Below are 57,671 nucleotides of genomic sequence, written 5' to 3' on the forward strand. Positions count from 1 at the left end.
TGTTCGCGGTGTCGCTCAGCCAGCCGGCCTTGGTGGCGTAGGTGGGGTTCTTGGACTCGAACACCCACCAGCGGCCCGGCTTGCCCGGGGCCACCGACAGGACGTCCGCGGTGCCGTCGGCGTTGAAGTCGCCGACGGCAACGGCGGTGCCGAGCTTGTCACCGGTCACGCGGTAGGCGGGCGAGGTCATGTAGCTGACGCCGGAGGTGAGACCGGGGCCGTTGAGCACGGTCACCGAGCCGGTGTCGGTGTGCCCCGACTCGTCGTCCTCGCCGGGGGCGCCCACGACCAGGTCGGCGTAGCCGTCACCGTTGTAGTCGCCCCAGGAGGACGTGGTGCCGAACTGGTCGCCGCTCTCGTTGGCGCCGGGCACGTCTCCGCTGTTCTGGTCGATGGACGTGCGCACCGTGGTGCTCGGCCCGTCGGTGGTGCCGGGCAGAACGGTGACGCGGCCCGCGCTGCTCGCGTACTTGGGCAGACCCGCGACGAGGTCGGTGATGCCGTCCCGGTTGTGGTCGGCCGTCGGGATCGCGGAGTTGCGGCCGGGGCCGGCGGCGAAGTCCCGGATGGCGGGGAGCTTGGCGTACAGGTTCTTGCCGGGGCAGGCGGTCGCGAAGGCGTCGCGGTGCCCGGAGATCACCTTCATGGTGGCCTGCTGGCCGGTCGTGTACTTGCCCGTGTTGCCCTGCGCGGTCAGCGTGACGCTGCCCTGCGGGTCACCGCCGTACTGCCCCAGCTTCCAGGCCGCGACCCGGGCCGCCGACCGCAGCGCGGCCTTCGTCGGCTGTCCGGCGGGCTTGCCGGTCGCCGGGTCGCCCTCGAAGTCGCCGAGGACGGCGATGCCGGTGGAGTAGCTGTTGAAGCCGTAGGTGTGCGCGCCCTTGACCGGAAGGTCGGTACCGCCGCCGCGGCCCTCGAAGATCTGGCCGCACTTGTCGACCAGGAAGTTGTAGCCGAGGTCGTTCCAGTCCTCGGCGTTGATGTGGTACTCCATGATGCCGCGCACCAGGGCCGCGGACTCGGCGCAACTGTAGTTGTTGGCGCCGACGGTGTGGTGGATGAAGACCGCCTGGATCTTCTCGATGTACTCGGCGGGGTCCTCGACCAGCGACTCGTCGGCCCCCCACTGGGCGCGGCTGATGATCGACGGCTGCCTGACCGTCGACGGCAGCGCAGCCGGCTTGGTGGGCGTCGGCGTCGCGGTCTCGGTCGGCGTGCCGCTCTCGGTCGGCGCCGCCGTGTCGCTCGGCGTGGCGCTGTCCGCCGGGGACGCCGTACCGCCGGGGGCGGCGGTGTCCGTCGGCGTCGCGGTGTCCGTCGCGGTCGCGACGGGAGTCTCCTCCACGGCGAACGCCGCGTTGCCCATGTCCGTGTCCGCCGCGGGCGTGCTCAGCCCCGCGGCCGGAGCAGCGGGGTTCTTCGCCTCCGCCTTGCTCACGCCGGGGTCCACCATGTGCAGCTTCAGGCCCTTGGGGAGCGCCGCCCGGCCGTCCACGCGCACCTGCACGGCGTTGGAAGGGCCGACCCACAGCGGCTCGGACGCTCCGCGTCCGCCGTCGCTCTCGACCTCGTCCGGAGTGTCCGACTCCGCGAGGTCGACGGACTGCCAGCCGGACCACCGCCCGGTCTCGGCGCTGCGTGTCCGCACCTGCGCGACGATGCCCGCGACCTTCGCGGAGTCGTCGTCCCAGCCGATGCCGACCAGGGAGAACGGCTCCGTCGTCGTCGCCGGAAGGTTCCGGTCGGTGGCGTCGCCCTTGGCCAGCGCGAGTGAACGCAGCTCGGCGGCCCGCTCGTGCAGCCGCGGCGGCTGCGGCCTGTCCGACGGACTCGCCGTGGCCACGGTCACCACACCGGCACCACCCAGCACCACGGCGCCGAGCGTCAGCCACGCCCGGCGCTTCATGCTCAATGGTCGGTACGCATGTGACGTACGCGGACTCAAATGCCCCACCCCTCGGAGATCTACTCGCGGCTCATCCGTCTCATGGATGGCCTGGTTTACACAGCGATGGCGGATGCCGAACCGTCGCGACAATCGTCGGAAAGTGGCACAGGTCACAGCCCGGTTGTCGTGTCGTGCCCTCGCCGGTTGCGTGGTGCCGTCGCTGGTCGTGCGGTGTGCGGTGTGCGGTGTGCGGTGTGCGGTGTGCGGTGTGCGGTGCGCGGTGCGCGGTGTGCGGGCCCGCGTCGCGCGGCTCCGCGTCAGCCTTCGCCGGCTCCCGCGGCGGGGAGCTCGCCCGAACACGTCGCCCGCCCGAACTCGCCCACGGCCGTGGCGCGCTGTACGTGCTGCCCGCGGATGGCGAGCGTGCACGAGGCCCGGCCGCCCTTCTGGTCGAGGACGATGGCCACGCTCGGGGCCTTGCCCAGGGGGACCTCGACCGACTTCTTCCAGGGCAGGGTGACGTCCTTCTCGACCGTCGCCGTGCCGGACTCGCTGCGTGCGAGATACGCGATCTCGGCCGTGCCCGTCCCTGTGACCTCGTACGTCACTCCCGCCGTCGGGACGGCGCGGGGCTTCGGCTGCTCCTTCGCGTTGAGCACGCCGTAGCCGACGAGCCCGCCGCAGGCGAGCAGTACGGCCGCGGCGATCAGCAGGCCGCGCCGGTCGGGAGAGCCCTCCGTTGTCTCGGCCTCCGGCGCGGTGTTCTCGGCCGGCGCGTGTCCGGAGAGTTCGGCGAGTTCCTCCGCCGGTGTTTCCTCCGCCGGGGATTCCTTCTCCGGCGCCGTACGTTCCGGGAGTTCATTGGACGACATGAGTGACCGGCTTTCGGTGATTGGCTGACGTGGAACCGGGGGGTTATACACCATGCTGCCGATCCGGCGCGAGCGAGCGGATGAAGCGGGCGAACCGCCCCTCCTGTGTCCTGGTGATTGTCCAGGTATGTCAGCACAGTTGACAGGGCATCAGCTGCTTGATTAGAAATCCGCTGCGATCTCCGTAAAAAGAATGCAGCACCCCTTTTTCGCGGTTGCTTCGCCATGTTCGAAGCCGGGCGGAATTCTCCGCTCCGGCTCGTTCGGCGTGCCCATTTCGCATGCGGCGACCTGGGTTCGCCGATGCGGAAAGGTATTGAGGTGAAAGTTCCGTACAGGAGATATCTCTCCTGTCTAGTCGTCTCGGCGGTAGTGACCACGCTATTGCCGCAGATCGCCTACGCGGCCCCCGCATCACCGTCGAGCGACGACGACAAGGGCGTCATCGACACGATTGCGGGCTGGTTCTCCGACGACGAAGCAGGGGCGGACAAGCCCCCCGTCGGCGGGAAGCTGGAGATACCCAGTCGGCAGAAACTGCCGAAGGGCAAGGTGCTCCCGCAGGCGAAGCGGGTCAAGGAGCTGACGCAGCGGCGTACGCCGCAGGCGCGGTTCTGGCAGATGTCGGACGGGCGCATCGAGGCGGAGCTGTCGGCCTCGCCGGAGTCGTACCGGTCGGAGTCGGACGGCTCGTGGAAGCCGATCGACACGACGGTGACGGCGTCGAAGGCCAAGGGCTTCGCCTACGCCAACACGACGAACACGGGCCGCAGCTGGTTCGGTTCGGACGCGTCGAAGCTGGTGCGGTTCGAGACGGCCGCCGGCCAGGCAGTGACCCTGGGTCTGGAGGGTGCGGCCGAGGGCGTCGCGCCGACCGCCAAGGGCCACACGGTCATCTACAAGGATCTGGCCGCGGGCGCGGACGTCTCGTACGAGGTGGGCGCGGGCCGGGTGAAGGAGAACATCACCCTCGCCGAACGGCCCGCGAAGCCGGTGCGGTTCGTGTTCACGCTGGACGCGGGCGCGCTGGAGCCGAAGGAGCGGGGCGACGGGTCGATCGCCCTGTTCGGCGAGGATCCTGCCAACCCGGTGCTGGTGATCCCGCCGGCGTTCATGACGGACGCGAAGAAGGACAAGGCGTCCCCGTACGGCACGTCCTACAGCCCGAAGGTCTCGCAGGAGCTGTCCCGTCACGGCAAGCAGTGGCGGCTGACGGTGACGCCGGACGCGAAGTGGCTGGCGGCTCCGGAGCGGCGGTACCCGGTGGTGATCGACCCGACGATCACGATCGCGCCGTCACCGACGGAGTCGCAGGACGTGATGGTCCGCTCGGACGCGCCGACGACGAACTTCAACAGCACCTGGGACATGTCGGCGGGCAAGACCAGCAGCACGGGCATCGCCCGATCGCTGGTCAAGTTCCCGCTGGACGAGATCCCGGCCGGTTCGAAGATCGACACGGCGCAGCTGTCGCTGTACTTCGACCAGGTCCACACCTCGGGTTCGACGAACGTGGACGTGGAGGTCCGACGGGCCACGGGTGCGTGGGACGAGACCACGGCGAACTGGAACAACACCAGTGCGCTGGCGGGTGAGCAGTCCGCGACCACGGTCCTGATGGACGACGGTGACACGGGTACGGCCGCGGTCGGCGAGTGGCCGCGGGTCAGCGGCACGGGTCACGCGAGCGACTACGCGTACAACAAGAACACCGCGACCGGTGAGTCCTACACCTGGCAGCCGAACATCGTCGACGCCGCGGACTACAAGGTCGAGGTCCACACGCCGGTGCAGGCCGACGGCGCCACGGCCGCCCCGTACACGGTGACCTCGGCCGACCCGACCGCGAACTTCACGGTCAACCAGGCCACCGGCACGACCGGCTGGCGCCAGCTCGGCACCACGCAGTTCGACTTCGCCAAGGGCAACGCCGGCAAGATCGTCCTCGGCGACACGGGCGACTCGACCAAGCGGACCATCGCCGACGGCGTCCGACTGGTCAACCCCGCGCAGATCCGCAAGGACATCGGCGAGTACAACCAGTGGCACAACTTCCGGGTCGGCGACACCGTCCAGAAGTGGGTCTCGGGGACGGCGACGAACCACGGTTTCGTCGTCAAGGCCGTCGACGAGTCCGGCACCGCACCGCTCGGCGGTCCCCAGTACCAGGCCGGGGACTACGACTACGGCGGCGAGACGTCCACGATCCCGCGCCTGACGGTCACCTTCGGCAAGACCGGCACCTCGCTGAACTCGCCGACCGTCGTGCACGGCACCGGCCCCGAGCTGTCCTGGGCCGCGTACAACAACACCACCGGTGACGCGAACCTCGACATCGCCGAGTACCAGCTGCACCGCTCCACGCAGCAGGTCTTCACGCCCTCGGCCGCGACCCTGGTCGCGCCGATCGCCAAGACGCTCACCGCGTACACGGACACCACGGCCGTCCCGACGCCGGACTCCAGCAGTGAAGAGATCGGGAAGTCGTACTACTACCAGATAGCGGTCAAGACGGCCGACGGCCAGGTCCTCGGCTCGCCGACCCGCGTGGTCGGCATCCCGAAGGCCGGCCGCACCATGCGGCTCATCCAGGCGGGCGCGGGCGTCACGGACACCACCCTGTCCTCGCTCAAGCCGACGACGAACCTCAACACCATCGAGCAGGGCACCCTCGGCCAGGACTGGCTGACCGTCGGCAACAACTCCGCCACCTACGGCAAGACCCGCTCGGTGATCAAGTGGCCCACGACCACGATCCCCGCCACCGCCACGGTGCTGGAGAGCCGGGTCTTCCTGTGGTCCACGCTCACCGACCGCACCACCACCAGCAAGGCCCAGTACAACCTGCACGGGCTGACCAGGGACTTCACGGAGACCCAGGCCACCTGGAACAACGCGAACTCCACCACCGCGTGGACCAGCGCCGGCGGTGACCACTCCTCGGTCGTCTCCGACTACGTACCCGCCTTCAACACCGACCTCGGCCGCCACTGGTGGGACGCCACGTCCCTCACCCAGGGCTGGGTCAAGACGCCCAGCAGCAACAAGGGCACCCTGCTCAAGCTGAAGGACGAGACGACGGCCGGCCCGCAGGAGCGCTCCATCTTCCTGTCCGCCGCCGCGCCCGACCCGCAGCTGCGCCCGTTGCTGCGCGTGATCTACGTCGACTCCACGACGGAGGACACGTACCACGCGCCGACCACCCCGGCCCGGATGACCCCGAACTCGCAGTACACGGTCGAGTTCACGGTCACCAACACCACGTCCACGGCGTGGGCCGCGGGTGAGCGGGTGCTGTCGTACACCTGGAAGCTGCCCGACGGCACGGACGTCACCACCGGCGGCAACCAGCTCTCCACGGGGATCCCCGCCCTGCTGCCGGGCAAGTCGGCCACGATCCAGGCGCAGGTCAAGACCCCCATCAACTCCGATGAGGGCAACAAGCGAACCGAGTACGTGCTCGGCTGGGACGTCAAGAAGGTCGCCGACGGCACCTGGCTCTCCGCGGGCGCCGGCGGTATCCCGTCACTGAAGCAGAACGTGGCGGTGGAGGACCCGACCTCCAACACGCTGGGTCTGGAGAAGTACTACTCGTACACGGCCAAGAACACCGGTGCCGGCTCGACGGTCATGAACAACCTGGCCTCGGGCAACAGCGTCTGGTCGTACAACGCCGTCAACAACCCGGGCCGCGGGATCAACACCTTCGCCCGCGTCGCGTACAACTCGCTCGACACCTCGGACACGGTCCTCGGTCACGGCTGGTCGGCGCAGATCTCCGGCCCGACGCGCCTCGGCGCGCCGCTGGACTTCCACCCGAACCCCAACCCGACCGAGGTCAGGCTCCCGGACGGTGACGGCACCACGCATTCCTTCCGCTGGGACGCAACCAGCAGCGTGTGGAAGGCACCAGCCGGTGTCCACTACAAGCTGACGATGAAGGCGGGCCTGGACTGCAAGCCGACCAAGGACCCGGTCCCGGACGCCTGGATGCTCACGCGCCCGGACGGCACGCGTTTCCTGTTCGGCTGCGACGGATACATGACGTCTGCCGTCGACAACGACGGCAACACGCAGACGTACACGTACGAGGAGCGCAGGTCCAACAACAAGCCGACCAAGTTCCTCACGTACACCACCGATCCGGCCGGCCGTCAGAGCCTCACGGTCGAGTACTACAAGAAGGGTGACGTCACCTACGAGTACATCAACGACTCGGGCGTCAAGGTCAGCGGCACCAACCTGACCAACTCCAAGATCTACGACCACGTGAAGTCCATGACGGACATCTCGGGCCGGAAGATCTCCTTCTACTACACCGACAAGGGCCTGCTCGGTCAGATCGGGGACGGCGAGACGGCCTCCCAGCCCAAGGTGTTCAAGTTCACCTACGACGCCACGCAGGGGAACAAGAACGTCAAGCTGGTCAAGGCCACCGACCCGCGCGGCAACAACACGCAGCTCGCGTATTACGCGCCGCAGGCAGGCGACGACCCGAAGTACCACTGGTGGACCAAGACGATCACCGACCGTCTGAACCACGACACCGGCTTCGCGTACAAGGCGAACACGGCGAACACCAATTTCACCGACACCAAGGTGACGGACGCCGAGAGCCACGCCACGGACTATGTGACGGACGACTTCTTCCGTCCGGTCCAGACCACCGATGCCAAGTCCCAGACCAGCAGGATGAGCTGGGACGCGGACAACAACGTCGTCTACATGGAGCAGGCGAACGGCGCCAAGGCGGCGTTCTGCTACGACTCCAAGACGGGCTACCCGCTGCGTCAGTGGGACGCCGAGGTCACCAGGTCGTGGTCGTCGTTCAACCCGACCGACTACTGCAACCCGGCCACGTACCCGGCCAACGCGACGAAGTTCGAATACCAGACGCGCCTCGACGGGTACTCCGCCGACCTGTGGCGCAAGACCAGCCCGCTGGGCAATGTCTGGGAGTTCGGCTACGACCAGTTCGGTAACCAGACGTCGGTCACCGACCCGGAGGGTGTCGCCTCGGCGACGGTGGGCGACTACCAGTCGACCACCACGTACGACGCCTACGGCCAACCCCTGACGGATACCGACGCCAACGGTCACACCACCACCTACGCGGACTACGGCCCGCACGGCTACCCGGCGACGATCAAGGACGCCCTGAACAACCCCACGACCTTCGTCTACGACGTGCGCGGCAACACCAGGGAGGTCATCAACGCCAAGGGCGCCAAGGTCTCCCAGAACTACGACTACTTCGGCCGCCCGCTGGAGCAGGTGTCGCCCAAGGCCCCCGGTGTCTCCATCACCACCCCGGCCCCGGTCTACGACGCCAACAACAACACGCTGAAGGCGTTCGGGCCGAACGGCGCCGAGACCTCCTCGGTGTACGACGCCGCGGACCAGGTCACCGACTCCCTCGCCCCGAAGGACGAGGCGACCGACCCCGAGCGGCGCACGACCACCACGTACGACAAGGTCGGCAACGTCAAGACCGTCACCGAGCCGAAGGGCAACCTGACGCCGACGGTCGGCGACTACACCACGTCGTACACGTACGACGTGGTCTACCAGCCGGTGGCGGTGCAGAACGCCAAGGGCGACACGGTCTCCAGCACGTACGACAGCGTCGGCAATGTGATCACGGTCGTCGACCCGAAGAAGAACGCCACTGCGGACGCCACGGACTTCACCTCGAAGTTCGAGTACGACCTGAACCACCGGGTCGTGAAGACGACGGACGCGGCCGGCAAGTTCACCACTGTCCACTACGACCTCGACGGCCGCACCGACAAGGCGACGGACGCCGAGGGCAACACCAGCGAGACGAGCTTCGACCGGCGTGGCCTGACCAAGGAGGTCAAGGTCCCGTACTCGAAGGACGGCTCGGGTGTCATCACGTATCGCACGACCCGGTTCGAGTACGACGAGGTCGGCAACAAGACGAAGGAGATCAGTCCGCGCGGCGTCGAGACGACGACCGACACCACCGACTACACGTCCGAGACGATCTACGACGAGCTGAACCGGGTCAAGGAGACGCTGTCCCCGTTCAAGCAGGGCGACGCCAACTACGGCAGCCCGGACCGGACGGTCTACTCGTACGACTCGGTCGGACAGCTGTCCGAGGTCTCTGCCCCGCCGTCGCAGGGCCAGACGGTCCGTAACACGACCAAGTACGAGTACTACGACAACGGCTGGACCAAGTCGGCCACGGACCCCTTCGACATCACCACGGCGTACGACTACAACGCGCTGGGTCAGCAGACCAAGAACACGCTGACCTCGGCCGGTGGCTCGTCGCAGCGGACGATGACGTGGGACTTCTACCCGTCCGGCAACCAGAAGGCCCGCTCCGACGACGGGGTTCCGGTCGGGAAGCAGGTCGTGGTCGTCGACTCGACGGACATCCACAACACCGCCACACAGGGCAACTGGGACGCCTCCCAGGCGCTCGGCCAGTGGGGATACGACGTCCGCACAAACCCGAAGGGCACGGGTGCGGACACCTTCGCCTGGCAGCTGAACATTCCGCAGGACGGTACGTACGAGGTCTTCGTCCGGCACGGTGACGTGACAGGCGCGGCAACGGACGCCCCGTTCAAGATCACCCACTCGGCCGGGGAGACCACCCGGACCGTCAACCAGTCGACGGGATCGGGCACCTGGGTCTCGCTGGGTTCGTACGCCTTCACGGAGTCGGGCACCCAGAAGGTGACACTGACCGATGCCGCCAACGGCACAGTCGTCGCCGATGGCATCAAGCTCGTCCGTGCCAACACGGGCGAGACCGACGACGAGAAGAAGGACTTCACCTACAAGTACGACGCCAACGGGCTGCTGTCGGAGGTCAAGGACCTCTCGCCGGGCGCGAAGGCCGACGCGTACGCAATGACCTACGACGAGCTCAACCAGCTCTCGAAGGTGGAAGAGAGTCTGGGCAGCACGGTCAAGAACACGACCTCGCTGACCTACGACGTCAACGGCAACCCGCTGGAGACCACGCACGACGTGACGTGGTCGAAGGCGGAGTACGACGTCCGTGACGTGATCAACAAGATCACGAACGCGGACACGCCGACAGCGGGCAACCAGCAGATCACCACCTTCACCTACACCGACCGCGGTCAGCCGCTGAAGCAGACGAAGCCGAACGGGAACACCGTCGACTACACGTACTGGCTCAACGGCGCGGTCAAGTCGCAGGTGGAGAAGAAGAGCGGCGGCACGGTCGTCGCCTCGCACGACCTGGAGTACGACCCGAACGGGAACCGCTCCAAGGACACGTCCAAGGTCATGAACGCCGACAATGCGGCGGACTACCTGGACACCGTCTCAACGTTCGCCTACGACCCGCAGGACCGCATCTCCACGGTCACCAAGACCGGCGACGCGGCGGGCACGGAGACGTACAAGTACGACGGCAACTCCAACATCGTCGAGCAGACGGTGGGCACCGTTACGTCGACGTCGACGTACGACCGCAACCGCCTGCTGAAGACGTCTGCGGGCGGTGTCGCGTCCACGTACAACTACGACCCGCTGGGCCGCCTGGACACGGTGTCCTCGAACGGGTCGGTGCAGGAGAAGTACACGTACGACGGCTTCGACCGGATCGCCAGGCACACGGCGGGTACGGGCGCGTCTGCGAAGACGACGACGTACGTGTACGACGCGTTCGACCGCACGGCGCAGGAGACCACATCCGGGACGAAGGGGAAGACGACACTCTTCACGTACCTGGGCATGGAGTCGAAGGTGCTGCGGGAGGAGGTCGCCGGCAAGGCGACCAAGTCCTACCAGTACTCGCCGTGGGGCCAGAAGCTCACCCAGATCAAGCACAACACCGACCTGACGAAGGAGTACTCGCAGTTCCTCTACCACCCGAAGGGTGACGTGGAGGCGATCACGAAGGACGACGGCAACACCCGGGCGACGTACGGCTACTCGGCGTACGGCTCCGACGACGAGAAGCAGTTCACCGGCGCGGACAAGCCTGACGCTGCGAACCCGGACAAGGAGCAGTACAACGACTACCGCTACAACGCGGCACGTCACGACGACGGCTCCGGCACCTACGACATGGGCTTCCGCAACTACGACCCGGGTCTGAACCGGTTCCTGACGCGTGACATGTACGGCGGCGCCCTGGACGACATGTCCCTGGCGATGGACCCGTACACGGGCAACCGCTACGCCTTCGCCGGCGGCAACCCCATCTCCTTCGTGGAGCTGGACGGCCATCTCTTCGGCATTGACATCTCCCTCTCGGACGTGGGCCACGCGGCCCTGGACGTCGCGGGCATGGTGCCGGTGATCGGCGAGGCCGCGGATGTGGCCAACGGCATCTGGTACGCGGCCGAGGGCAATTACGAGGACGCAGCGCTGTCGATGGCGGCGGCGATCCCGGGAATCGGCGCGGCGGCGACCGCGGCCAAGTACGCGAAGAAGGGCGCGAAGGCTGCGGACGCCGTCAAGGGCGGCAACAAGGCGTCCAATGCCAAGCCAAAGCACAAGAAGCCCCAGGACGAGACGAAGGCGAAGCCCAAGTCCAAGCCCAAGCACAAGAAGGAGTCCCAGCCGAAGGACGGCGGGAGGAGTGCTTGTAAGAAGCCTGCGACGCAGAACAGCTTCGTACCTGGCACCAAGGTGCTGATGGCCGACGGGTCCACGAAGAACATCGAGGACCTCAAGGAGGGCGAGTACGTCCTGGCCGCCGACCCGGAGACCGGGGACCTGCAGGCCCGCAAGGTGACCGACACCATCAACGGTGATGGTCTCAAGCGCCTGGTGACTCTCACCATCGACCCCGATGGCAGGGAGGGCGGCGCCAAACCCACCACCGTCACCGCGACGGACGAGCACCCCTTCTGGCTGCCTGACTTCGGCACGTGGGCCGATGCGGGTGAACTCGAGGCCGGCATGTGGCTCCAGACGGCTGGCGGCACCTGGGCCCAGGTGACAGCAGTGGACGAGGAGCACCGCACGCAGCGCGTCCACAACATCACCGTCGAAGGCCAGCACACGTACTATGTGATGGCTGGCAATGCGCCGGTTCTGGTGCACAATGCCAAGAAGAAGGACCGGAGCGATCCCGAAGACGTCTGTCCGATCGGTCCCTACGCGGCTGAATCCATTCCGGCGAAGAGCAAGTCGCAGAAGTTCGACGAATCTCCGGGCGGGGAAAGGGACCAGATCAACGAGATCGGAAGCCGATTCGGGTGCCACACCTGCGGAATCATCTTCCCCTTCGGTTCGAAGAAGGGGTACGTTCCCGACCATCAGCCCATCAGTTCCTGGGTGCCGGACGGATTTCCGCAGCGGCTCTATCCGCAGTGCCTCAAGTGCAGCAGAGAACAAGCGGGATGGGCGAGGCAGTTGGCGCCCATCATGAGGCCGATCTACGAGCGTATCGCCAAGGAACTCGGATACTAGGAGGAAGGTGCGCCATGAACCTCGCATGGATTGAGTCGGAAGGCGGGCCTGTGATCGTCGTGGAGGAATCGCTGAGGCGCCTCTGGGGTGGATACACGAATTCCGACTACGGCAACGCCTGTGAGGTCGAAGGCTACACCGGGCTGGTGCCGTTCGGAGAGCCGTCGGCGCCATGCCTGGCGTTGGCGATCAACGATATTCCCGCTCCGACAACCTACATGGAGGAGTTCCGGGCCATTGTTCAGTGGATCGCGGCTCCCAGTGACTCTCGACTTGTCGAGGTCGTGCGTGAGGGTATCGACTTCGTGAACGAGTGGGAGGACGGATCGATCGTGCAAGTGAACGGCCGACTGGCCGTTCTCGACGCCGCACTGCCCGGGACGGAAGCCCGCGCGGATGAACTTCTATTGGTGGACGTCGAGCCCGCGGTCTATCGACTGAGGACCGCGGACATCGAGTCGGACACTGGTACCTGCGTGCGAGTCCACAAACTCGATCGGTTGATCGAGTGAGTCGAATGTCGTGGCGGTTCATCGGTGCCGATCGGGACCGTTAGCGTCACGGCGACGGAACGGGAAGCCCCGCCGGTCTCCGGCGGGGCTTCCCGCTGTCCGTGGCTGTTTCCGGTGGATTGACGCAGCGGGGCAACGGCAGGTTCGTACCCGACAAGGACAGGACGTCTTCTTCTCGGCCGGCCGTGCTCTCGCCGTCGGGATCGAGGCTCACGGCGACCGCGGCCCGCGGCCGATCGTGGACCTCGCCAACGAACTCCTCGCCCTCTGGGCCGTCCCCGGACCGGTCGGACGATCCTCGAAGGCGACCTCGGTCCCGTGGCGTGAGGCCGGGCGCGGCGACGGCCGGTGCGCCGGGCGGCGGCGTTGCCGGTCCCCGCCCGGAATGTCCGGCGCCTGGTTCCCGGCGGAGCCGGTGCTGTATAACCGGTCCGCTTCGCGGCGCTTTCCGCCGCGACGTCTCGACGAGCCGAAGGTGTTCGCGTGCTGGATGACCTCGTTGATCTGCTGGGGCCGGAGGCTCCCGGGCCTGTGCCCGTCGACTGGGGCGGGGTCGAGTCATGGCTCGGCGTCACCCTGCCCGCCGACTACAAGGCCCTCGCGTCATCGTACGGCCCGCTCGACATCGGTGACTTCGTGTGGATGCACACCCCATGCGTGCAGGAGGGCCGCTTCGACTACGGCTCCTGGCTGAAGTCGACCCACCGGAGCTGCCGTATCGCTTCCAGGGGCGCTCCGTCGCACGCGCCGCCCGTCTTCTGGCCGGAGCCGGGCGGGCTGCTCGCCTTCGGGGACACCCGGGCGACGAGTTGTCTCTTCTGGGACACCTCAGCGTCCGACGACCCCGAGGCGTGGCCGGTCGTCATCTTCCACAAGGACGCGGTGTACCGGGGCGTGAACCCATGGCACGGCTACGGGATGCCGCTGGCGGAGACCCTCACGAGGTTGATACGGACGGGCCTGCCGCTCCCCGGCGGAGGGACGCTCGGACCGCTGCCCGCCACGATGCGGCGTACGGCCTTCCTCTTGGAGGCACGGCCCTGGACGCCGCCGAGCGGACGTGAGGACGCCGAGACGCGGGCGCGTCGCCGCGCTGCGCTCACCGAGGGCGAGGGCCTGGAGGCGCTGCGGATCCTGTTGCCGCCACCCCGTGAGCCGTTCCTCGGCGATGCCGACTGGGCCTGGGTGCAGGAGCGGCTGGGGACGCGGCTGCCCGCCGAGTACGTGACGCTGATGGAGACGTACGGCGGCAGCGAGTGGCTGGGCTGGCTGCGACTGGCCGCGCCGCGGGACACCGGGCAATCCGGGCTGGTGGCCGAGCAGTGGTACCGCGATGCCTACCGTGAACTGAGGGAGGGCCACCCCGAGTACCACCCCCTGCCCGTCTGGCCGGAGAAGGGCGGCTTCCTGCCCTTCGCCTCGACCCTCGACGGCGACGGCATCTGCTGGCTGACGGACGGAGACGACCCCGACGACTGGCCGCTGATCGTGATCCCCCGCCATGCGGACCAGGGCGGGCCGCTTCCGACGGGACTGACGGAGACGCTGCTGGAGTGGCTGCGGGGGCGGTTCCGGTGGGAGGGCTTTCCCGGGTACGACGTGGACGACGACCCGTTGGAGTTCATCAGGCTGGAGAGCCACGGCGGAGTTGTGCGCTGAGGAGACCGAGAACCGGGCCCAGCAGACCGATGGCCGAGCCCGCGCGAAGCTCTCCACGTGGGTGGCGGCCGAGTGTCCGACCCGGTGGGTATGGTGGGCAGTCTGTTCGAGGTGGGGCGGAGGGGTCCGTTCAGTGGCTGTGGTCGCTGCTGGGCGGCAGTGCCGGCGGGGGTGTCGTGCAGGGTTTCCATGGCGCCTTTGTGCGGTCGACCCGGCAGCCGGACCACAGATGAAGAGGGAAGTGTGGAGGCGTACGAGGGGGAGCTCGGCGTCGTCGTCGCGCGTGCTCAGGAGGGGGACGAGGACGCGTTCGCCCGGGTGTACCGGTTGGTGCAACCAGGGCTGCTCGGCTACCTCCGGGGGCTCGTCGGCGAGGACGCCGAGGACGTGGCCTCCGACGCCTGGCTGGAGATAGCCCGCGATCTGGGTCGCTTCCGCGGGGACGGCGCGGGTTTCCGGGGCTGGACCGCGACGATCGCCCGCCACAGGGCGCTGGACCATCTGCGCAAGCAGCGCCGGCGGCCGCAGACATCGCTGCTGGAGCAGGACGTACTCGAACTTCCGGACCGGCGGGACACGGCCGACGCCGCCCTGGAGACCGTCTCCACCGAGCAGGCGCTGGAACTGATCGGGAGCCTGCCGCAGGACCAGGCCGAGGCCGTGCTGCTGCGGGTCGTCGTCGGACTGGACGGCCCCGCGGCGGCCCGGGTGCTGGGCAAGCGCCCCGGCGCTGTACGGTCCGCGGCGCACCGCGGGCTGAGGAGACTGGCCGAGCGACTGGCCCACACACGAACGCGACCGCGTGCCTGAAAGACGAGACGAAATGACACCGGAACGGGACGAATGGGAAGAGCCCCGCACCCCTGAGCTGAACGCGCTGCTCGAAGCGGCACGTCGTCCCGGTGTGTCCGATCCGTCCGCGCAGGAGCAGGCGCTCGCCGCGTTTCGTACGGCGCGCGACGCGGGGCTGCACGCCGCGCCCGTGCCGTGGTGGCGCAGGCGGGCCCGCGACGACTGGCGGCCGGCGGCCGAACGGCGCCGTCGCCGACTGCTGGTCAGAGGTCTGATCGCGGGGCTCGTCATGGGGGCGCTGGGCGGGGCGGCCGTCGCCGCGGGCAACGGTGCGCTCCCGATTCCCTCGCCGTTCGGCGGGAGTGAGAAGCCCGCCCGGGACGAGCCGCAGCCCGTGCAGCCCCGTCCCACGGAAAGGACGCGAACGGAGTCGGGAACACCGGAAGCCTCGATCACGCCCTCCCCGACGCCCGGAAGCGGGGCGACCGGGCTCGCGAAGAGCAAGCCCAGCGGCATGCCACCCGCGGCCGAGGACGCGCTGTGCCGCGTCTATCTGGATGCGCTGGACCGCCAGGGCGAACCACCGCGAGGTGAAGCGACGGCACGTCTGGAGGCGCAGGCCGGCGGGCCGGAGGCCCTACGGGCCAGGTGCGAGGAGAAGTTGGCCGCCGCCGGGCAGCCCCGGCCCGCCGGCCCGAACGACACTTCCGGGGCCGGTCCTGTGGTCAGTCCGGAGGCTGGGAAGCCGCCCAAGGAGCGTGAGGCGGGGAAGCCGGCCGACCGCCCGAGGTGACTCAGGCGGTACGGGGAGGGTCCTGGCGCGCGGTTACGCCTTGACGGTGGTGACGCACGCGGCCCAGGCGCTCGCGGGGACCACGAGTACGGGGCCGTCCGGCAGCTGTGGGGGGTTTCCAGGCCCCGGAGTCGCCGTTCTACGACTCGACGCACACCGTGGAGGGTGCGGACCTCCCGCTCACCGGGTCCGGCGAGCGCGGCAGCGAACACCTCGTCGACCACCCGACCCGGTACGCCAAGGCCCTCGTCATCGACTTCAACCGGCGGTCTGCCGTCCCGGGCCGCGGCGCCGGGACCTTCCTGCACGTCAACGGCAAGGGTGCGACGGCCGGGTGCGTCTCGGTGCCGAGGGGGACCACGGACCGGATCACGGGATGGATCAGGCCGTCGGCGCATCCGCGCATCGCGATCGGCCGACCCGTCGGCCGCCCGGCCGCCGTCGCTGCCGCGAGATCGCCACCAGACGCCTGAGTGCCGTACATGGTTGTACGGGCGACGGAAGTTCCCGGTGTGACGACCGATACGCCCATCTTCCGTGATGGTCATGACAACGGCATCGCTTGATCAATCATGGACGACCATTTCGGCACCCCGCCCGGCGCACAGGACATGCGCGCCTACGTCACCCGCTTCGTCGCGCACCTGACCGAGCGGAACAGGCTTCCGCTCGACTACTCCGTGGCCAGTCTGCGGATCGTCGACTTCGTCGTGGACGGACTACGGCAGAACCGTCCCGAACGGGCCCAGGTCGAGGAAGCCCTGCGGGGTCTCGGCGCGTACACCGGCGAGGTCATCGTGCGCCGGGCAGGTGGGCAGTGGATCGACTTCGACGCAGGGCAGCGGGAGTTCTTCGGGCAGTCGATCGGCATCCGGATGCCCGACGGCCGGGCGTGGAACCCGCTGGGCAAGGTGGTCAACCGCTTCGAGGTGGGTGGCCCGGAGGAGTCCGTGCAGCGGCTCTACCTGCTGCTGCACGGCCGCAGCAGCCGAAAGGTGGCGTGCTGAGCCGGCCCGGGGCCGACCGGATTCGTCATCCGGGGGAGGGGCGAAAGGACGACCGGGGCCGCCACCCCCCACAGGAGAGGCCCCGGTCGCCGTCCGCCGGGGCCGCGCGGCGGCCCCGTACTTCTCTCAGCGCCGCAGGTGCGTTTTCTGTCACACCGCACCGCGGTCGCAGAATGTTGCAGGTTGTACAAGACATGGACGCGGCCCCCGGGGAGGACGTAGCGTGGCGCTGCGCGCTGGGCAGTGCGGCGGTGGTGACCAGCCGCGATGACGAACGGGTAGTGGGAGTGCTGGGGGACGACGCGGAGCTGACCGCCGCGGTGAGCGCGGCGCAGGACGGAGACGAGGACGCCTTCCGGACTGTGTACCGCGCCGTTCACCCGCGGCTGCTCGGATACATAAGGACGCTGGTCGGCGAGCCGGAGGCCGAGGACGTGGCGTCCGAGGCCTGGCTGCAGATCGCCCGGGACCTCGACCGGTTCAGCGGTGACGCCGACCGCTTCCGCGGCTGGGCGGCACGCATCGCCCGCAACCGCGCGCTCGACCACATACGGATGCGCGGCAGGCGCCCGGCGGTCGGCGGGGACGAGACCGAACTGACCGGGAAACCCGCGGAGTCCGACACCGCCGGCGAGGCCATGGAAGCCCTGTCGACCGGCCGGACCATGGAACTGATCGCCCAGCTCCCCCAGGACCAGGCCGAAGCGGTCGTGCTGCGCGTGGTCGTCGGCCTCGACGCGAAGAGCGCGGCGAAGGCCCTGGGCAAGCGGCCCGGAGCGGTGCGCACCGCCGCCCACCGGGGACTGAAGCGGCTCGCGGAGCTGCTGGGGACCGAGCACGGAGGGGCGTCCGAGGCTCCCGGGCACGGGTCGGGACTCGGCGCGGTACCGTCACCGCGCAGTGTTCGCCCCGGCGCGACGCGCTCCTCCGGTGTGACGCATTCGCGTCTGCGGACGCAGAAGGACATGTGATGGCCGACGAGCGTTACGAATGGCTCGATCAGGAGGCGGCGGAGCGGTTGCTCCGTGGTGAACCGGTCGAGCCCGTCGGCGTTGACGCGCGTCACCAGGCGCTCCGGCTGGCCGAGCTGCTCGACGGCGCGCGTGCCCAGGGCCCGGTGACCGAGCCGCTGAGGGGCGAGGACGCCGCGCTCGCCGCGTTCCGCAAGGCGCGTGACGGCGGCGCTGCGGAGCTGCTTCCGACGGTGCGCCTGACGCCGGAGACCCGGCAGGTCTCCTGGGGCCGGTCCGTGCGCTGGGGACTGGCGGCCTCGCTGGCCGGATTCGCGGTGGGCGGGGTGGCCGTCGCCGCCGGGGTCGGGGTGCTGCCGACGCCGTTCGGCGGCCCTCAGCCGGCGCCCGCCTCCTCCGTCTCGGGTGCCGTCACCCCCGGACCGGTCACCTCCGAGCCCCCGGCCGACGGACTCCGCAGTCCCGACCGGCCGTCGCCCGCGGACACTCCCCCCTCGCCGAGCGCCCCCGCGGTCTCGGGCGGCACCGACATTCCGGGCGGGCCCGGGGACGGGCCGAGCGCGGGTCCGGGACACGACGAGTCCACCGCGCCGCACGACGGCCGCACGGACGGCGACGCCAACAGCCGGGACTGGTACCGCAGGACCGTCGAGGCCTGCCGCGACTACCGCAACGGCACGCTGGACGAGGAGCGCAAGCGCAAGCTGGAGGCCGCCGCGCAGGGCGCGGACCGTGTGAAGCGGTTCTGCGACCGGCTGCTGTCCGCCGACGGCAGGGGCGACGGCGGCGGCGAGGGCAGCGGCGACGGTGACGGCAACGGCGACGGCGGCCCGGGCGGTGACGACGGCGACGACGGCGGTGACGGCTCCGGTTCGGGCGGCTTCCCCCGCTCCCCGTTCCTGCCCCCCACCTCCGTGCGGCCCGGTCCCGCGGAGCAGCCCTTCGTACCGCCGACGGACGTGCGGCCCGCCAACCGGCCCACCGTCCCGGGGGCGTCGCTCGCCGGTCCGGCGACCGCCGGGACGCCCGGCGGTCTGCCCCTGGGGGGCCGGATGTCGTCGGACGAGCTGCACACCCTCTCGATCACATCGCTCTGACCTGCGGTTTTCCACGAGCGGAAAAATTTTCCGGCCAGGTGTGACGTTTTTTGGCTGACCGGCGCAGTAGTAAGTGAGCCGACTGGTCATCGGCGATGCCTGAGCCGGGGTTCCCCCCGTACCCACGGCTCAGAGCACACAGGCGCGGGCGGGACACGTTCCCCCGGTCCCGCCCGCGCCTCCTCACTTCTCCCGCCCGGTCCGCTCCGTTCGGACCTCCGCGCCGCCCGCCCGTGCGGAGCGCGCCGAGCTCACCAGTGGACGACGACCTTGTCGCCGACCTTCACCTGGCCGAAGACCGAGGCGATCTTCTTCCTGTCCCGGACGTTGACGCAGCCGTGCGAGGCTCCGTTGTAGCCGCGGGCGGCGAAGTCCGAGGAGTAGTGCACCGCCTGACCGCCGCTGAAGAACATCGCGTACGGCATGGGCGTGTGGTAGAGCGTCGACTCCCACTCCTTCGCCTTCCAGCCCACGCTGAACGTGCCTTCACGGGTGGGCGTGTTCTCCGATCCGAAGCGCACGTCCATGGCCGCCAGCACCGTGCCGTCGATCATCCAGGCGAGCGTCCTGCTCTCCTTGCTGATGCAGAGCACGCGTCCCTTCATGCACCGCGGATCGGGCGTGTCGAGGGTGTTGGTCGTCGCGGGCCGCAGTTCGTCGGCGGTGGGCGTGCGGGTCATCCCGAGTAGCCGCTGCCAGGTGGTCTCGTCGACCGAACCGGTCGCGGCCAGTCCCCCCTTCCGCTGGAAGCCGCTGACCGCCTTCGCCGTCATCGAGCCGTAGAACGCCGTGGGGCTGCGATGGAAGTGACCGATCTGGCGCAGCCGCGCCTGCAGTTCGCGCACCTGCTCGGTCTCGGTGCCCTCCGTCATCAGCACCCTGGGCTCCGCCGTCCGCGCGCCCGGCGTTCCCGGGGACGGGGCGGGGGGCTTGGCGTCGTCGGCCGCGGGAGTGGCGGTGGCGGAGACGGAGGGAGCCTTCGAGGGGCCGCCCGGGGCGGCCGGCGGCTTGGCACTGGCCCCGCCCGTTCCCTGGCTCGTGCACCCCGCGGCCAGCGCCACGGCCACAAGGGACATGAGCGATCTGCGCAGAACGGACGTACGGTGCATAGGTGCCCCCCTGAGGTCGTATGTGTGTAGGGATGCTCGGCGGTCGTGCTTGGTTGCGGTCGAAGGAGCATGCTGTGAGCAAGGTCCCAGTCACGGGCACGCCGCTGCCCGCAGACCCGCCGACACAGTCCGTCGCGAGAGTTGCGTACTGGCAAGTAGCTTTACCGGGAGGCACACCACATGGCGCGCGAGTCCGAGTCGGGTCTGCCCATCGAGCCGGTCTACGGGCCGGACGACCTCGAAGGGTGGGATCCCGGGGAGAAGCTGGGCGAGCCCGGCTCGTACCCCTTCACGCGCGGTGTCTACCGGTCGATGTACACGGGCCGCCCGTGGACCATGCGCCAGTACGCGGGCTTCGGCACGGCCGTCGAGTCCAACGCCCGGTACAAGCAGCTCATCGCCAACGGCACGACCGGCCTGTCCGTGGCCTTCGACCTGCCGACGCAGATGGGACACGACTCCGACGCGCCCATCGCGCACGGCGAGGTCGGCAAGGTCGGCGTGGCGATCGACTCGATCGACGACATGCGGGTGCTGCTGGACGGCATCCCGCTGGACCAGGTCTCCACGTCGATGACGATCAACGCGCCCGCCGCGCTGCTGCTGCTCCTCTACCAACTCGTCGGCGAGGAGCAGGGCGTGCCGGCCGACCGGCTGACCGGGACCATCCAGAACGACGTGCTCAAGGAGTACATCGCCCGGGGCACCTACATCTTCCCGCCCAAGCCCTCGCTGCGGCTGATCGCGGACATCTTCAGGTACTGCAGGGCCGAGATCCCGAGGTGGAACACGATCTCGATCTCCGGCTACCACATGGCCGAGGCCGGGGCGTCCCCCGCCCAGGAGATCGCCTTCACCCTCGCTGACGGCATCGAGTACGTCCGGACGGCCGTCGCGGCGGGGATGGACGTGGACGACTTCGCGCCCCGGCTGTCGTTCTTCTTCGTCGCACGGACGACGATCCTGGAGGAGGTCGCGAAGTTCCGCGCGGCACGCCGCATCTGGGCCCGGGTCATGCGCGACGAGTTCGGCGCGAAGAACCCGAAGTCGCTCATGCTGCGCTTCCACACCCAGACCGCCGGGGTGCAGCTCACCGCCCAGCAGCCCGAGGTGAACCTGGTGCGCGTCGCCGTCCAGGGCCTCGCGGCCGTCCTCGGCGGCACCCAGTCGCTGCACACCAACTCCTTCGACGAGGCGATCGCGCTGCCGACCGACAAGTCGGCCCGGCTGGCGCTGCGCACCCAGCAGGTCCTCGCGTACGAGACCGACGTCACCGCCACCGTCGACCCGTTCGCCGGGTCGTACGTCGTCGAGAGCATGACGGACGACGTGGAGGCCGCGGCGCTGGGGCTGATGCGGAAGGTGGAGGACCTCGGCGGCGCGGTGAGCGCCATCGAACGCGGCTTCCAGAAGGGCGAGATCGAGCGCAGCGCCTACCGCATCGCACAGGAGACGGACGCCGGCGAACGCGTCGTCGTCGGCGTCAACCGCTTCACCCTCGACGAGGAGGAGCCGTACGAGCCGCTGCGCGTCGACCCCGCGATCGAGGCCCAGCAGGCCGAGCGGCTGGCGCGACTGCGGGCCGGGCGGGACGGGGCCGCCGTGGACGCGGCCCTCGACGAACTGCGGAAGGCCGCGGCCGGCACGGACAACGTCCTGTATCCGATGAAGGAGGCGCTGCGGGCGCGGGCCACGGTCGGCGAGGTGTGCGACGCCCTCCGCGAGGTGTGGGGCACCTACGTCCCCAGTGACGTGTTCTGATCGCCCTTCCGCCATCCGGAACGCACAGGCGGCGTGTCGTACCCGTGTGCGACACTCCGCCTCATGCTGGGTGTCACCGATCTGCCGACGTATCTCGCGGGACTTGTCCTGATCATCCTCCTGCCGGGGCCGAATTCGCTGTACGTGCTCTCGGTCGCCGCACGGCGAGGGGTGCGCACGGGCTACAAGGCCGCCGCGGGTGTGTGGTGCGGCGACACGGTGCTGATGGTGCTCTCCGCGGCGGGCGTGGCCTCGCTGCTCCAGGCCAACGCCGTGCTGTTCACGGCGGTGAAGTTCGCCGGCGCGGGCTATCTGACGTGGCTGGCGGTCGGCATGCTGCGCGCCGCCTGGTCGATGTGGCGGTCGCGCCGCGAGCTGGCGGAGCCCCGGGCAGCACAGGCGGCGGACGGATCCGGACCGGGCGAGCGGCCGTTCCGCAGGGCCTTGGTGATCAGCCTGTTCAATCCGAAGGCGATCCTGTTCTTCATCGCCTTCTTCGTGCAGTTCGTCGACCCCGCGTACGCCTATCCGGCGGTGTCCTTCACCGTCCTCGGCGGACTCGCGCAGCTGGCGAGCTTCCTCTACCTCACCCTGCTGATCTTCACCGGCACCCATCTCGCCGCCGCCTTCCGGCGCCGCAAGCGGCTGTCGGCCGGGGCGACGTCGGCGGCGGGCGCGCTGTTCCTCGGCTTCGCGGTGAAGCTGTCGCTCAGCAGCGCATGACCTGGCCCAGCCAGTCGGCGAGCCCGGCCGGGTCCGCACCGGCCCGGCCGACACAGCCGTCGGGGTGCACGAGGAACAGGCCCTCGCCGTAGGACGCGTGCACCTCGGCCGCGCCGTCCGCGACACCGCCGTGGCCGGGGCGGTCGGCACCGGTCCGGTCGCCGCGTACCGCCGCCGGTAGCCCCGGCATCCCGGGTCCGGACAGTCCCGGCCCACCGCGAGCGGCGTGAAGTGCGGCCCGCACAGCAGATCGAAGACCCGTCGTCCCCCGGGCAGCCGCGCGTCCGGGGCCCGGTCGCCGGTCACCAGCGCCCCGGCCGCGCCCTCGGAGAGGACATCCCCGCTGCAGCGACGCGATCGGCTACGTCATCGAGGAGCAGTCCATGGGCCCGGAGCCCTCGGCGGAGCCGTCCGCCGGGGACGCGGCCCCGGCGCAGGCCCCGAGCGCGTACGACCTCGAAGCCCGCGCGAGCCGCCTCGAACGGACACCCCCTCGCCGCCGCAGCGGGGGAGGAGCCGGTCACCCACCACGAGTCGGGTCTCCACGCGGGCCTCGCCGCGGTGGTCGCGGGCATCGCGACCACCCTGCACCGGGCGGGTCACGGCGGGACGCGGACCGGTCCTCACAGCAGGGGCCGTCCCGGGCCCCGCGGGGTTCCCCCTCAGCCGAGCGCGGCGCGCCTGAGACGGCGGACCCGGCGGGCCACGCGGCGGATCGCGGCGTGGCGGGGGACGGGCAGGCCGCCGGGGAGGCCGAGGACCGTCAGCCGGCGGCGCTTGAAGTAGCGGGCGTTGCCCGCCGCGAGATGGGCGGTCAGATAGGTCTCCGCCGCCCCGCGCAGATCCGCGCGGATCTGTGGCTGCATCGCGAACCCGACGGCCCGGACCAGCCCCGACACCTCCTCGTCCACGCGGCGCGGCACTCCGGGTCCGGCGGTCTCCACGTCGGGGAGCAGCGCGTCGACCAGCGTCACCGGCACCCGGTTGCTGTTCTGGTACGGCTTCAGCCGGTCGAGCAGCGACTCGGTCCCGGCCCGAGCGACCGGGATGCCGTAGAAGGTGCTCGCGGTCAGCAGCGCCGTCGAGAAGCAGCCCACCACGAGCGCCGGCTCCAGCCGCCGGTACAGCACCTCCGCCAGCACCGGCCGGTCCAGGACGGTCAGTTCGGCGCCCAGGCGCTCCGCCTCGCGCTCCAGGGTCCGCGACCACGCCGCCGGTGCCACCGGATGCGGCTTGAAGACCAGCCGGCGGTGGCCGTGGGCGACCGCGCCCCGCACCATCGTGACGTGCAGGGCCTCCTCCTCCTCGGCGGTGAGGATGCCCAGAGCCGCCAGATACTGGCCGAGCAGCAGTGCCGGCCCCTCTCCGCCGGGCCCGGCGCCGGTGGCCCCCCTCTCCCAGGTGTCCGCCGCGCCCCCCGTCTCTCCGGCGTCCCCCGCGCCCGCGGCGAGTTCGTCGACCACCTTGGTGAACGCCTCGGTCGGCACCGTTTCCGGACGGGCGCCGAACTCCTCCAGCAGCAGCGGCGTCAGCCCCGGCACCAGATCGAGGTGCAGCAGCCTGCGCACCCGCTCCCCGACCAGCGGATCGATCCTGTTGCGGGTCGGCCCGTAGCTCATCAGCCCGTCCGCGTACACGTCGAGCCGGGCGTCCGGGAACAGTTGGGCCACCGCGAGGGCGGGATTGACCTGGACGGACTCCAGGACCAGCTCGATCCGGTCGTCCCCGAGCCCCCACAGCATCCGCAGGTACCGCTCCCACAGGGGGACGTCGTCGGAGCGCGGCGACCAGCCGCCCGGATGGAAGGGCGCGATCGCCTCGTTCCACGACAGCACGCCGTCGAAGCGGCCGCGCAGCCGCTCGAAGCCCGGCATCCGGTCGACCGGAGGCGCCGTCTCCGGGGTCGTCGCGTTGTTGCTCACCAGCAGCAGCCGGCGGTCCGCCGGCGCGAAGCAGCCGCTGTCGAGCGCCGCCGCCAGCGTCGCCGCGCCGTACAGGGTGGAGGCGAAGAAGATCTGCGTGGTCCGTGCCGTGCCCGGTCCGGTGCCCGTCGTCGTACGCATCAGGCTGCTCCCGCCGCGCCGGAGAGAGAGGCGCCCGTCGCACGGCGGCGCAGCCTGCGCAACCGCGAGGAGCGTTCGCCGTCCATGCCGTCGAGCGCGTCCTTGAGAATGTCCTGCGGCATACGGCGCAGGGCGTCCGCGCTCAGGGAACGCAATTTCCGGGCCACAGCCGGTTCGAACCTCTCGATCGATCCCAGGTGATGGGAAATAACGGCACAGTAGGTCCGGACGGCTTTCGGGAGAAGCCGTTCGGATTCCGCATCAAGGGCGGTCTCTTCGAGTACCTGGTCGAAAGCCCTGATGAAATCGAGCTGCCGTACGTCGCCGATCTGCGTCAGTGACGAGGCGACCCCGCGACGATAGAAGATCCCCAGCAGACCCACCGCGGCGAAGGACTCCGCCCCGCGGTGCAGCCGCCAGATCCAGGGCCGGTCCTCGGCGGTGCGCAGCCCGTCCGTGAAGTGCAGCAGCCCCCGGTCCAGCAGCTCGCGCCGGTAGATCCCGGCCCACGCCATGGGGTAGTCGACGGACGTGGACCGGTCGGCGGGCAGGATCGCGTCACGCGGCCGGAGCACCTCGTTCCGGCGACCGACGGGCACCCGGAAGACCTTGCGCTCCCGGGCCGTGCACTGCACGTGGTCGGTACGGACGAAATCGACGCCGAGGTCCTCGGCGGCCGCGAGCAGCCGCTCGTAGTAGCCCGGCGCCAGCCAGTCGTCGCCGTCCAGGAAGGTGAGGTACTCGCCGCGGGCGGCGTCGAGCCCGGTGTTGCGGGCCGTGGCGAGCCCGCCGTTCCGTTCGTGTCTGATCAGGACCGCTCCCGGCACCTCGCGTTCGGCACGTTCCAGGATCTCCGGCGTCCCGTCCGTCGAGCAGTCGTCGACGAGCAGGAACTCGAAGTCGTCACGGGCGTTCGCCCGAAGGCTTCCGAGGGTGTCGGGCGCGTAGGCCCGAACGTTGTAGAAGGGCACGATGACCGAGAGCTTGACCACGCGCCGGACATTAGGCGTGGGCCCCGGCATTCGCCCTGACCGCGGGAGGGACGGGGGGTGAACAAGGTGCGGCGGAATTGTTAACCAGGAAGCCTGCCGGGCTCTTTCGCTGTTCGTCGACGCGCTGTTAACCATTTGTTGCTGCCCAGTTGGGCCGCCGAGCCGAATGCCTTTCTAACGTCCTCGGCGTGCCATCACGTACCAGCCAGGCGCCGCGCGTCGCCGTGCTCGCCGACTCCGACACCCGGTGGAAGTGGGGTGCGCTCACCGCGCGCCGGATCGCCGCCGGGGACGACCCGGCGGACGCCGCCGAACCGGTCGGCTTCCTGCTGCGAGGGCGGGCGACGCCCACCGCGCGGCAACTCGCCGAGGTCGGGGTCGCCGCGGACACCGTGCGCGAGGTCACGGCCGCCGAGTTCCTCCGTGCGCTGCGCGACGAGGGGTACGACGTCGTCGTCCTCGCCCTCGTCGGCGGCGCCGTGCAGGCCCTGCTCCACGGGATCGCGGCCCTCCGGCTGCCCCGCCGGCCCGTCCTGGTCACCGGCTACGTCGGCGTCGTCTACGAGAAGCTCGCCGACGGGCTGCTGCTCCGGCACGGGGCGGACGTCGTCCTCGCCAACTCCCGCCACGACGCAGACCGGTTCCGCGCCGTGTACGAGGGCGCCGGCGCCGACGCCTCGTCGGTCACGGAGGCGGCGCTGCCGTTCCTCGGCGGCGCCCCGTACGAACGGCGGGAGGGACGGGACACGGTCGTCTTCGCCGTCCAGCCGTCCGTCCCGGAGAGCCGGTCCGACCGCCTCTACCTGCTCGGCCGCCTCGCCGGGCACGCCAGGCTCCACCCCTCCCGGGAGGTGCTGCTCAAACTGCGCTCCCGGCCCGGCGAGCACACCACGCACCTGGAGGAACTCCCGTACCAGCGGCTGGCCGAGCGGCTTCCCGGCGGGCTGCCGCCGAACCTCAGCCTCGTGTACGGGCACATGGGCGAGGTACTGGACCGGACGGACCTGCTGGTCACCGTCTCCTCGACCGCGGCGCTCGAAGCACTCCACCGGCGCATCCCCACCGCGGTCCTCACCGACCTCGGCGTGCGCGAGGCGCTCGGCAACCACCACTTCCTCGGCTCCGGGCTCCTCACCTCCTGGGACCGGCTCGACCGCGGCCACCGGCCCGTACCCGACGAGGAGTGGCTGGCCCGGCAGGGCGTCGCCGCCGACGGGCGGTACGCGACGGCCTTCGACGAGGCGCGCGAGCGCGTGGCCGCACTGCTGCGCCGGCCGGAGCTCCCGCCCCTCACCCCCTACTACACCCCCGCCACGGCGCCCGGCTATCTGCCGGGCATCCTCGCCCGCCACCGGCTCGCCGCGGACGGCAGCCCGCTGCCGGGGGCGGCGCCGGCCGCCGGGCCCACGGGGCTGCGCCGCGTCGTCCGCGACGCGGTCCGCGGGGCGGCACGCGGCGCCTACCGCCACGGCGTGCAGCGCGTCGCGCCCGTCATCCGCCGCATGGGCGAGCTGTGAACGTCCCGAAGGCCAGAAGGAGCCGCACCTCATGACCACCGTCCTCGCCGTGATCCCCGCCAGGGGCGGCTCCAAGGGCGTGCCCGGCAAGAACCTCGCCGCGGTCGGCGGCGTCCCGCTCGTCGCGCGCGCCGTGCGGGCCTGCACGGGATCCCCCCTCGTCACCGATGTCGTGGTGTCCACCGACGACGCGGCGATCGCGGAAGCCGCGCGGGCGGCCGGAGCGGCCCTCGGCGCGTCCGGCCGGGTCCACTGCGTCGAGCGTCCCGCGGACATCGCGGGCGACACCGCGACCAGCGAGTCCGCGGTGCTCCACGCCATGGACGCCTACGAGGCGGAGCACGGCCGCACCGTCGACGTCGTCCTCCTCGTCCAGTGCACCAGCCCCTTCCTGACCGCCGACGACATCGACCGGGTCGCCTCCGCCGTGGCGAAGGACGGCGCCGACACCGCGGTCGCGGTCGCCCCGTTCCACGCCTTCGTCTGGCGCCGTGAGCCGGCGGGGGCGGGCACCTCCGCCCCCGCCGACGACGGCGCCCGCGGCGTCAACCACGACAAGAGCCACCGTCCCCGGCGGCAGGACCGGCCCGAGGACTTCCTCGAGACCGGGGCCGCGTACGCCATGGACGCCCACGGTCTCCGCGTCCACGGGCACCGCTTCTTCGGGCGCACCGCGCTGGTCGAGACCGACCCCGCGCGGGTCCTGGAGATCGACGACCCGCACGACCTCGCCCGGGCCCGCGCCCTGGCGCCGCTGCTCGACGCGGCGGCAGTCCCCACCCGCGCGGACGTCGACGCCGTCGTCCTCGACTTCGACGGCACCCAGACCGACGACCGCGTCCTCGTCGACTCCGACGGACGCGAACTCGTCGCCGTGCACCGCGGCGACGGCCTCGGCATCGCCGCGCTGCGCCGGGCCGGGCTGAAGCTGCTGATCCTCTCCACCGAACAGAACCCCGTCGTCGCGGCCCGCGCCCGCAAGCTCAACCTGCCCGTCCTGCACGGCATCGACCGCAAGGACGCCGCCCTGGAGCGGTGGTGCGAGGAGAACGCGGTCGCGCCCGAGCGGGTCCTCTACGCCGGCAACGACGTCAACGACCTGCCCTGCTTCGGGCTGGTCGGCTGGCCCGTCGCCGTCGCGAGCGCGCACGACTCCGTGCGCGCCGCCGCCCGCGCCGTCACCACCACCCCGGGTGGCGCCGGCGCGATCCGGGAGATCGCCACCTGGCTTCTCGGTCCCACCCTCAGCACCCCCACCCAGTAAGCCGAACCGTAAGGAACCCCCATGAACTCCCGTCTGCGCACCCTCGGCGGCAAGTCCGCCGGTCCCGGCCGGCCCGTCTACGTCACCGGCGAGATCGGCATCAACCACAACGGCGACCTGGACAACGCCTTCGCGCTGATCGACGCCGCCGCCGACGCGGGCTGCGACGCGGTCAAGTTCCAGAAGCGCACCCCGGAGATCTGCACCCCGCGCGACCAGTGGGACATCGAGCGCGACACCCCCTGGGGCCGGATGACGTACATCGACTACCGCCACCGCGTGGAGTTCGGCGAGGACGAGTACCGCGCCATAGACGAGCACTGCCGTGAGCGCGGCATCGACTGGTTCGCCTCCCCGTGGGACACCGAGGCCGTCGCCTTCCTGGAGAAGTTCGACGTCCCCGCCCACAAGGTGGCCTCCGCCTCCCTCACGGACGACGAACTGCTGCGCGAACTGCGGGCCACCGGCAGGACGGTCATCCTCTCCACCGGCATGTCGACGCCGAAGCAGATCCGGCACGCCGTCGAGGTCCTCGGGAGCGAGAACATCCTGCTCTGCCACGCGACCTCGACGTACCCGGCCAGGGCCGAGGAGCTCAACCTCCGCGTCATCAACACCCTGATGCAGGAGTACCCGAACGTCCCGATCGGCTACTCCGGCCACGAGACCGGTCTGCAGACCACCCTCGCGGCCGTCGCGCTCGGCGCCGCGTTCGTCGAGCGCCACATCACGCTCGACCGCGCCATGTGGGGCTCGGACCAGGCCGCCTCCGTCGAGCCCGGCGGGCTGCAGCGCATGGTCCGCGACATCCGCACCATCGAGGCCGCCCTCGGTGACGGAGTGAAGAAGGTCTACGAGTCCGAGCTCGCCCCGATGAAGAAGCTCCGCCGCGTCCCCGGTGTCGTCGCCGAGGCCGAGCGCAGCGAGCCGGTCGCGGTCTGACGACCATGGACCTCGCCTTCGTCGAGAGCCCGGTCCAGCTGCTGAACGTCCTGGAGTGGGCACACGCACCCGCGCTCCCCGCGATACCCGCGCAGCCGGGGCCGGGCGCCGCCCGGACCCCGGCGGGCCGGCACGGCGACCTGACGGTCGTCGTGCTCTCGCCCACCGACCCCATGTCCCGCGGACAGCTGCGCCGGATGGTGGAGCTGGCGCGCGACGAGGGGATCACGGTGCGCTGGCAGGAGGCCCGCGGCGGCGCGGACGCGGTCGTCCGGACCGTGCGTGCGCTGGGCCCCGTGCTGCGGCGGGCCGAGCGGATCGTCATCGGCGACCCGTTCTCCCGCTATGTGCAGCTCCTGCTCACCCTCGTGGGGACCCGGCGGCTGACCGTGGTCGACGACGGCACGGCGACCATGGAGTTCGTGGCGCAGCTGACGCGGGGCGAACGGCTGGTGCGCTGGCACCGGCGCGGCCGCCGGGGCCCGCGCGAGCTGCTGCTCGCGCCGGTCTCGGCCGCCGCCCGCCGGCGGCTCATGCCGTCGCGCTGCCGCGAGGTCGAGCTCTTCACCGCGATGCCCGTGGAGGAGGTGCCGGACGGCATCACCGTCACCCCCAACCGGCTCCGCTGGACCCGCTCGCGCTTCGGCCCGCCGCGTCTGACCCGGGGCGCGGACCTGGTGGGCACCTCGCTCGTCGAGACCGGGGTGGTCGGCCCCGAGCAGTATCTGGAGGCCGTCGCCTCGCTTGCCGGGGCGCACGGCGCCACCCGCTACTTCGCCCACCGCCGGGAGGGCACGGACAAGCTGCACCGGCTCGCCGCCGCCACCGGTCTGGAGATCGTCCGGCCGGATCTGCCGCTGGAGCTGATCGCCCGGCGCGGCCCGGTCGGCCGTACGGTGCTGAGCTTCCCGTCCACGGTCGTGCACACCCTGCCGCTCGCGCTGGCGGGCACCGGTGTGACGGTGGCGGTGTGCGACATCGCCCCTGAGTGGCTCCAGGACACGGCCTCGCCCCGGGCCCAGGGCTTCCTCGCGGGGGTCACGGGGACGGCGCGGCACGTGCACCGGCTCTCGGCGCCGGCCTGAGCGGCCCGGGACGGTACCGGGCTGCCGGGTGCGCGCGTACGGCCGGTTTCCCGCCCTGGCCGCGGAGCCCGGCCGGTACCGTGCGGGACACGCGACCGGGGGGGTCCGGCCGGTGCGGACGGCCCGTGGCGGTGGGCGGTGGCGTGCGCGCACGTTCCCCCCGCCCGGCCCGGGGTACCCGTACGGCCGACCTGGACGCGACAGGGGGCCGGAGTGTCCATATCGTGGTCAGGAGCGGGTGAGCTTACCCACACGGAACGACGGCCATGCGTCGTCAGACGCATTTTCTTCCCCCTATAGGGCTGAACTTTTGTTGATCTCGAGTTAGTTGGGCCTTGAAGGGGCCTACTCTTCAACGGGTGAACCAGTTGATGTCCCGCGAGCCCGACGCCGGCCTGCCCGGCGAAGCCGAGTTGCCCGGCGACTACGTTCTGCCCGGCACGCTGTCCGACGCCCTGCGCACCGAACTCATCGCCTTCCGCCGGGACCTGCACATGCACCCGGAGCTCGGGAACCAGGAGTTCCGCACGACCGCCGCGATCAAGGCGCGTCTGGAGGCCGCCGGCCTGCGCCCGCAGGTGCTGTCGACGGGCACGGGACTCGTGTGCGACGTGGGCACGGACCGGGTCCGGCCCATGCTCGCACTGCGCGCCGACATCGACGCCCTTCCGATCCCGGACACCAAGACGGGCGTGCCGTACCGCTCGACCGTGCCGGACCGGGCCCACGCCTGCGGCCACGACGTCCACACCACGGCGGTCCTCGGCGCCGGTCTGGTTCTCGCCGACCTCGACCGGCAGGGGCTGCTGCCCCACCCGGTGCGGCTGATCTTCCAGCCGGCGGAGGAGGTGCTGCCGGGCGGCGCGGCCGACGCGATCGAGTCCGGGGCGCTGGACGGCGTGGGCCGGATCATCGCCGTGCACTGCGACCCGCGCGTCGACGTCGGCCGGATCGGACTGCGCACCGGCCCCATCACCTCGGCCTGCGACCGGCTGGAAATCACCCTTGACGGCCCCGGCGGCCACACCGCGCGTCCGCATCTGACCACGGACCTCGTCACGGCCGCGGCCAAGATCGTCACCGAGGTCCCGGCGCTGCTGTCCCGCCGGGTGGACACCCGCTCCGGACTGGCCCTGACCTGGGGCCGCATCGAGTCCGGGCACGCCTGCAACGTCATCCCGCAGCAGGCGGAACTCGCGGGCACCGTCCGCTGCCTGGACCTGCCCGCCTGGCGCGAGGCCCCGGACCTGGTGCACGCCGCCGTCGACGAGATCGCGACGCTGCACCGGGCCAAGTCGCAGATCAACTACATCCGCGGGGTGCCGCCCGTGGTCAACGACCCGGTGATCACGGAACTGCTGAGCGACGCCCATGCGGCGCGACGCGGATCGCAGGCGATCGAGGACACCGAGCAGAGTCTCGGCGGCGAGGACTTCTCCTGGTACCTGGAGCACGTCCCGGGCGCGATGGCCCGCCTCGGCGTCCGCACCCCCGGTTCGGGCTCCCGCCTCGACCTGCACCGCGGCGACTTCGACGTGGACGAGGAGGCCATCCGTGTCGGCGTGGAACTGTTCACGGCGGCGGCCCTGCTGGACGACCACCGATCGTAACCAGACAGTTCATCTTACGTTCGTCCAACGCGACGATCCGATAACGGCTGTCGAACACGTCTTTACCTGACATCTACGCGCGTTACGATCGCCGCAAAACCAGCGCCGGAAGTGGCGCTTTCGGTCAGGTTTATAAGGAGCCTCTCAGTGCGCCGGATCACCAGGATCGCCACCGTGGGCATCGCGTCCGCGGCTCTCGCGCTGTCCGCCACCGCGTGTGGCGGCAAGACCTCGTCCGAGGCCGGATCGGACGGCGGCACCAAGGCCGCCATCGCCTACGACATCGGCGGCCGCGGCGACCAGTCGTTCAACGACGCCGCCTACGCGGGCCTCGCCAAGGCCGAGAAGGACCTCGGTGTCAAGGGCACCGAGGCCGAGCCCAGCGAGGGCGAGGCGGACCCGGACAAGGTCCAGCGCCTCACGTCGCTCGCCCGCGCCGGCAACAACCCGGTGATCGGCGTCGGCTTCGCCTACGCCCCGGCCATCGCCGAGGTCGCACCGAAGTTCCCGGACACCACCTTCGGTCTCATCGACGACACCTCCAAGACCGGCAAGAACATCGCCAACATGGTCTTCAACGAGGAGCAGGGCTCCTACCTGGCCGGCGTCGCCGCCGCCAAGGTGACGAAGTCCAACACCGTCGGCTTCATCGGCGGCGTCGAGACCCCGCTGATCAAGAAGTTCGAGGCGGGCTACGTCCAGGGCGTCAAGGACACCAACAAGAACGTCAACGTCAAGGTCCAGTACCTGACCCAGCCGCCGGACTTCGGTGGCTTCTCGAAGCCGGACCTCGGCAAGGCCGCTGCGCAGGGCCAGCTCGACGCCGGCGCCGACGTGATCTACGCCGCCGCCGGTCTCGCGGGCTCCGGCTCGATCGAGGCGGCCGCCAAGGCCAAGAAGTGGGCCATCGGCGTCGACTCGGACCAGTACAACCAGCAGGGCCTCGCGGCGTACAAGAACTTCATCCTCACCTCGGTGACGAAGGACGTCTCGGACGCCGTCTTCAACCTGATCAAGTCGGTCAAGGACGGCAAGCCGCAGTCCGGTGAGATCCGCTACGGCCTGGACAAGGACGGCGTGGGCCTGGCCACCTCCAACCCGGCCTTCACCAAGATGACGGACGTCACCGCCGCGGTCGACAAGGCCAAGGCCGACATCATCGCCGGCACGATCAAGGTCAAGACCGCTCCGTAACCGAGCGGCCCGACCCGATGGTCACCGGGTCCGGAAGGGCAGCGCGAGCCGCCCTTCCGGACCCCGGACCAGGTTCTGGCCATCGGTTTTTGCTATTCGGTATCGCTACGCGCGTAGAGCCCCTGGGGGCGCGATAACTTCGCCCCACCCCTGCCCGCGCGACACCCGTATGGCGTCCGCCCTGCCCACTGCTTCTCGCTCCTTTCCCGCCAAGGAGAGTGCGTCATCAACGCGTCCAGTCCGTCAACGCCGCCGGCTGTAGAACTGCGCGGCATCACCAAGCGCTTCCCCGGCGTCGTCGCCAACCACGACATCGACATCACCATCCGCAAGGGCACGGTCCACGCCCTCGTCGGTGAGAACGGTGCCGGCAAGTCGACCCTGATGAAGATCCTCTACGGCATGCAGAAGCCGGACGAGGGAACGATCACGATCGACGGCAGGCAGGTCGGTTTCCACAGCCCGGCCGATGCCATCGCGACCGGCATCGGCATGGTCCACCAGCACTTCATGCTGGCGGACAACCTCACCGTGCTCGAGAACGTCGTACTCGGCGGCGAGAAGCTCCACGGCATCGGCGCGAAGGCCCGTGACAAGATCAAGGAGATCTCCGACGCGTACGGGCTGAACATCCGCCCGGACGTCCTCGTCGAGCAGCTCGGCGTCGCCGACCGCCAGCGAGTCGAGATCCTCAAGGTCCTCTACCGGGGTGCCCGCACCCTCATCCTCGACGAGCCGACCGCCGTGCTCGTGCCGCAGGAGGTCGACGCGCTCTTCGACAACCTCCGGGAGCTCAAGGCCGAGGGCCTGACCGTCATCTTCATCTCCCACAAGCTGGGCGAAGTGCTCTCCGTGGCCGACGACATCACCGTCATCCGCCGCGGCACCACCGTCGGCACCGCCGACCCGCGCACCACCACTCCGAAGCAGCTCGCCGAGCTGATGGTGGGCAGCGAGCTGCCCTCGCCGGAGACCCGCGAGTCGACCGTGACCGATGTGCCGATGCTGAACGTCGACGCGCTGCGGCTGACCGCGACGGACCCGGACGGCGTCGTCCGCGAGGTTCTCGACGGCATCACCTTCACCATCCACAAGGGCGAGGTCATGGGCATCGCCGGCGTCGAGGGCAACGGCCAGACCGAGCTCATCGAGGCGCTCATGGGCATGCGCGACCCCGACGGCGGTGTGATCACCCTCGACGGGACGGACATCTCGCACGCGCCGACCCGCAAGCGCCGCGAGGACGGTATCGGGTACATCCCCGAGGACCGCCACCGCCACGGCCTGCTGCTGGAGTCGCCGCTCTGGGAGAACCGCATCCTCGGCCACGTCACCGAGCGGCCCAACAGCAAGAAGGGCCTGCTCGACCTCAAGGCGGCCCGCAAGGACACCGAGCGGATCGTGCGCGAGTACGACGTCCGCACCCCCGGCATCGAGGTCACGGCCGCCTCCCTCTCCGGCGGGAACCAGCAGAAGCTGATCGTCGGCCGTGAGATGAGCCACAGCCCCAAGCTGCTCATCGCCGCCCACCCCACCCGTGGTGTGGACGTCGGCGCGCAGGCGCAGATCTGGGACCAGATCCGCGAGGCACGGCGCGAGGGCCTGGCGGTGCTGCTGATCTCCGCCGACCTGGACGAGCTCATCGGGCTCTCCGACACCCTGCGGGTGATGTACCGGGGCCGGCTGGTCGCGGACGCCGACCCCGCCACGATCACCCCCGAGGAGCTGGGTTCGGCCATGACCGGCGCTGCCACCGGCCACCTCGAGCACAACGAGAACGGTGAGGGCCGATGAAGAAGTTCGACAAGGACCGGCTGCTCCTCGGCATCGCCGGCCCGGGCCTCGCCCTGGTCGTCGCGTTCCTGCTCACCTCCGTGGTGCTGCTCGTCTCGGACCGCGACCCGTTCGAGCCGTACCAGCTGATGTTCCAGACGGCCGAGTTCACGGACGTCCAGGTCAACATCCTCAACCAGGCCGGCACGTACTACCTCGCCGCGCTCGCCGTCGCCATCGGCTTCAGGATGAACCTGTTCAACATCGGTGTGGACGGCCAGTACCGCCTCGCCGTGATGCTCGCCGCCGTCGTCGGCGCGTCCGTCGAGCTGCCCGCACCGCTGCACGTCCTGCTGATCGTGATCGTCGCGATGCTGGTCGGCGCGCTCTGGGCCGGTATCGCCGGTGTCCTGAAGACCAGCCGCGGTGTCAGCGAGGTCGTCTCCACGATCATGCTCAACGCGATCGCCACCAGCCTGATCGCCTGGCTGATCCTGCCCGCCAACCTCGGTGAGCAGCTGGCCGGTTCGAACGACCTGACCACCGGCCAGATCGCCGAGTCCGGCTGGTTCCCCGGCCTGGCGATGGAGGGTGGCACGATCTACGGCTTCACCTTCGTGGCCTTCGCCCTCGGCATCGTCTACTGGTTCACGCTCAACCGCACACGCTTCGGCTTCGACCTGCGCGCCACCGGCGCCAGCGAGTCCGCGGCGCAGGCGAGCGGCGTCGACTCCAAGAAGATGGTCCTCACCGCCATGCTGATCTCGGGCGCGATGGCCGGTCTCGTCGGTATGCCGCTGCTGCTGGGCCAGACCCACACGTACAGCCTGAGCTTCCCGGCCGGCGTCGGCTTCACGGGCATCACCATCGCGCTGCTGGGCCGCAACAACCCGATCGGCATCTTCTTCGCCGCACTCCTCATCTCCTTCATCGAGAAGACCTCGGCCGACCTGGACCAGTTCGGCTACGAGAAGGAGATCGCGACGATCATGCAGGGACTCATCGTGATCTCGGTCGTCGTGTCCTACGAACTCGTCCGCCAGTACGGGCTCCGCCGCCAGCAGCAGAAGGTCGGCGAGGAGCTCGCCGCCCAGGCCCGCAGGAACAAGGAAGAGGTTGCGCTGTGAGTGACGCGCGCGCGGCCGACGGGCCGCAGACGACGACGAAGGCCGCGGCCCCGCGCCGCGAGAGCGGAGAAGCGAACGAAATGAGGACGGCATGAGCGAGTCCACGAGCACGGTCTCGATGACGAGCACCGCGCCCAAGAAGGGCGGTGGACGCCCCACGCTGTCCCTGCCGGTCATCTTGCTGATCATCGCGGCCGGTCTCGCGCTGTTCTCGCTGGTCCGGGTGATCAGCGGCGCCAACGACCTGACCTCGGTCGGCCAGGTCTCCGGAGCCCTCCAGCTGGCCGTCCCGATCGGCCTCGCCGGACTCGGCGGTCTGTGGGCCGAGCGGGCGGGCGTCGTCAACATCGGCCTCGAAGGCATGATGATCATGGGCACCTGGTTCGGTGCCTGGGCCGGCTTCCAGTGGGGCCCGTGGACCGGTGTCGTGATGGGCGTCGTCGGCGGCGCACTCGGCGGCCTGCTGCACGCGATCATGACGGTGACGTTCAACGTGAACCACATCGTCTCGGGTGTGGCGATCAACATCCTCGCCATCGGCGTCACCCGCTACCTGTCGAACTTCACCTTCGCCGAGGCCCCCGGCGGCTCCTCGAAGCAGTCCCCGCGCATCGACCAGATCACCGAGATCACGATTCCCGGGCTCTCGGACGCCCTGGCGGACCTGCAGGCCAAGCACTGGTTCTTCGTCTCCGACCTGGCGGGCGTCCTCGGCGGCCTCGTCACCAACCTGTCGCTGCTGACGGTCGTCGCGCTGCTGCTCGTGCCCGCCACCTGGTGGATCCTGTGGCGGACCGGCTTCGGCCTGCGGCTGCGGTCCTGCGGTGAGAACCCCGTCGCCGCCGAGACCCTCGGCGTCAACGTCTACAAGTACAAGTACATCGCCGTGATCGTCTCCGGTGCGCTGGCCGGACTCGGCGGGGCGTTCCTCGTGATCGTCTCCACCGGCATCTACCAGGAGGGCCAGACCGGCGGCCGCGGCTACATCGGTCTCGCCGCGATGATCTTCGGCAACTGGATGCCGGGAGGACTGGCCCTCGGCGCCGGACTGTTCGGCTTCACCGACAGCCTCAAGCTGCGCGGCGGCGCCGAGAACGTCCACGCCATGCTCCTGCTCCTGGCGATCCTGCTGGTGCTCGCCTTCGCGTGGCAGCTGTACAAGAAGAAGTACTGGCAGGGGGCGATCTGCCTCGCGGTCTCCGGTCTGCTCTTCGCCTGGTACGGACTCACCGACGCGCTGCCCAGCCAGTTCGTGGACGCCGCGCCGTACGTCACCACGCTGCTGGTGCTCGCACTGTCGGCGCAGCGACTGCGGCCGCCCAAGGCCGACGGCCTGCCGTACAAGAAGGGGCAGGGCAAGTGACCCCCGGCCCCGCGCCGGCCGCCGACGCCGTCGACTGGGAGGCCCTGCGCGAGGCGGCGAGGGACGCGATGTCCCACGCGTACGTCCCGTACTCGGGCTACCCGGTCGGCGCGGCAGCGCTCGTCGACGACGGCCGCACCATCAGCGGCTGCAACGTCGAGAACGCCTCGTACGGCCTGTCGCTGTGCGCCGAGTGCGGACTCGTCTCGCAGCTGCACGCCTCCGGCGGAGGCCGCCTCACGCACTTCACCTGCGTGGACGGCAGCGGCGAGGTACTCATGCCGTGCGGCCGCTGCCGCCAGCTCCTGTACGAGTTCGGCGGCCCCGGTCTGCTGCTGGAGACGGAGGCGGGCATCCTGCCCCTCTCCGAGCTGCTGCCCCTGGCCTTCGGCCCGGAGAAGCTCGGCCCGGAGAAGCTCGGCTAGGGCGTGTGGCGGAAGTAGCTCCCTCCGCCCGCAGGGCGGGCGGAGGGACTTCCGCCACACGCCCCAGGCCCGCGGGCCATGACCCGGCGGCCTCTCCGCTGCTCCGGCGGAGGGGCCGCGACATTTTTCGCACCACCTGGTTCGCACCCGGAAGGACCCCAAGCACATGGACGCCATCTCCGTCATCCGCACCAAGCGCGACCGAGGCGAACTCACCCCCGAGCAGATCGACTGGGTCATCGACGCGTACACGCGCGGCGAGGTCGCCGACGAGCAGATGTCGGCCCTGGCGATGGCGATCCTGCTGAACGGCATGAACCGGACGGAGATCGCCCGCTGGACCGCCGCGATGATCGCGTCCGGTGAGCGCATGGACTTCTCGTCGCTGTCGCGCCCGACCGCCGACAAGCACTCCACGGGCGGCGTCGGCGACAAGATCACGCTCCCGCTGGCCCCGCTGGTCGCCGCCTGCGGTGCCGCCGTGCCGCAGCTGTCCGGCCGCGGCCTCGGCCACACCGGCGGCACCCTCGACAAGCTGGAGTCCGTTCCCGGCTGGCGGGCGCTGCTGTCCAACGAGGAGATGCTGCGCGTCCTCGACACCACCGGTGCGGTCATCTGCGCCGCGGGCGACGGGCTCGCCCCCGCCGACAAGAAGCTGTACGCCCTGCGCGACGTCACCGGCACGGTCGAGGCCATCCCGCTGATCGCCTCCTCGATCATGTCCAAGAAGATCGCCGAGGGCACGGGCTCCCTCGTGCTGGACGTGAAGGTCGGCTCCGGCGCCTTCATGAAGAACGTCGACGACGCCCGGGAGCTCGCCTCCACCATGGTCGGCCTCGGCACGGACCACGGGGTGAAGACCGTCGCACTGCTCACCGACATGTCGACGCCGCTCGGCCTCACCGCCGGCAACGCCCTCGAGGTCCGCGAGTCCGTCGAGGTGCTGGCGGGCGGCGGCCCCGCCGACGTCGTGGAGCTGACCCTGGCGCTGGCCCGCGAGATGCTCGACGCCGCCGGCATCAAGGACGCCGACCCGGCGAAGGCCCTGGCCGACGGTTCGGCGATGGACGTCTGGCGCCGCATGATCGCCGCACAGGGCGGCGACCCGGACGCCGCACTCCCGGTCGCGCGCGAGCAGCACGTGATCACGGCCCCGGCCTCGGGCGTGCTGACCCGCCTCGACGCCTACGGGGTCGGCGTGGCGGCCTGGCGCCTGGGCGCCGGCCGGGCCCGCAAGGAGGACCCGGTGCAGGCGGGCGCGGGCGTCGAGCTCCATGCCAAGCCCGGCGACGAGGTCACCGCGGGCGCCCCGCTGATGACCCTGCACACGGACACCCCCGAGAAGTTCGACTACGCCCTGCAGTCCCTGGAGGGCTCCTTCGACATCGCCGCACCGGGCACCTCGTACGAGGCGACCCCGGTGGTTCTGGAGCGCATCGCCTGACGATGCGGGCGCGGGCAGGAGCCCGGTGACTTCTCTCGGGCGAACGGGATCGGTGGTGGGCCGCCGGTCCCGTTCGTCATGCTGGACCCACGCCTGCGAACAGCCACAACAGCGTCGCCCAGAGGGTCCAGCGGCAGCTCTGCGCACTGATTCCCGCCCGGTACCGCGTGCCCGACACCGTGCAGTACGGGGACGGGCTCCACATCCCCGCCCCCTTCGACCTCACGATCGACACGGGCGCCTCTCCTGTCGCTGACTGCCGGCCCGGTCTCCCGTGCGCGCGTGCCCCACGCCGGAAGTGACCGTGCCGATCCGATGAGTTGTCGTAGCGGGCGCGGTCTCTTCTCGTGTGGACAGCACTCGGCAGCCGATCGTTCTTGAACTCGTCGGCCGGATCACTCCGGCCGATGTGCCGCTGTTGTGTGCCCGGCTGCGGCGACACGCCGCCGTTGACGGCACCGGCGGGGAGGTCGTGTGCGACGCGGGCCGGCTGGCCGTCGCCGATCTGACGGCCGTCAACGCCGTCGCCCGGCTGCGGCTGACCGCCCTCGGGCTGGGCCGGGAGCTGCGGCTCGTCAACGCCGGTCCCGAGTTGCTTGCCCTGCTCTCCCTCGTCGGGCTGGGCGACGACGACCCGGACCGGCCGTCGCGGGTCAGCCCTCGGGGCTGAGCCGCTCCGGCAGCCCGAACAGCGGGAACCAGCGCTTGGTGTCCAGGAAGAAGTCCATCGCGCCGATCCGGCCGTCGGCGACCTCCAGCACGATCAGCGCCCACGGCTCGTACCCCTCGCCGTCCTGGCTCGGGTGGTACTGCGCGAACGCCGGCGAGCCGTTGGCCACCGTGGCGACCAGCTTCGAGCCGCGGCACACCTCGCCGACACCGAGCATCCAGCCCACGATGTCGTCGTGGCCCCGCAGCCACAGGTCGTACGGCGGCATGGACATCGTCGCGTCCTCGCGCAGCAGGGCCGTCAGCGCCTGCATGTCGTACCCCTCGAAGGCGGCGACATAGCGCTCCAGCAGCTTCTGCTGCTCCTCGTCGAGCGGGTCCGCCGGATCGGATTCCGAGGGGTCGTACTCCGCGAGGGTGGCACGGGCCCGCTGGAGCGCGCTGTTGACCGAGGCGACGGACGTGCCCAGCAGCTCGGCCACCTCGGCGGCCTTCCACGCCAGCACCTCCCGCAGGATCAGCACCGCGCGCTGCTTCGGCGGCAGGTGCTGCAGCGCGGCGACGAACGCCAGCCTGATCGACTCGCGCTCCACCGTCGTGTCGGCCGGGTCGGCCACCGACGGCAGCACCCGCCCGTCCGGCACCGGCTCCAGCCAGGTGATCTCCGGACGGGCGGTGAGCCGGGCCTGGGCCACCGGGGTGGCGGCGGTCAGGTCCATCGGACGGGCCCGGCGGTTGCCCGCGTTCAGCATGTCCAGGCACACGTTCGTGGCGATGCGGTACAGCCACGAACGCAGCGAGGATCTTCCCTCGAACTTCTCGAAGCTCTTCCAGGCCCGGACCATGGTGTCCTGGACCGCGTCCTCCGCCTCGAAGGCCGAGCCGAGCATGCGGTAGCAGTAACCGGTGAGCTCCGTCCGGTAGCCCTCCAGCCGGGATTCGAGGTCCTGTGTCGTTGCCAGATCACCCATGGGTCCGCCCCTGTCGCCATCCGCACCAGCCCTTCGGACGCTACAGGAGGGGACTGACAACGGGGGTCAGGTTCCGGGCTTGCGCCCGTAGACGTACACGTCGTCCCCGTTCTTGAGCAGGTTCCAGTACGCCTTGGCGTCCGTCGGCCGCATGTTGACGCAGCCGCCGGAACCGGGCGGGTTGTACATGCTCTTGGTGACCGAGTGGAATGCCTGCCCGCCGTCGAAGAACTGCGAGTACGGCATCCACACCTTGTAGATCGTCGACCAGTGGTTGGCACTGCGGTAGTAGACCCGCTTCGCGCCGGTCCGGGTCTCCGCGCCGTTCCGCCCGGTCCGCACCGGCACCGGGCCGTACTTGAGCTTCGCGCCGTCCTGGATCCAGCTCAGCTGACGGGTCAGGTCGACACAGGCGATGCGCCCCTTGTTGGTCGGGCACGTGCCGGCCCTGTTCGGGTTCGTGCCCGCCGCCCGCTGCGCCAGGATCGTGTTCATCGTGCGCCAGGTGACCGTGCCCGCGTAACCGATGGTCGGGGTGATCCCGTGCCAGCGCTGGAACGTCTGGATCGCCTTGCAGTCGGACGGCGACTGCCGCCCGTCGACCTTCAGGCCCATGAACTTCTCGACCTGCTTCTGGTACGGCCCGGTCGACGTCGTGCACGACGCCGCCTGGGCCGGCGCGGCGCCGAGCGCGAGGCTCAGCGGCACGACCAGCCCGGTGATGCCGAGGGCGACACCACCCCGTCTCCGTATGGTCCCCCAGTGTCCTGCGTGGCCCATGGTCACCAACTCCCCTGTACGCCCGGTGCGGTTGCCTTGACCTATGGACGCGTACGGGGGAGCCGCGGTTGTAGGGACGAGGGGACGGATTCGGCGGATTCGCGGGACCGCCGCCACAGCAGCCTCAGTGGCGAACTGCCGCCCCGGAGAGCACCGGCCGGCGTTCCCGCGCACGGGCCGCGTACGACCCGTACAGCGTGATCGACACGACGCCGAGCACCGCGAGCAGCCCCAGCAGCACCGTGCCGGCCCAGCCGCCCGAGTGGAAGGCGACCGCGCCGAGCGTGCCGCCCGCGCTGCTGCCGAGGTAGTACGCCGACTGGTACAGCGCCGAGGCCTGGGCGCGGCCCGTCGTCGCGGTCCTGCTGACCGAGGAGGAGGCCACCGCGTGCCCCGCGAAGAAGCCCGCCGTGATCAGCACCAGGCCCGCCAGCACCGCGGCCAGCGAGTCGGCGAGCGACAGCAGCAGACCGGCCGTCGTCGTACCGACCGCGAGGTACAGCGCGCCCCGCCGGCCCAGCCTGCCCACGAGGCGGCCGGCTGCCGCCGACGAGACCGTACCGACCAGATACACCAGGAACACGGAGCCGACGACGCCCTGGGGGAGGCTGAACGGGGCGTCGACGAGGCGGTAGCCGATGACGGTGTAGACCGCGCCGAAGACCGTCATGAAGAGCGCGCCGATCCCGTACAGCCGCATCAGCAGCGGGTCCGACAGATGGCCGCGGACGGTGCGCGCCAGCGCGCTCGGGTTCAGCGAACCGGGCGTGAAGTGCCGTGCCTTCGGCAGCAGCAGCCGGAACGCCACGGTGCAGACCACCGCCATCAGGCCGACCGCGGCGAGCGCGGCCCGCCAGCCCCACAGCTGCGCGACCCAGCCGGTCACGATCCGGCCGCTCATCCCGCCGATGCTGTTGCCCGCGACGAACAGCCCGATCGCGGCGACCAGCGCCTTCGGACGGACCTCCTCCGCCAGGTACGCCATCGCCGAGGCGGGGATGCCCGCCAGCGCCGCGCCCTGCACCGCACGCAGCGCCACCAGCCACTCCGGGCCCGGCGCGAACGGCACCAGCAGCCCCACGACCGTCGCCACCACCAGGGACACCGTCATCAGCCGCACCCGGCCGAACCGCTCGGACAGCGCGCTCAGCGGCAGGACGCACAGGGCGAGCGCCCCGGTGGCCGCCGAGACCGTCCAGCTGGCCGCGCTCGCGGTCACGCCGAAGTCGTCGGACAGGGCGGGCAGCAGGGCCTGGGTGGAGTAGAGGAGGGCGAAGGTGGCGACGCCCGCGGTGAAGAGCGCGAAGCTCATCCTGCGGTAGCCGGCGACGCCGGGGGCGAGCCGCGACGGGGTGGGTTCGGGGGACGGCGAGGAGAGGGCACCCACGGTGGCGGGTGCCCCGGTACTTGCGGAAGGCATATCTCGAAGGTAGGCACACCTTTTTGATGCGTCCAATGCATGGAACGGCTTTAATCGTTCCCATGGCGCATGACTACAGCTCAGAGGGTCGCCTGTCACCGGGCAGTTACGAAGAAGACATGCGGCTGCTGCTCGCGCCGCGCCTCGCCTACTTCGCCGGGGTCGCCCGCCACGAGCACGTGACCAGGGCCGCACAGGAGCTCGGCGTGCCCCAGTCGACGCTCTCGCGCGCCATGGTCCGCCTCGAACGGGACCTGGGCGTCACGCTGTTCACCCGCAAGGGCCGCACCGTGTCGCTGACGCCCGCCGGGCGCGACTTCCTCTTCTCGGTGGAGCGGGCCCTCGCCGAGGTCGAGCGGGCGGCGGAGGCGGTGCGCGCCGACGCCGACCCGTCAGCGGGCAAGGTCGCCTTCGGCTTCCTGCACACCATGGGCTCCGAGACCGTGCCCGAACTGATCCGGGCGTTCCGCGTCGACCATCCCCGCATCCGCTTCACGCTCGTGCAGAACTACGGCGAGGCGATGATCGAGCGGCTCCGCGCAGGCGAACTCGACCTCTGTCTCACCTCGCCGGTCCCGGACGCACCCGACCTGGTCGCCCGGCGCCTCGACGAACAGCGGCTGCGTCTCGTCGTCCCCGACGACCACCGGCTCGCCACCCGCAGGCGGATCCGGCTGGCCGAGGCGGCGGACGAGACCTTCGTGACCCTCGAACCCGGTTACGGGCTCCGCCGCATCACCGACGCGCTGTGCGCCGAGGCGGGTTTCTCGCCGCGCGTCGCCTTCGAGGGCGAGGAGGCGGAGACGCTCCGCGGGCTGGTCGCCGCCGGCCTCGGCGTGGCGCTGCTGCCCCCGCCCGCGGTGCCCCGCCCCGGAGTGGTCGAACTGACGGTGACGGCGCCGCGCGCGATCCGGGAGGTGGGCGTGGCGTGGCTGGACGGGCACGTGGACACGCCGCCGGTGGCGGCGTTCAAGAAGTTCCTGCTGTCGCGCCGGGGGAACCTGCTCCCCGACTGAGCCGCGCCCCGGCCCGGCCGAGCGGACGGCCGCGCGCCCCGTCGACCGGGGCGCCCGCCGCGGGGGAGGCACCCGCGCCTTCAGTGACGCAGCGCCCGTCCGAAGCCCGCGGCAAGGGGCATCCGGAGCCCGAGCGGCGGGGGTGCGGCGAGCGCGTCCGCGACGGGTCGGGCGTAGGCGCGCGAGAAGAGGGAGCCGAGGACGAAGTCCGCGGCCAGGGCCTGGACTTCGGCCTGGTACTGGCGCAGCGCGTGCCCGTCCGAGTGGACCTCGAACCGGCAGGTGTCCCGGTTGGTCTTCTTCGCCCGCTCCGCCAGCCGGTACGACAGCTCCGGATCGCTCCTCGCGTCGTTCGTCCCGTGCACGATCAGCACCCGTCGGCCCACGAGCTGCCTCACCGGTTCGGGTGGTGCGGCGACGTCGTCCTCGGGCAGCCAAGGGGCCAGTGCCAGCACGGAGTTGACCGCGTCGTGCCCCGCCGCGTGCAGGGCGGCGCGGCCGCCCATCCCCCGGCCGGCCAGGCACACGGGGACGTCGCCGTAGCGCCGTACCGCCTCGTCCGCGGCCCAGGAGGCGTCCGCGGCGAGCCGGGCGTCCGCGCCGTTCCAGCCGCGCCCGCGGTAGCGTACGACGTGGGCGACGAGGCCGTCCGGACGGCCCGCGCGGGCGAGGGAGCGGGCGAGCGGCAGCACGGAGGCGTGGGAGAGCGTGGACGGGCCGCGTGCCGACTCGGGCTCACCGTCCGGAAGTACCAGCACCACCCCGGTGACGACCCCGTCCGCCGCCTCCCCGGAGGGCCGGACCGCGCGGCCCAGGCCGGCCTGCACAGCCGCGCCGTTCCGCCGTTCCGCCCGTGCCGCGTTCCCCTCGAGCCGGGCACGGGCCGACCCCGCCGCGCCCGCCGTGCGCCCCCACCACCGGGGCAGTGCGTGGTGTGCCATGGCAGAACAGTCTCAGAAGGACAGGTGTACTCCACCCGTCCGCACGGTCACTGTTACGTATCGACAGGTGATTCGTGCAGCTGCCTTCTACGCGCGTAGGGATTAGAGTGCGGAGATGACGAGCCAGACACCCCACGCGTCCTCCCGGGGAAGCGCCCCCGGGCACCAGGGGCCCACCACGGACCAGATCCGCCGCGCCCCGAAGGTTCTTCTGCACGACCACCTCGACGGCGGGCTGCGCCCCGGCACGGTCATCGACCTCGCCCGCGCCGTCGGCTACGACGCCCTGCCCGAGACCGAGCCGGACAAGCTCGGCATCTGGTTCCACGAGGCCGCCGACTCCGGCTCGTTGGAACGCTACCTGGAGACGTTCGCGCACACCTGTGCCGTCATGCAGACCCGGGAGGCCCTCGAGCGCGTCGCCGTCGAGTGCGCCGAGGACCTGGCCGAGGACGGCGTCGTCTACGCCGAGGTGCGGTACGCGCCGGAGCAGCACCTCGAAGCGGGACTGACCCTCGAAGAGGTCGTCGAGGCCGTCAACGCCGGCTTCCGGGAGGGCGAACGCCGGGCCCGGGCCAACGGCCACCGCATCCGGGTCGGTGCCCTGCTGACCGCCATGCGGCACGCGGCAAGGGCCCTGGAGATCGCCGAACTCGCCAACCGCTACCGCGACGCGGGCGTCGTCGGCTTCGACATCGCGGGGGCCGAGGCCGGCTACCCGCCCACCCGCCACCTCGACGCGTTCGAGTACCTCAAACGGGAGAACAACCACTTCACGATCCACGCCGGCGAGGGCTTCGGGCTGCCGTCCATCTGGCAGGCGCTCCAGTGGTGCGGCGCCGACCGGCTCGGCCACGGCGTCCGCATCATCGACGACATCGACGTCGCCGCCGACGGCAGCGTGAAGCTGGGTCGGCTCGCCGCGTACGTCCGGGACAAGCGGATCCCGCTCGAACTGTGCCCCACGTCCAACCTGCAGACGGGCGCCGCGTCCTCGTACGAGGAGCACCCCATCGGGCTGCTGCGCCGGCTGCACTTCCGGGCCACCGTCAACACGGACAACCGGTTGATGAGCAACACGAGCATGAGCCGTGAATTCGAGCTGCTGACCGAGACATTCGGCTACACGCTCGACGACATGCAGTGGTTCACGGTCAATGCGATGAAGTCGGCGTTCATTCCTTTTGATGAGCGGCTCGCGATGATCAATGACGTCATCAAGCCCGGATACGCCGAACTCAAGTCCGAGTGGCTTTTCCAGCAGACCGCCACGACCAGCGGTTCCACCGGGGAAAAGGGCTGAGTTCAGGGAATGCGGAAGCGGCCGGGAGTGTCAACTCCCGGTCTTTTTCCGCCCTCCGGGTGTTTGCGGGGCCGAGGAGACGCTGGCTAGCTTGCAAAGCCGCGCAATTCCCCTCCCCAAGGAAACACACCTGATGAAGCAAGCTGCTGCCAAGACCCTCGGTGTCGCCGCTCTCGGCGCCGCCTTCGCCGCTGCCGCCGCCGGTTCCGCGTCGGCCGCGACGTCCCTCCCCGACGTCGGCACGCCGGTGGACGCCCTCTCCGCCGTGCAGCCGACCGTGCTGCCCGCCGTCGAGGAACTCGCCCAGCAGTCCGGTCCCAGGATCCTGCCCGCGCCCGCCCCGGCCGCCGGTCTCCTGGGCGGCCTCCCGGTCGGTGGCCTGCCGACCGGCGGTCTCCCGCTGAACGGCCTCCCGCTGAACGGGCTTCCGCTGCCCCTGTGACCCGGGCGGACGGCGTCCGAACCGCAGACGGGTGACGCCTGACGGCGCGATCGCCGACGACGAGGGGCGCGCACCCGGTGTCCGGGTGCGCGCCCCCTGCGCGTGGTCGCGGCCGCCGTCACCAGGCGGTGGAGGCGGACTTCTCCGTCGGCAGCAGCAGCCACAGCGCCACGTAGAGCAGGAACTGCGGACCGGGCAGCAGGCAGGACACCAGGAAGATCACGCGCATCGTGGTCGCGGAGGTGCCGAAGCGCCGTGCCAGCGCTGCGCACACACCGCCGATCATGCGTCCGTCACGAGGGCGGGCAAGTGCGGCCATGGTGGGCTCCTTCACGAGTCCTTCGTGGGAGCCGTTCCGTCGGGCTCCCGATGACTCCATGTTCACCGGGAACAAGCGGAACAAGCGTCGCTCTACGGGGCGATCCCGACCCTGGGAATCGTCGGGGTGTGCCCCTGAGGGGCGTCCTCCCGGAGCAGGGGACCCCGCTCCTTCCCAGGGCCCGCGGGCCGGCGGCCCGCCGAACCCCCGCGCCGCAGCCGGGCCCGCCCGGCGGGTACGACGAGGAGATGGGCCAGCGCCACCCCTGCCGTGTTGAGCAGCAGCGAGTCCACGTCGACGACCCGGCCCGGCACCGCGGTCTGGAGCAGTTCGATGCCCAGCGACAGCAGCGCCCCCGCCGCGACCGTACGCGCCAGTGAGGCCCAGGGGGAGACGGCGAGCCTGCCGCCCGCCATTGGAAGCAGTATCCCGAGCGGGGCCAGGAGGAGCAGCCCCTCGCCGATCCGGCGCGCGGCCCGTACCGGGCCCGCCGCGAGGTCGGCTCTGATGCCCGCCAGGGGTTCCAGGTTCGCCGCCGTCACCCACGGCACATCCAGCGGGCGGAGCGTCAGCCACGCCACGAGAGCGAGATGTGCGAGCAGGAGGACGCCTCCCGCCACACGGAAGCCGATGGCGGCACTGCCGCCCGAACCTTGACGCTGCACGCCCCCCAAGACGCGACGACCGGCGGGATCGGTTCCGCCCCGGGCGCGCCCGCGTCGCGGATCCGCCAAAGGGACCGTCAGGAGGCGGCGGGCGAGGGCAGCGGGCTCGCGGTCGGCAGGGCCGTGTCGGGGCGCTGCTTGACCGAGTCCGTGCAGCGGTAGCCGCGCGGCGCGTACTCGCCCGGTCCCGCCAGCACGACCGTGCCGCCCGCGGTCGCCGCCTCGCTCTCCGCGAGCGTGCACACGACCTGCGCCAGCGCCGCCGGCGGCAGGTCCTCGGGCTGGCGGCTCAGCCGCAGCGTGCCCGCCGGATCGCCGTCGCGCGGCGGGGAGACCGTCAGCGGGCCCCGTACGAGACTCGCGAACCCGGCCTCCCGCTCGGTCTCCGACGGCTCCTCCAGCAGTTCGCCGAGGAGCGCCTGGGCGATCCGCACCCGGTTGCCGGTCCGGCCCTCGGAGATCGGGACCGTACGGTCCACCGCCTCCAGCGCCGAGGCGCACACGAGGTACACCCGTACCGGCATCTGCGGCTGCGCCTGGGCGGCCGTCTCCTTGCCGGAGAGGGTGCACGGAACCCGGGAGGGTGCCGGGCCTGCGTCGACCGGCACCGTGGTCGTCCTGATGCCGCACCCGCTGACGGCGGCCGCGAGGGCCACGGCGCCGGCCACGGCCGCGACCGCCCGGCGCACTCCGTGCCGTGCGGTGCCGCGGCCCGGCCCGGCCTCCGTGCCCGGCCCGGCGGCCCGGCGTGATCCGTGTACCCGGCTCACCGCGCCTCGCCCGCCTCTCCCTGCTCGCCCTCCCGGCCGGCCCGCCCGGGGCTCTCCGAGGTGATGTCGGAGGCGTCACGGGGCAGCCGCAGCACGAACACGGCACCGCCGTCGCCGTCCGTCGAGTTGGCCGCGGTGATGCCACCGCCGTGGATCAGGGCGTTCTCCATCGCGATGGACAGCCCCAGGCCACTGCCCTCCGACCGGGGCCGGGAGGCGCTCGCCTTGTAGAACCGGTCGAAGACGTGGGGCAGGACCTCGTCGGGGATGCCCGGGCCGTGGTCCCGTACCTCGATGACCAGCTCCTCGCCCTCCGTGCGCACCGCCACACGCACCGGCGAGCCGCCGTGCTTCAGCGCGTTGCCGATCAGATTCGCCAGTATGACGTCGAGGCGGCGCGGGTCGAGGCGGGCCATGATGCCGCGCTCCGCGTCCAGTTCGACGGCGTCGAGCCAGGCCCGCGCGTCGATGCAGGCGGTGACCTGGTCGGCGACGTCGACGTCGTCGAGGACCAGCCGGGCCGTGCCCGCGTCGAAGCGGGTCACCTCCATCAGATTCTCCACCAGGTCGTTCAGCCGCCGTGTCTCGCTCACCACCAGCTCCACGGCCGGGGCGATCATCGGGTCGAGGGCGTCCTGCTCGCCCTCCAGGATCTCCGTCACGGCGGTCAGCGCGGTGAGCGGCGTACGCAGCTCGTGCGACATGTCGGCCACGAAGCGGCGGCTGGACTCCTCCCGCGCGCTCATGTCCGCCATCTTCTTCTCCAGCGACTCCGCGGCGTTGTTGAAGGTCCGCGACAGCTCCGCCAGTTCGTCCGTGCCGGACACCTGAAGCCGGGTGTCCAGCTTGCCCTCGCCGAGCTGCCGGGCCGCCTGCCCGAGCCGCTGGACCGGCTTGAGCACGGTCGTCGCGGCGGCCTGCGCCAGCAGCGCCGAGCCGGCCAGGGCGAGTGCCGTGGCGATGCCCAGCGACCAGGCCAGCGAGTTCAGGTCCTGGCGCTCCTGGTCGAGGGACTTGAACAGGTAGCCCGTGGGCCCGCCGCCGACGATGCGCGTACCGGCCACCAGATAGGGCGTGTTGCCGCGCTGGGTGCGCACCCAGAAAAGATGCGGCTGGTCGTTCACCGCCTCCCGCAGTTCCGCGGGCACGTCGTCGAGCGTGAAGACGTCGGGGTCCGAGGCGCCGACGATCGGCTTGCCGACGGCCCGCTCCCCGAGCAGCAGGACGCTGTAGCCGGCGGTGGCGCCCGCCATCTGCTCGGCCGTCGTCTGCAGTTCGCTCTCCGTGGGCCGCGCCGGCAGCGACGCGGCACGGTTCTGCATCTGCTGCCGGAAGTCGCCCAGCGCCGCGTCCTGGGTACGGGTGAGCACGGCCTCGCGGTTCAGCCAGTACGCGATGCCGGACGCGGACACGGCGGCGGTCAGCGCGACCATCCCGAACACGACGACGAGGCGCAGCCGGAGACTGGTCCAGCCGAGTCCCGCGAGTATGGCCCTCTTTGCGGCACTGCTCACTGAGGCGAGTCCAGCCGGTAGCCCACACCTCTGACCGTACGGATGAGCGTCGGCGAGGACGGGACGTCCTCCACCTTCGCCCGCAGCCGCTGGACGCAGGCGTCCACCAGCCGGGAGTCGCCCAGGTAGTCGTGCTCCCACACGAGCCGCAGCAGCTGCTGGCGCGACAGCGCCTGGCCGGGCCGGCGGCTCAGCTCCAGCAGGAGACGCAGCTCGGTCGGCGTGAGCTGCAGGTCCTCGCCGTTCTTGGTGACCGTCATCGCGGAGCGGTCGATCACCAGCGAGCCGAAGGTCGCCGAGTCCGTGGACTCGCGCTCACCGCGGCGCAGCACGGCGCGGATCCGGGCGTCGAGCACCCGCCCCTGCACCGGTTTGACCACGTAGTCGTCGGCGCCCGACTCCAGGCCGACGACGACGTCGATGTCGTCGCTCCGCGCGGTCAGCAGGATGATCGGCAACTGGTCCGTGCGCCTGATCCGCCGGCACACCTCGAAACCGTCGATGCCGGGCAGCATCACATCCAGCACGATCAGGTCCGGCCGCTGCTCACGCAGCAGTTTCAGGCCGTCCTCGCCCGTCGCCGCGGTGGCCACACGATGGCCCTGGCGTGACAGCGAGAGTTCGAGGGCCGTGCGGATGGCGTCGTCGTCCTCGATCAGCAACAGGAAAGGCACGGAGGTCATTCTGGCCCATGCGGCCCCGACAGTTCGACCGCTGGGCCGCCGCGGCCCGTTCCGCCAGGGACACGGGGCCCTGTGACAGCCCTGTGACAGTCGGCGGACAGCGGTGTGAAGTCCCCCGGGCAGAGTCTTCTCCACAAGGTACGAACGGACTCCTACCGACGGGGGGCGCGAGATGAACGCACTGCACAGCACCTCTTCAAGCGCAGTTGTCACGCGTCTCCACGACGTCGTGCGGAACACCGAGAAGTCCGGCGCCGTGAACGGACGGGGGTGCGTTCGCGGCGCCGGGCGCCAGCACAGGCCGTCGACCGCGGAGCAGGGACGCGCCTGCATGACCGTCGTCGACGCCAGGGCCGAGGGCGGCCACGGGGGAAGCGCGTACGGGGAGGCCACGGGGGAGCGGGGCGGCCAGGGCGGCCGGGCGGACGCCGAAGCGGCGTTCACCGCCTACGTCCAGGAGCGCCGCGCCTCCCTGTACGCGACCGCGTACCACCTGACCGGCGACCGCTACGAGGCCGAGGACCTGCTGCAGAGCGCGCTGTTCTCGACCTACCGGGCGTGGGACCGGATCAGCGACAAGGCGGCGGTCGGCGGCTACCTGCGCCGGACGATGACGAACCTGCACATCAGCGCCTGGCGCCGGCGCAAGATCGACGAGTACCCGACAGAGGAGCTTCCCGAGACGGCGGGCGACACGGACGCGATGCGCGGCACCGAGCTGCGGGCGGTCCTGTGGCAGGCCCTGGCCCGGCTGCCCGAGCTGCAGCGCACCATGCTGGTGCTGCGCTACTACGAGGGACGCACGGACCCGGAGATCGCGGAGATCCTCGACATCAGTGTCGGCACGGTGAAGTCGAGCATCTGGCGCTCCCTGCGCCGGATGCGCGAGGACGACGCCCTCAGCTTCGGCCGTGACGAGGAAGAGTCCTTCGGCGAGCTGGTGGCCTGAAGGCGGTACGGGGGATCACGGGGGATCCACGGGGGAAGCGCAGCGGGGCCGTACAGGACCGGGGGTCTTGTACGGCCCCGCTTCGCGTGTCCGTTGCCTACACCGCTTCCTGCACGGCTTCCCGCACGGCTTCCTGCGCCGGGGCGCGGCGGCGGCCCGCGGCGGCGGCCGCGAGGCGGCCCAGGGCCTCCTCGGCGCCGCAGGGGTGGGCGCCCAGCGCCTTCTGGCGGGCGACGATGCCGCGTTCGGCCCGCATCAGCCGCCAGCCGCGCCGCAGCAGGAAGGGCACGGACTTGCGGCCTTCGCGCAGATCGCGCAGCAGCCGGCGGCGGAACGTCGTCGAGGGCCGCCCGCGCAGGCACAGGGCGTCCGCGAGGATGCCGAGTTCCCGGCACCGGTCCACGATGTCCGCGGCGAAGATGCCCTCCGCGACGAAGAGCGGGGTACGGGAGATGTCGACGGACCCCACGCCGGTCCGGGAACTGGTGGCGATGTCGTACACGGGGACCGACGTCCGCCCCGTACGGCACAGTTCCGCGACCGCGCGGACCGCGGCGTCGGCGTCCCAGGAGGCGGGGGAGTCCCAGTCGACGGCCGTGGTGCCCGCCATCAGCGGGAGGCTCGGGTCGTCCCCCTCCTTGTAGAAGTCGTCGAGGCGCAGCACCGGGAGGCCGGAGCGGGCGGCGAGGGACGATTTTCCGGAACCGGAGGGCCCGGACAGCAGGACGACGCGCGTCGGCGGGGGTTGGGAACTCACGGGACACCAGTGTGAGGCATTGACCCGTGCGTGGGACCCCCCGGAGGTCCGGTTGGTATCGAGCGTCACATCACAACTACGCTGCGTCGTCGACCGGTTACTTCTGGAGGCAGGATTCCATGGCAGGCACGAAATTCCTCAGGGCGGCCGGGCTGACCGTCACCGCTCTGGGAGCGGCGCTCGGAGCCGGGGCCGCACCGGCCCAGGCCGCGCACGCGGACGGTCACGGTTCGGCGACCGTGAACGCCCTCGCGGACACCGTCGGGTACGTCGGCGCACCCGTCGAGAACGTTCCGCTGAACCCGCTCGCACACACCGGCGTGGACCCGCTCGACAACGGAGTCGGCACGCAGGTCGCCGACTTCAAGGCGATCGAGACCCGGCACGTCACCGGCTCCCTGGGCAGCCCGCGCGAGGTGCCGCTCGCCGGTCCGCTGCTCGGCGGTCTCGTCCCGGGCTGACCGAGGGCGTGGCGCATCACGGGCCCGCGGGGAGGGATCCCCGCGGGCCCGTTCGGCGTGCGGCTGTGCGGAACGGGCGGCGCGGCCGCCCGGGGCACGGGTCAGTACGCGGAGCCGGAGGCCCCCAGCGAACCCGTCGGGTGCCAGACCGTCTTGGTCTCCAGGAAGGCCGTCATCCGGTCCGTCCCGGGGTCGGCCGTCCAGTCCTCCGTGCGGGGCCGCAGCACCCGCTTCAGGTTGTCCGCGGCGGCGACCTGAAGCTCCTTGGCGAGCTGCGCCTCGGCTCCTGTCAGGTCGATCGCGTTGACGTCCTGGTGCGCCGCCAGCGGGGCGGCGATCTCGGCCGTGCGGCCGGAGAGGACGTTGACCACGCCGCCGGGGAGGTCGGACGTGGCCAGCACCTCGCCGAGGGACAGCGCCGGCAGCGGGGCCCGCTCCGAGGCGACGACGACGACCGTGTTGCCCGTCGCGATCGCGGGGGCGATCACCGAGACCAGCCCGAGGAACGACGACTCCTGCGGGGCGAGGACGGTGACGACACCGGTCGGCTCGGGCGTCGACAGGTTGAAGAACGGACCCGCGACCGGGTTCGCCCCGCCGACGACCTGGCCGATCTTGTCCGTCCAGCCCGCGTACCAGACCCAGCGGTCGATCGTGGCGTCCACGACCGCGCCCGCCTTGGACTTCGACAGGCCCTCGGCGTCGGCCACTTCGCGGACGAACTGGTCCCTGCGACCCTCCAGCATCTCGGCGACGCGGTAGAGGATCTGGCCGCGGTTGTACGCCGTGGCGCCCGACCAGCCGCCGAACGCCTTGCGCGCCGCGACGACCGCGTCACGCGCGTCCTTGCGGGAGGAGAGGGGCGCGTTGGCGAGCCACTTGCCCTTGGAGTCGGTCACCTCGTACACCCGTCCGCTCTCGCTGCGGGGGAACTTGCCCCCGACGAACAGCTTGTAGGTCTTGAAGACGGACAGACGCGTCGACTCAGACATCGAGGTAGGCCTCCAGACCGTGACGGCCGCCCTCGCGGCCGAAGCCCGACTCCTTGTAGCCGCCGAACGGCGAGGTCGGGTCGAACTTGTTGAAGGTGTTGGCCCACACGACACCCGCGCGGAGCTTGTTCGCCACCGCGAGGATGCGGGAGCCCTTCTCCGTCCAGATGCCCGCGGACAGGCCGTACTGGCTGTTGTTCGCCTTGGCGACGGCCTCGTCCGGGGTGCGGAACGTCAGCACGGACAGCACCGGGCCGAAGATCTCGTCACGGGCGATGGTGTGGGCCTGGGTGACGTTGGTGAACAGCGTCGGCGCGAACCAGTAACCGGACGACGGCAGTTCGCACGGTGCCGTCCAGCGCTCCGCGCCCTCGGCCTCGCCGGTCTCGGCGAGGGCCGTGATCCGGGCCAGCTGCTCGGCCGAGTTGATGGCGCCGATGTCGGTGTTCTTGTCCAGCGGGTCACCGAGGCGCAGCGTCGACAGCCGCCGCTTCAGGGAGTCCAGCAGCTCGTCGTGGATCGACTCCTGGACGAGGAGGCGGGAGCCCGCGCAGCAGACCTGGCCCTGGTTGAAGAAGATGCCCCCGACGATGCCCTCGACGGCCTGGTCGATGGGCGCGTCGTCGAAGACGATGTTGGCGCCCTTGCCGCCCAGCTCCAGCGTGAGCTTCTTGTCGGTGCCCGCCACTTCGCGGGCGATGGCCTTGCCGACCGCCGTGGAACCGGTGAAGGCCACCTTGTTCACGTCCGGGTGCGCGACGAGCGCGGCGCCCGCGTCGCCGTAGCCGGGGACGATGTTGACGACGCCCTTGGGCAGCCCGGCCTGGCGGCAGATGTCCGCGAAGAACAGGGCCGACAGCGGGGTGGTCTCGGCGGGCTTGAGCACGACGGTGTTGCCGGTGGCGAGCGCGGGGGCGATCTTCCAGGCCAGCATCAGCAGCGGGAAGTTCCACGGGATGACCTGGCCGGCGACGCCCAGCGGCTTCGGGTTCGCCCCGTAGCCGGCGTGGTCGAGCTTGTCGGCCCAGCCCGCGTAGTAGAAGAAGTGCGCCGCGACCAGCGGGAGGTCCGCGTCGCGGGTCTCCCTGATCGGCTTTCCGTTGTCCAGGGTCTCCAGGACGGCGAGCTCGCGCGAGCGCTCCTGGATGATCCGGGCGATGCGGAAGAGGTACTTGGCGCGCTCCCGGCCCGGCAGGGCGGACCACTTCTCGAACGCCCTGCGCGCGGCCCTCACCGCACGGTCGATGTCCTCGGAGCCCGCCCTGGCGACCTCGGACAGGACCTCCTCGGTGGAGGGGGACACGGTCTTGAAGACCTTGCCGTCGGCGGCGTCGGTGAACTCGCCGTCGATGAAGAGGCCGTACGAGGGGGCGATGTCGACGACCGACCGCGACTCGGGTGCGGGGGCGTACTCGAAGACGGAATGCTTGTCCATGGTCATGGGGTCTCAGTCCACCGTCACGTAGTCGGGGCCGGAGTAGCGGCCGGTCGCCAGCTTCTGGCGCTGCATCAGCAGGTCGTTGAGCAGGCTGGACGCGCCGAACCGGAACCAGTGGTTGTCCAGCCAGTCCGCGCCCGCCGTCTCGTTGACGAGCACCAGGAACTTGATGGCGTCCTTGCTGGTGCGGATGCCGCCGGCGGGCTTCACACCGACCTGTACGCCGGTCTGCGCGCGGAAGTCGCGGACGGCTTCCAGCATGAGCAGGGTGTTGGCCGGGGTCGCGTTGACGGCGACCTTTCCGGTCGACGTCTTGATGAAGTCGGCTCCGGCCATCATGCCGAGCCAGGAGGCGCGGCGGATGTTGTCGTACGTGGAGAGCTCGCCGGTCTCGAAGATGACCTTCAGCCGGGCCGGGCCGGAGGCCTCCCTCACGGCGCGGATCTCCTCGAAGACCTTCATGTAGTCGCCCGCGAGGAAGGCGCCGCGGTCGATCACCATGTCGATCTCGTCGGCCCCGGCCTCGACGGCGTCACGGGTGTCCGCGAGCTTGACGTGGAGGGCCGCGCGGCCGGCGGGAAAGGCCGTGGCGACGGAGGCGACCTTCACGTCGGCCCCGCCCAGGGCGGCCTTGGCGGTGGCCACCATGTCGGGGTAGACGCAGACGGCGGCCGTCGTCGGGGTGGTGCGGTCGGTCGGATCGGGGTTGACGGCCTTGGCGGCGAGCGCCCGGACCTTGCCCGGGGTGTCCGCGCCTTCCAGCGTCGTCAGGTCGATCATCGAGATGGCCAGATCGATGGCGTACGCCTTGGCCGTCGTCTTGATCGAGCGGGTGCCGAGGGACGCGGCGCGCGCTTCCAGGCCGACAGGATCGACCCCGGGCAGCCCGTGCAGGAAGCGGCGCAGTGCGCTGTCGGACGAGGTCACGTCAGCGAATGCAGGTGCAATGGTGGGCATGGTCACCAGACCAGCATATCTACGCGCGTAGCAACCTGTACAGGGGGCACCCGGGACTCGTCATCGGGGGCCAGGGGCCCATGGGGCAGAATCGTGAGCATGAAGAGCCCCCAGCCACCGACCGCCGAGCCGGTCTACGCCGACCGCGCCTACCGTTCGCTTTCCGGCATCGCGGCCGGTGTGCTGCTGCTCGCCCTCACCGGCTGGATCGGCGGCGACGCGCTCGTCCGCGGCGAAGGGCTGACGCCCTGGGTCGCGCTCGCGGGGCTCCTGGTGCTGGTACCGCTGATCGTCGCCTTCACGCTGCGTCCCGCCGTCTTCGCCAACGACGACCGGCTCCGCATCAGGAACCCCTTCCGCACGATCACGCTGCCCTGGCAGACGGTCGCGGACGTGCGCGCCGCGTACTCCAGCGAGGTCCTCACCGAGGACGGCACGAAGTACCAGCTGTGGGCCGTGCCGGTGTCGCTGAGGCAGCGGAAGACGGCCGCCCGCAGGCAGTCCAGGGCCGCAGCGGGCGACTCCGCCGGCACAGCGGGACGGGGAGGCGGGCTCGCCGGTGGCGCGCCGCACGTGGCGCCCGGGGACCGGACCATCGCCGAACTGCGGGAGCTGTCCGAGCAGGCCGCGCACCGGCCGACCGCCAAGGGCGAGCCGCAGGTGCGCTGGGCGTACGAGATCGCCGGCCCGGTCGTCGTGGGAGCGGTCGCCCTGGTGGTGCTGCTGGCCGTCGGCTGATCGGCCGTCGTCCGGTCCGCCGCGCCGGGTACCTGTGCGGTGCGCGGCCCGCGGTGCGTCACGGCGGCCCCTGCCACACCAGCAGCAGATGCCCGCCGAGCCAGGCCGAGGACAGCACCGCCCCGCCCAGGACCAGCAGCGCCGCCGCCCGGCGCGCCCGCGCCACCGCCAACGCGACGGGCAGCAGCAGCGGGAACGCGGGCAGCAGGAACCGGGCGCGCGGGAAGTAGACGCCGCCGCTCCCGAGGACGATGAGCAGCATCACCCCCGTGAACACCACCAGCACGAGCGGCTGCCGGTCGGCGAGGCAGAGCAGGTACAGCCCCGTGGCCAGCACCAGGACGACCGAGACCAGCAGCATGAGCAGCTGCGGGTCCGCGTCGTACGCGAGCTGCTGGGTGAGTTCCTCCAGCGTCGCCTTCCCGCCGTCCCACACATTGGTCCACCGCTGCTGCACGGCGAAGTAGCCGT

48 protein-coding genes and 1 pseudogene (2 of these 49 running past the window's edge) are annotated in these 57,671 nt (G+C 70.9%); 29 read left to right on the top strand and 20 right to left on the bottom strand.

The features are described from left to right. Together QRN89_RS21490 and QRN89_RS21495 are read right to left on the bottom strand one after the other, a co-directional pair. On the bottom strand, nt 1-1,906 hold the 5' portion of the coding sequence (locus tag QRN89_RS21490) for an FG-GAP-like repeat-containing protein (protein WP_290351005.1). Its footprint begins 809 nt before the window's first position; 1,906 of the gene's 2,715 nt are visible here — the first part of the coding sequence; the start codon lies at nt 1,904-1,906; its stop codon lies off the left edge, out of view. A 299-nt stretch (nt 1,907-2,205) separates the two neighbouring features. After that, the gene (locus QRN89_RS21495) at nt 2,206-2,760 is read right to left on the bottom strand and encodes a hypothetical protein (protein ID WP_290351006.1); all 555 of its coding nucleotides are present in this window, start codon (nt 2,758-2,760) and stop codon (nt 2,206-2,208) included. A 303-nt stretch (nt 2,761-3,063) separates the two neighbouring features. Here QRN89_RS21495 and QRN89_RS21500 point away from each other — a divergent pair, with 303 nt between their 5' ends. The 9 genes and pseudogenes from QRN89_RS21500 (at nt 3,064) to QRN89_RS21540 (ending at nt 19,023) form a co-directional block, all read left to right on the top strand. Next, nucleotides 3,064-12,192: a golvesin C-terminal-like domain-containing protein gene (locus QRN89_RS21500; protein WP_290353806.1), complete on the top strand. Its 9,129-nt coding sequence runs from the start codon at nt 3,064-3,066 to the stop codon at nt 12,190-12,192. 14 nt (nt 12,193-12,206) lie between these two features. Beyond that, the gene (locus QRN89_RS21505) at nt 12,207-12,704 is read left to right on the top strand and encodes an Imm21 family immunity protein (protein WP_290351007.1); all 498 of its coding nucleotides are present in this window, start codon (nt 12,207-12,209) and stop codon (nt 12,702-12,704) included. Nucleotides 12,705-13,187: 483 nt separating this feature from the next. After that, nucleotides 13,188-14,363 carry an SMI1/KNR4 family protein gene (locus QRN89_RS21510; RefSeq protein WP_290351008.1) on the top strand — a complete coding sequence of 392 codons (1,176 nt, stop codon included), beginning with the start codon at nt 13,188-13,190 and terminating at the stop codon, nt 14,361-14,363. 243 nt (nt 14,364-14,606) lie between these two features. Further along, the gene (locus QRN89_RS21515) at nt 14,607-15,173 is read left to right on the top strand and encodes an RNA polymerase sigma factor (RefSeq protein ID WP_290351009.1); all 567 of its coding nucleotides are present in this window, start codon (nt 14,607-14,609) and stop codon (nt 15,171-15,173) included. Between the two features lie 13 nt (nt 15,174-15,186). Further along, a complete protein-coding gene (locus QRN89_RS21520; RefSeq protein ID WP_290351010.1) occupies nt 15,187-15,948 on the top strand; it encodes a hypothetical protein in 762 nt (253 codons plus the stop codon). A 125-nt stretch (nt 15,949-16,073) separates the two neighbouring features. Then, a pseudogene (locus tag QRN89_RS21525) lies at nt 16,074-16,421 on the top strand (hypothetical protein); the annotation flags it as partial. 99 nt (nt 16,422-16,520) lie between these two features. After that, nucleotides 16,521-16,955, top strand: a complete 435-nt coding sequence (locus QRN89_RS21530) for a hypothetical protein (RefSeq protein WP_290351011.1) — start codon at nt 16,521-16,523, stop codon at nt 16,953-16,955. Nucleotides 16,956-17,242: 287 nt separating this feature from the next. Next, nucleotides 17,243-17,926, top strand: a complete 684-nt coding sequence (locus QRN89_RS21535) for an RNA polymerase sigma factor (protein ID WP_290353807.1) — start codon at nt 17,243-17,245, stop codon at nt 17,924-17,926. Continuing rightward, entirely contained in the window at nt 17,926-19,023 is a 1,098-nt protein-coding gene (locus QRN89_RS21540; RefSeq protein ID WP_290351012.1) for a hypothetical protein, read from the top strand. Before QRN89_RS21535 ends, QRN89_RS21540 begins: the two co-directional genes overlap by 1 nt. A gap of 251 nt (nt 19,024-19,274) precedes the next feature. Here QRN89_RS21540 and QRN89_RS21545 read toward each other — a convergent pair whose 3' ends face one another. Continuing rightward, on the bottom strand, nt 19,275-20,099 hold the full coding sequence (locus tag QRN89_RS21545) for a L,D-transpeptidase family protein (RefSeq protein WP_356948647.1): 825 nt from the start codon (nt 20,097-20,099) through the stop codon (nt 19,275-19,277). Between the two features lie 213 nt (nt 20,100-20,312). Between QRN89_RS21545 and QRN89_RS21550 the strand changes: the two genes are divergently transcribed. Together QRN89_RS21550 and leuE are read left to right on the top strand one after the other, a co-directional pair. Continuing rightward, nucleotides 20,313-21,893 (top strand): acyl-CoA mutase large subunit family protein, encoded by a 1,581-nt coding sequence (locus QRN89_RS21550; RefSeq protein ID WP_290351014.1) that lies wholly within the window; start codon nt 20,313-20,315, stop codon nt 21,891-21,893. A 63-nt stretch (nt 21,894-21,956) separates the two neighbouring features. Next, nucleotides 21,957-22,616, top strand: coding sequence for a leucine efflux protein LeuE (gene leuE, locus QRN89_RS21555; RefSeq protein WP_290351015.1), 660 nt, complete (start codon nt 21,957-21,959; stop codon nt 22,614-22,616). Here leuE and QRN89_RS21560 read toward each other — a convergent pair. The 3 genes from QRN89_RS21560 to QRN89_RS21570 all read right to left on the bottom strand — a co-directional run bounded on the left by QRN89_RS21560 (nt 22,603) and on the right by QRN89_RS21570 (nt 25,671). Beyond that, nucleotides 22,603-22,806 (bottom strand): hypothetical protein, encoded by a 204-nt coding sequence (locus tag QRN89_RS21560; RefSeq protein ID WP_290351016.1) that lies wholly within the window; start codon nt 22,804-22,806, stop codon nt 22,603-22,605. The two genes, leuE and QRN89_RS21560, sit on opposite strands and share 14 nt — an antisense overlap. Before the next feature lie 472 nt (nt 22,807-23,278). Next, nucleotides 23,279-24,679: a polysialyltransferase family glycosyltransferase gene (locus QRN89_RS21565; RefSeq protein WP_290351017.1), complete on the bottom strand. Its 1,401-nt coding sequence runs from the start codon at nt 24,677-24,679 to the stop codon at nt 23,279-23,281. Next, nucleotides 24,679-25,671 carry a glycosyltransferase family 2 protein gene (locus tag QRN89_RS21570; protein WP_290351018.1) on the bottom strand — a complete coding sequence of 331 codons (993 nt, stop codon included), beginning with the start codon at nt 25,669-25,671 and terminating at the stop codon, nt 24,679-24,681. The genes QRN89_RS21565 and QRN89_RS21570 overlap by 1 nt, the downstream gene beginning before the upstream one ends. Nucleotides 25,672-25,859: 188 nt before the next feature. Here QRN89_RS21570 and QRN89_RS21575 point away from each other — a divergent pair, with 188 nt between their 5' ends. The 12 genes from QRN89_RS21575 (at nt 25,860) to QRN89_RS21630 (ending at nt 40,085) form a co-directional block, all read left to right on the top strand. Then, nucleotides 25,860-27,188, top strand: coding sequence for a DUF6716 putative glycosyltransferase (locus QRN89_RS21575; RefSeq protein ID WP_290351019.1), 1,329 nt, complete (start codon nt 25,860-25,862; stop codon nt 27,186-27,188). A 31-nt stretch (nt 27,189-27,219) separates the two neighbouring features. After that, nucleotides 27,220-28,452 carry an acylneuraminate cytidylyltransferase gene (locus QRN89_RS21580; RefSeq protein WP_290351020.1) on the top strand — a complete coding sequence of 411 codons (1,233 nt, stop codon included), beginning with the start codon at nt 27,220-27,222 and terminating at the stop codon, nt 28,450-28,452. Nucleotides 28,453-28,473: 21 nt separating this feature from the next. Next, the gene (locus QRN89_RS21585; protein WP_290351021.1) at nt 28,474-29,394 is read left to right on the top strand and encodes an N-acetylneuraminate synthase family protein; all 921 of its coding nucleotides are present in this window, start codon (nt 28,474-28,476) and stop codon (nt 29,392-29,394) included. Between the two features lie 5 nt (nt 29,395-29,399). After that, nucleotides 29,400-30,479, top strand: coding sequence for a hypothetical protein (locus QRN89_RS21590; protein WP_290351022.1), 1,080 nt, complete (start codon nt 29,400-29,402; stop codon nt 30,477-30,479). Between the two features lie 371 nt (nt 30,480-30,850). Beyond that, nucleotides 30,851-32,089: a M20 family metallopeptidase gene (locus QRN89_RS21595; protein WP_290353808.1), complete on the top strand. Its 1,239-nt coding sequence runs from the start codon at nt 30,851-30,853 to the stop codon at nt 32,087-32,089. Nucleotides 32,090-32,236: 147 nt separating this feature from the next. Then, complete coding sequence (locus QRN89_RS21600) at nt 32,237-33,283, top strand: BMP family lipoprotein (protein WP_290351023.1); 1,047 nt, start codon at nt 32,237-32,239, stop codon at nt 33,281-33,283. Nucleotides 33,284-33,433: 150 nt separating this feature from the next. Continuing rightward, nucleotides 33,434-35,077: an ABC transporter ATP-binding protein gene (locus QRN89_RS21605; RefSeq protein ID WP_390701410.1), complete on the top strand. Its 1,644-nt coding sequence runs from the start codon at nt 33,434-33,436 to the stop codon at nt 35,075-35,077. After that, nucleotides 35,074-36,183, top strand: a complete 1,110-nt coding sequence (locus tag QRN89_RS21610; RefSeq protein WP_290351024.1) for an ABC transporter permease — start codon at nt 35,074-35,076, stop codon at nt 36,181-36,183. Before QRN89_RS21605 ends, QRN89_RS21610 begins: the two co-directional genes overlap by 4 nt. A 91-nt stretch (nt 36,184-36,274) precedes the next feature. Then, on the top strand, nt 36,275-37,546 hold the full coding sequence (locus QRN89_RS21615; RefSeq protein WP_290351025.1) for an ABC transporter permease: 1,272 nt from the start codon (nt 36,275-36,277) through the stop codon (nt 37,544-37,546). Next, nucleotides 37,543-37,971: a cytidine deaminase gene (locus QRN89_RS21620; RefSeq protein WP_290351026.1), complete on the top strand. Its 429-nt coding sequence runs from the start codon at nt 37,543-37,545 to the stop codon at nt 37,969-37,971. Before QRN89_RS21615 ends, QRN89_RS21620 begins: the two co-directional genes overlap by 4 nt. A 166-nt stretch (nt 37,972-38,137) precedes the next feature. After that, nucleotides 38,138-39,415 (top strand): thymidine phosphorylase, encoded by a 1,278-nt coding sequence (locus QRN89_RS21625; protein WP_290351027.1) that lies wholly within the window; start codon nt 38,138-38,140, stop codon nt 39,413-39,415. 349 nt (nt 39,416-39,764) lie between these two features. After that, nucleotides 39,765-40,085: an STAS domain-containing protein gene (locus QRN89_RS21630; RefSeq protein WP_290351028.1), complete on the top strand. Its 321-nt coding sequence runs from the start codon at nt 39,765-39,767 to the stop codon at nt 40,083-40,085. Here QRN89_RS21630 and QRN89_RS21635 read toward each other — a convergent pair. The 3 genes from QRN89_RS21635 to QRN89_RS21645 all read right to left on the bottom strand — a co-directional run bounded on the left by QRN89_RS21635 (nt 40,069) and on the right by QRN89_RS21645 (nt 43,255). After that, nucleotides 40,069-41,055 (bottom strand): sigma-70 family RNA polymerase sigma factor, encoded by a 987-nt coding sequence (locus QRN89_RS21635; RefSeq protein ID WP_290351029.1) that lies wholly within the window; start codon nt 41,053-41,055, stop codon nt 40,069-40,071. The two genes, QRN89_RS21630 and QRN89_RS21635, sit on opposite strands and share 17 nt — an antisense overlap. A 66-nt stretch (nt 41,056-41,121) precedes the next feature. After that, a complete protein-coding gene (locus QRN89_RS21640; protein ID WP_290351030.1) occupies nt 41,122-41,835 on the bottom strand; it encodes a L,D-transpeptidase family protein in 714 nt (237 codons plus the stop codon). Nucleotides 41,836-41,959: 124 nt separating this feature from the next. After that, nucleotides 41,960-43,255, bottom strand: a complete 1,296-nt coding sequence (locus QRN89_RS21645) for an MFS transporter (RefSeq protein WP_290351031.1) — start codon at nt 43,253-43,255, stop codon at nt 41,960-41,962. Between the two features lie 62 nt (nt 43,256-43,317). Between QRN89_RS21645 and QRN89_RS21650 the strand changes: the two genes are divergently transcribed. Beyond that, nucleotides 43,318-44,271 carry a LysR family transcriptional regulator gene (locus QRN89_RS21650; RefSeq protein ID WP_290351032.1) on the top strand — a complete coding sequence of 318 codons (954 nt, stop codon included), beginning with the start codon at nt 43,318-43,320 and terminating at the stop codon, nt 44,269-44,271. Between the two features lie 80 nt (nt 44,272-44,351). Here QRN89_RS21650 and QRN89_RS21655 read toward each other — a convergent pair whose 3' ends face one another. Continuing rightward, nucleotides 44,352-45,032 carry an alpha/beta hydrolase gene (locus tag QRN89_RS21655; RefSeq protein WP_390701411.1) on the bottom strand — a complete coding sequence of 227 codons (681 nt, stop codon included), beginning with the start codon at nt 45,030-45,032 and terminating at the stop codon, nt 44,352-44,354. A 295-nt stretch (nt 45,033-45,327) separates the two neighbouring features. Here QRN89_RS21655 and QRN89_RS21660 point away from each other — a divergent pair, with 295 nt between their 5' ends. Next, nucleotides 45,328-46,515 carry an adenosine deaminase gene (locus QRN89_RS21660; RefSeq protein WP_290351034.1) on the top strand — a complete coding sequence of 396 codons (1,188 nt, stop codon included), beginning with the start codon at nt 45,328-45,330 and terminating at the stop codon, nt 46,513-46,515. A gap of 133 nt (nt 46,516-46,648) precedes the next feature. Next, nucleotides 46,649-46,957 carry a hypothetical protein gene (locus QRN89_RS21665; protein ID WP_290351035.1) on the top strand — a complete coding sequence of 103 codons (309 nt, stop codon included), beginning with the start codon at nt 46,649-46,651 and terminating at the stop codon, nt 46,955-46,957. A gap of 118 nt (nt 46,958-47,075) precedes the next feature. On the opposite strand, the gene QRN89_RS21670 is transcribed toward QRN89_RS21665, so the two are convergent. The 5 genes from QRN89_RS21670 to afsQ1 form a co-directional block, all read right to left on the bottom strand. After that, complete coding sequence (locus tag QRN89_RS21670; RefSeq protein ID WP_290351036.1) at nt 47,076-47,276, bottom strand: PspC domain-containing protein; 201 nt, start codon at nt 47,274-47,276, stop codon at nt 47,076-47,078. A 92-nt stretch (nt 47,277-47,368) separates the two neighbouring features. Then, nucleotides 47,369-47,941, bottom strand: coding sequence for a VanZ family protein (locus QRN89_RS21675; RefSeq protein WP_290351037.1), 573 nt, complete (start codon nt 47,939-47,941; stop codon nt 47,369-47,371). A 77-nt stretch (nt 47,942-48,018) separates the two neighbouring features. Further along, on the bottom strand, nt 48,019-48,711 hold the full coding sequence (locus tag QRN89_RS21680; protein ID WP_290351038.1) for a hypothetical protein: 693 nt from the start codon (nt 48,709-48,711) through the stop codon (nt 48,019-48,021). Beyond that, entirely contained in the window at nt 48,708-50,225 is a 1,518-nt protein-coding gene (locus QRN89_RS21685; protein WP_290351039.1) for an ATP-binding protein, read from the bottom strand. The genes QRN89_RS21680 and QRN89_RS21685 overlap by 4 nt, the downstream gene beginning before the upstream one ends. Further along, nucleotides 50,222-50,899: a two-component system response regulator AfsQ1 gene (afsQ1, locus tag QRN89_RS21690; RefSeq protein WP_290351040.1), complete on the bottom strand. Its 678-nt coding sequence runs from the start codon at nt 50,897-50,899 to the stop codon at nt 50,222-50,224. The genes QRN89_RS21685 and afsQ1 overlap by 4 nt, the downstream gene beginning before the upstream one ends. 181 nt (nt 50,900-51,080) lie before the next feature. Here afsQ1 and QRN89_RS21695 point away from each other — a divergent pair, with 181 nt between their 5' ends. Continuing rightward, nucleotides 51,081-51,857, top strand: coding sequence for a SigE family RNA polymerase sigma factor (locus tag QRN89_RS21695; protein WP_290351041.1), 777 nt, complete (start codon nt 51,081-51,083; stop codon nt 51,855-51,857). Nucleotides 51,858-51,954: 97 nt separating this feature from the next. Here the strand turns inward: QRN89_RS21695 and QRN89_RS21700 are convergent, their stop codons facing one another. Beyond that, a complete protein-coding gene (locus QRN89_RS21700; protein WP_290351042.1) occupies nt 51,955-52,683 on the bottom strand; it encodes a uridine kinase in 729 nt (242 codons plus the stop codon). A gap of 50 nt (nt 52,684-52,733) precedes the next feature. Here QRN89_RS21700 and QRN89_RS21705 point away from each other — a divergent pair, with 50 nt between their 5' ends. Then, nucleotides 52,734-53,075 (top strand): hypothetical protein, encoded by a 342-nt coding sequence (locus QRN89_RS21705; protein ID WP_290351043.1) that lies wholly within the window; start codon nt 52,734-52,736, stop codon nt 53,073-53,075. A gap of 101 nt (nt 53,076-53,176) precedes the next feature. Here the strand turns inward: QRN89_RS21705 and QRN89_RS21710 are convergent, their stop codons facing one another. The 3 genes from QRN89_RS21710 to deoC are packed head-to-tail and all read right to left on the bottom strand — an operon-like array spanning nt 53,177 to nt 56,462. Continuing rightward, entirely contained in the window at nt 53,177-54,067 is an 891-nt protein-coding gene (locus QRN89_RS21710; protein ID WP_290351044.1) for an aldehyde dehydrogenase family protein, read from the bottom strand. Then, on the bottom strand, nt 54,060-55,508 hold the full coding sequence (locus tag QRN89_RS21715; RefSeq protein WP_390701328.1) for an aldehyde dehydrogenase family protein: 1,449 nt from the start codon (nt 55,506-55,508) through the stop codon (nt 54,060-54,062). The genes QRN89_RS21710 and QRN89_RS21715 overlap by 8 nt, the downstream gene beginning before the upstream one ends. Nucleotides 55,509-55,514: 6 nt before the next feature. Continuing rightward, nucleotides 55,515-56,462, bottom strand: a complete 948-nt coding sequence (gene deoC, locus QRN89_RS21720) for a deoxyribose-phosphate aldolase (RefSeq protein ID WP_290353810.1) — start codon at nt 56,460-56,462, stop codon at nt 55,515-55,517. A 99-nt stretch (nt 56,463-56,561) separates the two neighbouring features. Here deoC and QRN89_RS21725 point away from each other — a divergent pair, with 99 nt between their 5' ends. After that, nucleotides 56,562-57,200 carry a PH domain-containing protein gene (locus QRN89_RS21725; RefSeq protein WP_290351046.1) on the top strand — a complete coding sequence of 213 codons (639 nt, stop codon included), beginning with the start codon at nt 56,562-56,564 and terminating at the stop codon, nt 57,198-57,200. Between the two features lie 58 nt (nt 57,201-57,258). Here QRN89_RS21725 and QRN89_RS21730 read toward each other — a convergent pair whose 3' ends face one another. Further along, on the bottom strand, nt 57,259-57,671 hold the end of the coding sequence (locus QRN89_RS21730) for a mannosyltransferase family protein (RefSeq protein WP_290351047.1). 784 nt of this gene lie beyond the right edge of the window; only the last 413 of its 1,197 coding nucleotides appear in the window; its start codon lies off the right edge, out of view — the gene reads right to left on this strand; its stop codon occupies nt 57,259-57,261.

This window comes from Streptomyces sp. HUAS CB01 (genome assembly GCF_030406905.1).
Taxonomy (GTDB): domain Bacteria; phylum Actinomycetota; class Actinomycetes; order Streptomycetales; family Streptomycetaceae; genus Streptomyces; species Streptomyces chengbuensis.

Bases quoted from the DNA above. Each gene is read 5' to 3' on its own strand.
- QRN89_RS21520 (WP_290351010.1), top strand. From the start codon at position 15,187: ATGACACCGGAACGGGACGAATGGGAAGAGCCCCGCACCCCTGAGCTG.
- QRN89_RS21540 (WP_290351012.1), top strand. From the start codon at position 17,926: ATGGCCGACGAGCGTTACGAATGGCTCGATCAGGAGGCGGCGGAGCGG.
- leuE (WP_290351015.1), top strand. From the start codon at position 21,957: ATGCTGGGTGTCACCGATCTGCCGACGTATCTCGCGGGACTTGTCCTG.
- QRN89_RS21670 (WP_290351036.1), bottom strand. From the start codon at position 47,276: ATGGCCGCACTTGCCCGCCCTCGTGACGGACGCATGATCGGCGGTGTG.
- QRN89_RS21565 (WP_290351017.1), bottom strand. From the start codon at position 24,679: ATGCGTACGACGACGGGCACCGGACCGGGCACGGCACGGACCACGCAG.
- QRN89_RS21580 (WP_290351020.1), top strand. From the start codon at position 27,220: ATGACCACCGTCCTCGCCGTGATCCCCGCCAGGGGCGGCTCCAAGGGC.
- QRN89_RS21725 (WP_290351046.1), top strand. From the start codon at position 56,562: ATGAAGAGCCCCCAGCCACCGACCGCCGAGCCGGTCTACGCCGACCGC.
- QRN89_RS21610 (WP_290351024.1), top strand. From the start codon at position 35,074: ATGAAGAAGTTCGACAAGGACCGGCTGCTCCTCGGCATCGCCGGCCCG.
- QRN89_RS21715 (WP_390701328.1), bottom strand. From the start codon at position 55,508: ATGACCATGGACAAGCATTCCGTCTTCGAGTACGCCCCCGCACCCGAG.
- QRN89_RS21590 (WP_290351022.1), top strand. From the start codon at position 29,400: ATGGACCTCGCCTTCGTCGAGAGCCCGGTCCAGCTGCTGAACGTCCTG.
- QRN89_RS21695 (WP_290351041.1), top strand. From the start codon at position 51,081: ATGAACGCACTGCACAGCACCTCTTCAAGCGCAGTTGTCACGCGTCTC.
- QRN89_RS21595 (WP_290353808.1), top strand. From the start codon at position 30,851: ATGTCCCGCGAGCCCGACGCCGGCCTGCCCGGCGAAGCCGAGTTGCCC.
- QRN89_RS21650 (WP_290351032.1), top strand. From the start codon at position 43,318: ATGGCGCATGACTACAGCTCAGAGGGTCGCCTGTCACCGGGCAGTTAC.
- QRN89_RS21495 (WP_290351006.1), bottom strand. From the start codon at position 2,760: ATGTCGTCCAATGAACTCCCGGAACGTACGGCGCCGGAGAAGGAATCC.
- QRN89_RS21500 (WP_290353806.1), top strand. From the start codon at position 3,064: ATGCGGAAAGGTATTGAGGTGAAAGTTCCGTACAGGAGATATCTCTCC.
- QRN89_RS21560 (WP_290351016.1), bottom strand. From the start codon at position 22,806: ATGCCGGGGCTACCGGCGGCGGTACGCGGCGACCGGACCGGTGCCGAC.
- QRN89_RS21545 (WP_356948647.1), bottom strand. From the start codon at position 20,099: ATGTCCCTTGTGGCCGTGGCGCTGGCCGCGGGGTGCACGAGCCAGGGA.
- QRN89_RS21550 (WP_290351014.1), top strand. From the start codon at position 20,313: ATGGCGCGCGAGTCCGAGTCGGGTCTGCCCATCGAGCCGGTCTACGGG.
- QRN89_RS21530 (WP_290351011.1), top strand. From the start codon at position 16,521: ATGGACGACCATTTCGGCACCCCGCCCGGCGCACAGGACATGCGCGCC.
- QRN89_RS21705 (WP_290351043.1), top strand. From the start codon at position 52,734: ATGGCAGGCACGAAATTCCTCAGGGCGGCCGGGCTGACCGTCACCGCT.
- QRN89_RS21635 (WP_290351029.1), bottom strand. From the start codon at position 41,055: ATGGGTGATCTGGCAACGACACAGGACCTCGAATCCCGGCTGGAGGGC.
- QRN89_RS21645 (WP_290351031.1), bottom strand. From the start codon at position 43,255: ATGCCTTCCGCAAGTACCGGGGCACCCGCCACCGTGGGTGCCCTCTCC.
- deoC (WP_290353810.1), bottom strand. From the start codon at position 56,462: ATGCCCACCATTGCACCTGCATTCGCTGACGTGACCTCGTCCGACAGC.
- QRN89_RS21710 (WP_290351044.1), bottom strand. From the start codon at position 54,067: ATGTCTGAGTCGACGCGTCTGTCCGTCTTCAAGACCTACAAGCTGTTC.
- QRN89_RS21625 (WP_290351027.1), top strand. From the start codon at position 38,138: ATGGACGCCATCTCCGTCATCCGCACCAAGCGCGACCGAGGCGAACTC.
- QRN89_RS21640 (WP_290351030.1), bottom strand. From the start codon at position 41,835: ATGGGCCACGCAGGACACTGGGGGACCATACGGAGACGGGGTGGTGTC.
- QRN89_RS21585 (WP_290351021.1), top strand. From the start codon at position 28,474: ATGAACTCCCGTCTGCGCACCCTCGGCGGCAAGTCCGCCGGTCCCGGC.
- QRN89_RS21615 (WP_290351025.1), top strand. From the start codon at position 36,275: ATGAGCGAGTCCACGAGCACGGTCTCGATGACGAGCACCGCGCCCAAG.
- QRN89_RS21660 (WP_290351034.1), top strand. From the start codon at position 45,328: ATGACGAGCCAGACACCCCACGCGTCCTCCCGGGGAAGCGCCCCCGGG.
- QRN89_RS21505 (WP_290351007.1), top strand. From the start codon at position 12,207: ATGAACCTCGCATGGATTGAGTCGGAAGGCGGGCCTGTGATCGTCGTG.
- QRN89_RS21665 (WP_290351035.1), top strand. From the start codon at position 46,649: ATGAAGCAAGCTGCTGCCAAGACCCTCGGTGTCGCCGCTCTCGGCGCC.